The 55,211-nt window shown below is 58.8% G+C and carries 36 protein-coding genes and 1 riboswitch; of the genes, 3 read left to right on the top strand and 33 right to left on the bottom strand.

The features are described 5' to 3' along the window. The 13 genes from VL688_10880 to VL688_10820 form a co-directional block, all read right to left on the bottom strand. Window positions 1–345: hypothetical protein (locus VL688_10880; protein ID HTL48550.1), on the bottom strand; the 345-nt coding region annotated here is incomplete at its 3' end. Further along, on the bottom strand, window positions 342–764 hold the full coding sequence (locus tag VL688_10875; protein ID HTL48549.1) for a hypothetical protein: 423 nt from the start codon (window positions 762–764) through the stop codon (window positions 342–344). The genes VL688_10880 and VL688_10875, both read right to left, overlap by 4 nt. Continuing rightward, a complete protein-coding gene (locus VL688_10870; GenBank protein HTL48548.1) occupies window positions 761–1,993 on the bottom strand; it encodes a transposase in 1,233 nt (410 codons plus the stop codon). The genes VL688_10875 and VL688_10870 overlap by 4 nt, the downstream gene beginning before the upstream one ends. 276 nt (window positions 1,994–2,269) lie before the next feature. Beyond that, a riboswitch (cyclic di-GMP riboswitch) is annotated at window positions 2,270–2,344 on the bottom strand. 91 nt (window positions 2,345–2,435) lie between these two features. Then, on the bottom strand, window positions 2,436–5,714 hold the full coding sequence (locus VL688_10865; protein HTL48547.1) for a hypothetical protein: 3,279 nt from the start codon (window positions 5,712–5,714) through the stop codon (window positions 2,436–2,438). Window positions 5,715–5,797: 83 nt separating this feature from the next. Further along, window positions 5,798–6,280 (bottom strand): hypothetical protein, encoded by a 483-nt coding sequence (locus tag VL688_10860; GenBank protein HTL48546.1) that lies wholly within the window; start codon window positions 6,278–6,280, stop codon window positions 5,798–5,800. Window positions 6,281–6,290: 10 nt separating this feature from the next. Further along, window positions 6,291–7,028, bottom strand: a complete 738-nt coding sequence (locus tag VL688_10855; protein ID HTL48545.1) for a hypothetical protein — start codon at window positions 7,026–7,028, stop codon at window positions 6,291–6,293. Between the two features lie 60 nt (window positions 7,029–7,088). Then, window positions 7,089–8,177, bottom strand: a complete 1,089-nt coding sequence (locus VL688_10850; protein HTL48544.1) for a tetratricopeptide repeat protein — start codon at window positions 8,175–8,177, stop codon at window positions 7,089–7,091. A gap of 15 nt (window positions 8,178–8,192) precedes the next feature. Then, window positions 8,193–9,953, bottom strand: coding sequence for a secretin N-terminal domain-containing protein (locus VL688_10845; GenBank protein HTL48543.1), 1,761 nt, complete (start codon window positions 9,951–9,953; stop codon window positions 8,193–8,195). Next, window positions 9,940–10,593: a hypothetical protein gene (locus tag VL688_10840; protein HTL48542.1), complete on the bottom strand. Its 654-nt coding sequence runs from the start codon at window positions 10,591–10,593 to the stop codon at window positions 9,940–9,942. Before VL688_10840 ends, VL688_10845 begins: the two co-directional genes overlap by 14 nt. After that, the gene (locus VL688_10835) at window positions 10,548–11,417 is read right to left on the bottom strand and encodes an AAA family ATPase (protein HTL48541.1); all 870 of its coding nucleotides are present in this window, start codon (window positions 11,415–11,417) and stop codon (window positions 10,548–10,550) included. The genes VL688_10840 and VL688_10835 overlap by 46 nt, the downstream gene beginning before the upstream one ends. Before the next feature lie 141 nt (window positions 11,418–11,558). Beyond that, window positions 11,559–12,674: a hypothetical protein gene (locus VL688_10830; GenBank protein HTL48540.1), complete on the bottom strand. Its 1,116-nt coding sequence runs from the start codon at window positions 12,672–12,674 to the stop codon at window positions 11,559–11,561. Between the two features lie 80 nt (window positions 12,675–12,754). Next, window positions 12,755–34,489, bottom strand: a complete 21,735-nt coding sequence (locus tag VL688_10825) for a 4-alpha-glucanotransferase (GenBank protein HTL48539.1) — start codon at window positions 34,487–34,489, stop codon at window positions 12,755–12,757. A gap of 314 nt (window positions 34,490–34,803) precedes the next feature. Further along, complete coding sequence (locus VL688_10820; GenBank protein HTL48538.1) at window positions 34,804–35,124, bottom strand: helix-hairpin-helix domain-containing protein; 321 nt, start codon at window positions 35,122–35,124, stop codon at window positions 34,804–34,806. 151 nt (window positions 35,125–35,275) lie between these two features. Between VL688_10820 and VL688_10815 the strand changes: the two genes are divergently transcribed. Next, window positions 35,276–35,833, top strand: a complete 558-nt coding sequence (locus VL688_10815; protein ID HTL48537.1) for an XRE family transcriptional regulator — start codon at window positions 35,276–35,278, stop codon at window positions 35,831–35,833. 45 nt (window positions 35,834–35,878) lie between these two features. Here the strand turns inward: VL688_10815 and cutA are convergent, their stop codons facing one another. The 20 genes from cutA to rpsU form a co-directional block, all read right to left on the bottom strand. Further along, window positions 35,879–36,214, bottom strand: coding sequence for a divalent-cation tolerance protein CutA (gene cutA, locus VL688_10810; GenBank protein ID HTL48536.1), 336 nt, complete (start codon window positions 36,212–36,214; stop codon window positions 35,879–35,881). A gap of 6 nt (window positions 36,215–36,220) precedes the next feature. Then, the gene (locus tag VL688_10805; protein HTL48535.1) at window positions 36,221–36,439 is read right to left on the bottom strand and encodes a winged helix-turn-helix domain-containing protein; all 219 of its coding nucleotides are present in this window, start codon (window positions 36,437–36,439) and stop codon (window positions 36,221–36,223) included. Window positions 36,440–36,561: 122 nt separating this feature from the next. Continuing rightward, window positions 36,562–39,357 (bottom strand): excinuclease ABC subunit UvrA, encoded by a 2,796-nt coding sequence (gene uvrA, locus VL688_10800; GenBank protein ID HTL48534.1) that lies wholly within the window; start codon window positions 39,355–39,357, stop codon window positions 36,562–36,564. Window positions 39,358–39,422: 65 nt separating this feature from the next. Next, on the bottom strand, window positions 39,423–40,238 hold the full coding sequence (locus tag VL688_10795; protein HTL48533.1) for an aspartate dehydrogenase domain-containing protein: 816 nt from the start codon (window positions 40,236–40,238) through the stop codon (window positions 39,423–39,425). A 38-nt stretch (window positions 40,239–40,276) separates the two neighbouring features. After that, entirely contained in the window at window positions 40,277–40,627 is a 351-nt protein-coding gene (panD, locus tag VL688_10790) for an aspartate 1-decarboxylase (protein HTL48532.1), read from the bottom strand. A 41-nt stretch (window positions 40,628–40,668) separates the two neighbouring features. After that, a complete protein-coding gene (panC, locus tag VL688_10785) occupies window positions 40,669–41,517 on the bottom strand; it encodes a pantoate--beta-alanine ligase (protein ID HTL48531.1) in 849 nt (282 codons plus the stop codon). Then, on the bottom strand, window positions 41,495–41,974 hold the full coding sequence (gene folK, locus VL688_10780) for a 2-amino-4-hydroxy-6-hydroxymethyldihydropteridine diphosphokinase (protein ID HTL48530.1): 480 nt from the start codon (window positions 41,972–41,974) through the stop codon (window positions 41,495–41,497). The genes panC and folK overlap by 23 nt, the downstream gene beginning before the upstream one ends. 44 nt (window positions 41,975–42,018) lie before the next feature. Then, complete coding sequence (locus tag VL688_10775; GenBank protein HTL48529.1) at window positions 42,019–43,212, bottom strand: LL-diaminopimelate aminotransferase; 1,194 nt, start codon at window positions 43,210–43,212, stop codon at window positions 42,019–42,021. A 60-nt stretch (window positions 43,213–43,272) separates the two neighbouring features. Beyond that, window positions 43,273–43,464 (bottom strand): hypothetical protein, encoded by a 192-nt coding sequence (locus VL688_10770; protein ID HTL48528.1) that lies wholly within the window; start codon window positions 43,462–43,464, stop codon window positions 43,273–43,275. A 12-nt stretch (window positions 43,465–43,476) separates the two neighbouring features. Continuing rightward, the gene (locus VL688_10765) at window positions 43,477–43,653 is read right to left on the bottom strand and encodes a hypothetical protein (GenBank protein HTL48527.1); all 177 of its coding nucleotides are present in this window, start codon (window positions 43,651–43,653) and stop codon (window positions 43,477–43,479) included. After that, window positions 43,634–44,452 (bottom strand): hypothetical protein, encoded by an 819-nt coding sequence (locus tag VL688_10760; GenBank protein ID HTL48526.1) that lies wholly within the window; start codon window positions 44,450–44,452, stop codon window positions 43,634–43,636. The genes VL688_10765 and VL688_10760 overlap by 20 nt, the downstream gene beginning before the upstream one ends. Window positions 44,453–44,697: 245 nt before the next feature. Next, on the bottom strand, window positions 44,698–45,453 hold the full coding sequence (recO, locus tag VL688_10755) for a DNA repair protein RecO (protein HTL48525.1): 756 nt from the start codon (window positions 45,451–45,453) through the stop codon (window positions 44,698–44,700). 2 nt (window positions 45,454–45,455) lie between these two features. Then, window positions 45,456–45,926, bottom strand: coding sequence for an rRNA maturation RNase YbeY (ybeY, locus tag VL688_10750; GenBank protein HTL48524.1), 471 nt, complete (start codon window positions 45,924–45,926; stop codon window positions 45,456–45,458). Then, the gene (locus VL688_10745; GenBank protein HTL48523.1) at window positions 45,926–48,190 is read right to left on the bottom strand and encodes an HDIG domain-containing protein; all 2,265 of its coding nucleotides are present in this window, start codon (window positions 48,188–48,190) and stop codon (window positions 45,926–45,928) included. Before VL688_10745 ends, ybeY begins: the two co-directional genes overlap by 1 nt. Window positions 48,191–48,198: 8 nt before the next feature. Then, window positions 48,199–49,143: a PhoH family protein gene (locus VL688_10740; GenBank protein ID HTL48522.1), complete on the bottom strand. Its 945-nt coding sequence runs from the start codon at window positions 49,141–49,143 to the stop codon at window positions 48,199–48,201. A 100-nt stretch (window positions 49,144–49,243) separates the two neighbouring features. Continuing rightward, window positions 49,244–51,031 carry an aspartate--tRNA ligase gene (aspS, locus tag VL688_10735; GenBank protein HTL48521.1) on the bottom strand — a complete coding sequence of 596 codons (1,788 nt, stop codon included), beginning with the start codon at window positions 51,029–51,031 and terminating at the stop codon, window positions 49,244–49,246. After that, window positions 51,028–52,332, bottom strand: a complete 1,305-nt coding sequence (gene hisS / locus VL688_10730; GenBank protein ID HTL48520.1) for a histidine--tRNA ligase — start codon at window positions 52,330–52,332, stop codon at window positions 51,028–51,030. Before hisS ends, aspS begins: the two co-directional genes overlap by 4 nt. Window positions 52,333–52,426: 94 nt before the next feature. After that, window positions 52,427–52,987 carry an AmmeMemoRadiSam system protein A gene (gene amrA, locus VL688_10725; GenBank protein HTL48519.1) on the bottom strand — a complete coding sequence of 187 codons (561 nt, stop codon included), beginning with the start codon at window positions 52,985–52,987 and terminating at the stop codon, window positions 52,427–52,429. Then, the gene (amrB, locus tag VL688_10720; protein ID HTL48518.1) at window positions 52,965–53,771 is read right to left on the bottom strand and encodes an AmmeMemoRadiSam system protein B; all 807 of its coding nucleotides are present in this window, start codon (window positions 53,769–53,771) and stop codon (window positions 52,965–52,967) included. The genes amrA and amrB overlap by 23 nt, the downstream gene beginning before the upstream one ends. A 31-nt stretch (window positions 53,772–53,802) precedes the next feature. Continuing rightward, window positions 53,803–53,976 carry a 30S ribosomal protein S21 gene (gene rpsU / locus VL688_10715; protein ID HTL48517.1) on the bottom strand — a complete coding sequence of 58 codons (174 nt, stop codon included), beginning with the start codon at window positions 53,974–53,976 and terminating at the stop codon, window positions 53,803–53,805. Between the two features lie 142 nt (window positions 53,977–54,118). On the opposite strand from rpsU, the gene VL688_10710 reads away from it, so the two are divergent. Both VL688_10710 and VL688_10705 read left to right on the top strand, forming a co-directional pair. Beyond that, window positions 54,119–54,817: a ComF family protein gene (locus tag VL688_10710; protein HTL48516.1), complete on the top strand. Its 699-nt coding sequence runs from the start codon at window positions 54,119–54,121 to the stop codon at window positions 54,815–54,817. Continuing rightward, window positions 54,814–55,211 (top strand): LptF/LptG family permease (locus VL688_10705; GenBank protein HTL48515.1); only part of this gene is annotated, 398 nt, incomplete at its 3' end. The genes VL688_10710 and VL688_10705, both read left to right, overlap by 4 nt.

Raw genomic sequence — 55,211 nt, 5'->3', positions numbered from 1 at the left:
GCGGCTGCCCGCCGTGGACGTCGACATGATGAGAAGCGACTTGGACACGTTGAGCGTCACCCCGCCCAGGAGCGAGGTGAGGCTTTGCTGCGCGTTTTCTGCTCCCGAGGCCAGCGTCGTGCTGCCGCGAAGCACACGGTTGACCTGATAGGCATAACCGGGTTTCGTGCCGAGGATGTCCGTGAGATAGTTCTGAACGGCTTCCGGAACCTGCACGGGAAGCGGAGGCAGCGGAACGCCCACGATGTTCATCGTGAAGGTGAGGACGCACACGACCGCATTCCGGCCCAGCCGTTTCCAGTCCCACTTCCTGCGCTTCTGAGGTTGTCCGCTTTCGTTTCTCATCTCGCCTTTTCCTTTGAAACGAGCTTGCCTGAGCTTGCGCTGCGGACCAGGTTGATGTCGGTCGCCATCGCGCCGGTCACGATTTCTTTGCCTTTGTCGTCGGTCTGATAAGTCTGCTTGTATTGCGCGGAGATCGTATCGCCTCTCCGGATGTCAGAAATCCTTCCGTAACCGCGGATCTGCGTTTTCTCATCCACGGGAAGCACCATCTCGCTGACGATCCCGCCCTTCTTCGCGGTTTCGATGCTGAGGTTATAACGGGTGCTGGCCACGACCGTGCCTTCGACGTGCTTCACATGGAAAGGTTCCTGCTGCGCCGGCTCCTCGCAAACAGCCGGACGCGCGGCCGCGCAAAGCATGCCGGCCAGCGCCGCCAGAAACCATGCCGTGAACTTTTTTTTGCGGCCGATGCGGATCATGAGTTTCCTCCCCGCAGGACTCCTACGAAGTTGAAGTTTTTGGGCTGCTGTCCGTGCGCTTGCTCGTCCATGCTGTAGCTGAGCACGCCCGTCATTTCCCGGCCGCGCCATTCGCCGCGAAGGGACACGACTTCGCCGGCGGCCGATCTTTGTACGGTCTCCCAGGTAATGCCGCCGTCGGTGTTGATCGTCAGGTTGTAATGCGTGGGCGTGAAGCCTTTTTGCGCGAGGAAATGGGATTCGACTTTGTTGCCGCTGAAAATGAGGGCGTCCTGCTCGATGTTGGCGCGTTCTTCCTTGGCCATGGGAATGATCTGGACGTCCCAGGTGCTGCCTTCCAGAGCGAGACGCTGCGCCTTTTGAGACACGGCGGCCGGCTCGGATTTCGCTTCGGCCGCAGCCGCAAGAACATTCGAGGACGCGGCCGGTGCTTTATGCGGCATGCGCAGAAACCCTGAATTCCATACGAGCGCAAAAGCTCCGGCGAATGCCAACAACGCCCCAGCCTTGAGCACGGCAGCAAAGGGAATTCCCGCGGGAAGCGGTGCCGGCGGGACAGCGGTCGGCGCCCCCACGGCCGCCTTGCTTTCATGGATCTCTTTCCCTGCCTGCGCGATGCGCTTCACGAAAGATTCGGGACCCAGGAACGGCTTGGAGACTTCCTGCGCGGCTTCTTCCATTTCCTGAGCTTCCATGACTTCGACAAGCGATGCCATGGGCTTGGCCATTTCGCGCAAGTGCGCTTCGATTTCCGCGATTTCCGTATTCAATGCGTCTTTCAAAGGATGCCCCGCCGGCTGTTCCTCCAGGAAGAGGTTCCGGCTGTCCCCGAAGACGCTGCCGGGCGCGGCCCAGACCGGCTGGCTGTGCACAAACCGCACGAGGCGGGAAAGCTGTTCCTTGTCCGCGATGCAGGTGCGGAAGCGCCCCTTGAACAAAGGCCCGTCACCTCCGTAGACCGCGTTGTAGTACTTCGAATAGCGCGAGGTAATGTCCCGCATGATTTCGGAGATCGTGGTTTCCGAACACGGCTCGACGAGAAGAGAAATGCCGGAAGAGGCGATCGAGTAGGCGAAAAGCTTGAAGCCGTGTTTGGCCTTATATTCGCGGAGAAGTTCGAGATAATGCGCGGTGTCCTGCTCGTTCCGGAAAAGCGGGCGGTCCTGAACGCCCTGCTGGCTCACATAATAAAGAACGCCGGTGGCATGCAGCCGCGGAGGCCTAGGCATGGATGCCTCCGTGAATCGCGAAGTAAGGAAACCGCTTCTGTGCGTCAAAAATTACCGCCATATCCTCAGCGTGCCTGGCACCGGCCGGTTTTTGGGATGCAAAATCGCCCGGGTGCCTGGCACTTTCGGCGGGACACAAAAAAAACGGATCCTTTTGAGTCAACGCTGTGGCTCCGGATCCTTCCTGCAATGCTTTCATAGTGTCCGCCTCTTTAAGGCAAAAAAAAACGCCCACCCGAAGAAGGAGGACGTTTGAAGACACCGTCATAATGCTCGACTGGCGGCCTGGCGACCCTCATAGGGCCCATGGCTTTGCGTCCTACCCTTACGGATAGTTTGCCTTTTTCAGTTCACGAATAGAAAGATCGACTATTTGACACTTAACGATACAACCGTAACCCATCGCTGTGCTTCTGTCAAATCCCTGGGGAAAAAAGCCTTCCTAAGCCTTTTCTTCTTTGACGGTCCTTAGAATGCCGGAAACCGCCTGCATTTCCGGCCGTTTCAGGTCTGCAATCCTGACCTGAAGGGCCTGGTCTCCCGGACTGGGCAGATGCCATTCGTAACTGCCGGCTTCCCTCTGGAGAACGGCAAGGTCGGTCCATCCCTGGCCCTGATCGGCGCTGTATTGCAGCCTTATAAAGGAAACGTCCTGGGCAGCACTCCAGCGGAGCATAACGCTTTCCCCGGGGCGGTAGGCCCGCGCGGTATCCATCGGTAAAAGCTCGATCCACGATTCGACAGGGATCCCCGTTTCCGCCGTGGAGACCGACACCTCCGGCTGCTTCACATCTTCGATTTTCAAAATGACGCGTTTTCCCAGAAGCGAGCCCGGCACGGTCCAGGAATAGTGATACTCCCCTTCGGGCCCGCCGCCGATGTGTTCGTCGGCGGGAATCCATCCCGGGATTCCCTGCAGGGCATAGGACAAACCGTAAACCGGGACAGTGCCCGAGGAACGCCAAGCGATCTCGGCCGGACGGCCGCCATAAAAAATCTGGGTCTCCGCATGGGGCTCGGAAAACGTCAAGCCGGGCCTGATCGCCAGCGGTTTTGAGATGTCGTAAACGCGCTCGTCCGCTTCCTGCTGGATCTTGATCCGGACGCTTTTGGAAGTCTTGTCCGGCAAGGTCCAGTTCCATTTGCCCGTGGTGCATGGCACCTCCTTGGCAATGCGCTCCTCTTGTTCACTGCCGTCCGCCTGGGCAAGGAGATAGTACAGCGAAACATTGCCCACGCTGCCGCCGCAGTCCCACGTGATTTCGGGGGGCGCCTGGCCGCGTATCCAGTTTTCTCCTCCCGCGGGGCTTTTGAGATGAAGGCTCGCCGCGATTTCGAGCGGGGTTTTCAGGACATCGGAAACGGCCGGGGCATTGACGTCTTCGATGCGGATTTGAAGTCCGGAGCCGATCAAGTCAGGGATTTGCCATTCAAAGGCATGACCGCCGGCTTTGACGTAAGCGATGTCTTCCCATGCCGTATTTCCCGGCCGCAAATAAGCCAGCCGGAAAACTTCGGTCTTGCCGCCGCTCGCCCAGGAAAATTTGAGCGTTTCGCCCACGTGCCACAGCCTGCCTGCCGGCGGCTCTTCGGCAAACCGCACCCACGGCAAAACCGCGACAGCCTCTTTGCCCACGTCCGGCGACGTATCAAAAATCGTTGGGTCATCCGCCTTCGCGATCTTGAAGCGGATGTCCTGCCCCGCGGTTTCGTCCGGAACTTTCCAACGAAAGGCCCCTTCGCCCGGGGTTGGCGCGGGAATTTCTTTGGCAAGGGGCACCCAGTCTTCGGTTCCTGCTTTCGCGTAAGAGAGATTCACCTTGTCCAGAATGGCCGTGGTTTTCCACCGGATCATCTGGTCCGTTCCCGCCTGCCAGGTTTCATTACCCCAGACCGGATCGATGATTTCGACGCGCGGAATCACGGAAAAGGAGTTCTTCGAAATGTCGGAAGCACCGCCTTCGCCCTCCTGCCGGATTTGGATGCGCATTTCACGCGCGTTCATCCGCGGGTCCGGCCGCCACAAATAAAAACCAAGGCCGCCGCTGCCCGCGGGAACCACGGCAAGTTTGTTGTCCTCGGGAAAAGCGCCTTCGCCGGCAACCCCGCTCTTGTCGTAATACAAAGCCACGTTTCCGATTTTCCCCTGAAATTTCCACGTGATTTTGTAATCCTGCTCTCCGGCATACCAGGTCTCGCCTCCGTCCGGCGCGGTCAGGTCGAGCAGGCCCTTTGCCGCAAACGTTCCCGAAAACGCGGTATTGCGCACGGATTCGTTTTTGTCCTCGAGGCGGAACTTCAGCTGCAATCCGATGGGATTCTTGCCGCCTATTTCTTCCGGCAGCGTCCATGGATACTGGTCTGCCGAGGCGGGAAGACCGGAGGCAATCTTGTGACGGTATCCGTCCGCTCCGCCGTCCAACGACAAGGACAAATTGACCAGGTGAACGCCGTCTTCACCGCTTCCCCCGCGCAGGAGAGTGCGCGCATGTTTCCACCGGACCGTGTTTTTTTCACCCACGGTCCACACCGCTCCTTCGGCAGGCTCTTCGAAGGAAAGCGGCGCGAAATCCACCACCTGCCAGTTGACGTCGGCGGCGGAAGCATGGAAATTGAGGCCGCGCGTGATCCGAAGCTTTCCGGAATCCTGAATTTCCGCGGCAAAACGGCCTTCGCCCCGCGACAGCGTGTCCGTTTCTCCGGAATCCCCGGGCGCCACCGAGGCGGTGACCATGGCAAGCGCGAGTTCCGGATGAACGTCCGCGAGAGGCACGATTTTTTCGTTTTCAAAATCCTCGAAATGGACGCTGCCCTGCTGGACGTTATCGCCCGGGTTCGGGAGCTCAACCACGTACCAGGAAAAATCCACCTGCTGTCCGCTCTCGCTTCCCACGCTGCCGCGGTAAAAACTCACCTGGTCCGGTTCGGAAATCACGCCGCGGGCCGCGCTCAGTGAATCCGCCGCGGCTCCCTCCCCGGCCGTGTATCCCAAAACCAGAAAGGCCTTGCTGAGATCTTCGATCCGGGAAAGAAGATAGGCATTCGTATCAGCCGCGAAATGCGCCATGCTGGCAATGCCGCTTTGCACACGCGAGCCCTCGATCTCGACAGCCTGCCAGGACACGCGCATGGGAGGCATTGCCTCGTTGAGCAGCCCGGTCTCTCCGGTATCCTCATTCACGACGTCCCTGTTTTTCGCGGGCTGACTGCGCTCGATCGAAAGCGTGTATTCGTCCTGGAAAGCGGCTTTGAAAAAGCCGTAGCCTTTCGAGTCCTGCGAAGGGTCGAGAGGACGCGCCTGAACCAAAGGAAAGGCCTGGTCCCGCCGGATGAACGGCAGCTTGATGTTTTTCTTGTAGGTCTTGGCATCAAAGGTGGCGACGCCGCGGTAGACGGTGGCGCCGCTCTCAAACTCGACCGCAAGCACATGGAGGATTTGTGCGCTGCCCGCCATGGAGCGGACCGCCCTGACGGTTTTGGAATCCGGGAAATAAACCTCTACGGGAAGACAGTTGGCCACATTCGAGAAAGGGTCGATGTCGGTGGTCCATTCCTGGCTGGTCATCAGAAATGTTTTCCGGGGGTCCACTTCCTGGTCGAGCGGGGCCGTTATTTCGAGGTCATCGACGTCCATGCGGAGGACGACGTGATGCACAGCCTTGATCTGATACGCATAGAGCGCCGGGAGGGACTTTGCAAAAAGAGGGAGGAACAATGACACGGCTGTAAAAAAAAACGCTTTTAGAGGTCTCGCGGCATCAGGCTTCATGGACTTTCCGGGCCCGCATCGGGCGCTTTTTCCGTTTAATAGCCTGCTTTGAGCAGCTTCTTTCCTGTGTCCTTGTCCGTGACTTCAAGGCGGATGATGTCCCGCCCGATCACCGACGCCTCTTGAAAAGACCCGCCCTTTTCGTCTTTGCCTTCGTGGATGAGTCTCTTATCGCGGTAGGTCACGATCACGTGGTTTCCCAGCTTGAGATCGTCCCACCTTTCGATTCCGGCGTACTCGATGACAGGTGTCAGCGCGAAAGCTGTTTCACGGCGCACTTCTTTCTCGTCGTCTTCGGTTTCGGAAACGGACACGGAATCTTCGCGGAAGGCCGTCACGACGCCTTTGAGGACGTGGGTTTGTTCTTCCGCGTAATCACGGCCGGAAACAAGAGGGACAACGGAAAAAAGGACGGCCGCAAGGGCTGCGAAAAACGCCGCGCAAAAACGGGCGGACAACCGGGAAGGAGGACGATGTTCCGTCATGAGGGCCGGCACACCCGGAAAACCCGAAGTCATGATCCTCCGGTTATGCCACGGCCGGTTTCTTTTTCTTCTTCGGCGCGGGCGCAGGAGTTTCCGCCTTGGCTTTCATTTTTTCGGACGCGGAAACCAGCGGGGCCGCTTTAGGTTCCTCAGAAGGTGCGGTTACTTTTTTCTCCGCCGGCTTCTCGGGAGCAGCGGTTCCCGGAACGGCAGCGTCCGGTTCCTTGGGCGCGGGCGCTTCCGCGGAAACGGCTACCGACGGCGTGGGTGTCGGGACCGGCGTAGGCGTAGGTGTGGGTGTGGGCGTCGGAGTCGGCTCGATCATTTTGGAGCTCTGTCCTTTAAAGGAATAAGACAGCGTCCCCTTGTCCGGGACCTGCTTGCTGATGACACCCCGGAAAATGCCCTGGGAAAGCTCGCCGCGCCAGAAGACGACTCCGTTTTTATCGTTGCGCTGCATGGTTTCGACCACGACCATCCCGTCGTCCTGCACTGTGACCGACACGTTCGAATCCGCATACCCCTCCTGCGAAAACGCCTTTGAATGCAGCTTTCCGTCCAGGAGGCGCAGCGTGTCATCAACCGGCTTCCGGCTTTCTTTAGGGCCCCACATCGGGAGGACCGTGATTTTCCATTCCGTCCTATAAAGCTCGTCATTGGCCGCCTCAAGCACCTTTGCCTTTTCTTCGGCGCTCATTTCCTGGGCCTTCAAATACACCGGCATGATTCCCATAAGCACAAGAACGGCCGCGGCCATAATCCAACCCATTTTCTTCTTCATACTTTCTCCTTTTCAAACACTACACAAGGTTACACGCGGCTGTTAAAAGCTGCCACAAAATTAGAGCAGTTTGTCATCGCCCTTCCACGCTTTGTGGACGGCGATATTTTGTTTGACCCAATCTGCGTCATCCGCGTCCGGACGCAGTTGAAGGTAATGTTCAAAGTAGGAAACCGCCTTCTGCGAGTCATCCAAATATTCCGAATAAAGTTTGCCCAGATTAAAATAACTCAGCGGCTGGTCGGGCGCCAGCTCCACAGCCCTCTGAAACTCTTTTGCAGCGCGTTCGTATTCCCGCTGACGGACAAGCACAACGCCGACGTTATAGTGGAGCTGCGCGTTCTCGCTCCTGAGCCTTTCGTTTTCGCGGCTTATCTCCTGGACTTTGCCCGGAACGTCCGCAGCGGCCTTCTTCAATTCGTCGGCGGCCTGGACAGCCTCCGTTTTTTCTTTCTTGGCCTGCTCGAGCTGCCGCTTCAACTCCGCGATTTCTTCCTCGAGGGACTTCACCTTTTTTTCCACGGCCGCTCGCTCACGGCGTTCGGCAGCGAGCTCAGCAGCGGATTCCCCCTGTTTTGTTTCCGGTAATTGTTTTTCCACCTTGGGAAGAGGTCCGAAAGAAACGCTTGCGGCCTGAGGTTCCTTTTCTTCCAGAATCGGCGGCTTGCTCAGAAGAGGTTCCCCTTCCTCCGCGGAAGGCTTCGCCGGGCTTCCGCCGCTCCATAACGCGGTCCTCAAACGGCCGGCCATCTCGCTGTTTTTCTGGTACATGCTGTCGACCTGTTCGAAGGCCTGCTGCTTGGCCTGCGTCACTTCGCCCTGGAGCTTGTCCCGCTCGGCGGTCAGCTCCTTGATTTGTTTTTGCGCCTTTTCGAGCTCCTCCCGCGCCTCTTTCTTTTCCTGATAGGCGACTTGCACCTGCGCCAGAATGTTATTGCGGTCTGCCGCAAGCGACGTTATTTTCTGCTCGAGGACCGCGCATTCTTTGGGAACCGCGGGTGCCTCCGGAGCCTGGACGGTTTCCGCCGGCGCTCCCGCATCGCTGGCCTCGTCCTGTTTCGCCGGTTCGGCGCGCGCCGCCTCCGCCATGGCGGCCGCGAGGACGCCCGCGAGAAGCAGCATGGAAAATTGTCTCAGACCTTTTTTCATAGGAACCTGCCGGGCCTAATGCGTCACGGGAAGAACAACGTCCGGCTCGTTCTCAAAATTATACGACTGGAGGCCCTTCCAGTCTCCTCCCATTTCCGTTTCGTCCCCGGTGACCAGATGATCTCCTTTGACGATGTGGGGCGTAATAAAAATCACCAGTTCCTGCATATCCTGGTGGTCATTTTTCTGGGTAAAAAACAACGAACCCAAAACGGGTATGCGGGCAAGGCCAGGGACCTGGTCGTCATCATTCTGTTTCTCGTTTTTCCGCAGGCCGCCGATGATCACCGTAGAGCCGTCCTTGACGAGGACCTTGGTTTCCGCGATCGAGGTATCAACGATGGGAATACTGTTGCCGCTGGGCGTCGCGAGCTGGCGCACGACGCTGCTGACTTCCGGCTTGATCGCCATTTCGATAAACCCGTCGCTGGTGATGCGCGGCGTCACCGTAAACTTGATGCCGACGTCGATAAACTGCACTTCTTCCGCGGTCGTGGAGGTCGACGTGCCGGTTGTCGTCGTGCTTGTCACATAAGCCTCGCGCGTGCCGACATGGATACTCGCCTGCTGATATTCCGTGACAAGCAGCCGCGGCTTGGAAATAATTTTTGTTTCTCCGAGCGTCCTGAGGTAACGGAACAATTCGTAGCCGTCCCGGTTGATCGTGGTAAAAATCAGCTCACCGAATTGATCGCTTCCCAGAGGCCCGTTTTTATCAAGGCCCAATTTGGGCGCGATTTCGATCGGCGTAACGTTCGGGATTTCCGCGCCGGGCGTGGTGGCGTCCGTCGTCCGCCGGAAATCCTTGACCTTGTCGACGCCGTTGAATTCAATGTTGGAAAACACGCTGTTCCAGTCAATGCCGGAGTCGAGATCTTTCGAGAGCGTGACTTTGACGATCTTGGCGTTGATGAGAACCTCGCGCGTCACGCGGTCGAACGCCTGGATCATCTTGGTCACTTCGTTCATCCTGTCCGGGAAGGTCTTGACGATGAGCTGATTGGTGCGCAGGTCCGCCTTGATGTTGCCGAGCTTGTTCACTTCAAATTCGTCCTTCAGTTTGGCTTCGACTTCATCCGCTTTCGCGTAATTGAGGTCAAAAACCTTGACCACGCTTCGCTGTTCCAGGACCTTCAACGCGCTTTCCATTTCCGAAACCTTCTCGGGAGTGTCCATGATCATGATTGTCCCCGAGTTTTCGTCGATGAGCAGGCGTCCGAGCGAACTCTTGATGGCATCCATCATGTTGAATGCCATTTCAGGGACCGCATACTGGAGCCGCAGCGTCTTGACGATGCGCGTATCCGAAAATTTTTCGCCGTAGAGCTCCTTATACTCGGTTTCCGTCAGGATGTGGTACAAGTCGCCCTTCTTAATGTACGCAAGATTGTTGCTGCGCAGGACGATGTCGAAGATGTCGCGGATGGGCACGTTGGTCACGAACAGGTTGACCCGCCCGGTGACCGCGCTGCTGATCGAAAGATTCAAGTTGGCCTTCTGGGCGAGATACTTGAGAACGTCACCGGCATCCGTCCCTCGGAACTCCAGGGAAATAAGCTGTTCCATGCCTTCACCGACGACAGGCGCGGCCGCTTCTCCTGCCGGCCCCAGCGGCGCCTCTGCGCTTTGCGGCGCGGCATTTTCCTGGGCCGCCTTCTCTTCCGGGACTGAGCCCTGATCCTGGGCCAAACCGGTTCTCGCCAGGCAGGCCATCGCCGCATAAGCAAACACTGCGAGCCCGAGGTTCCGTGCCGTGCGCCGCTTAGCTGATTTCAATGTCTTCCCCCTGATAGGTAAGGACGACGCTATTGTGCTTGATTTCCTTGACGGTCATGTCCTTGACCTTGTCTCCGGCCTTAATAAAGTAACTCTTCTTGTTCACGACATCTTCGACGATGGCATCCGGAACCGCGCCGCGGTTGATCCCGACGACCGAAAGCCCTTCGGCCATGCCGTGGAGCACTTCGGCCGGAGTGGGCGGCGCTTCGGCCGGCTCTTCCTCGGTCACGCTGCTTTGATTTGTAAAAGGATTGCGCTGCCCAAGCGGTTCCAAATAATATTCTTCAGGCTTGAGCGCAAGCGCCTGTGCGGGCTGAGGCTCGTCGGAGACGGCCCGGGGCGCAAGCGACGCCTGCTTGTGTTCGAAACGTCCCGGCAGCGGCAGCGGAACCACTCCGGCCAGAAAATAAAGACCGAGCCCCGCGAGAACGAGCCACACCAATCCGGACAAGGATTTGAGGGTAAAGAGGATCCGGTCGTCCGGCGCGCGGACTCCGAACCTCTGAAGGAAAGCCAGGCGATTCAACACCCCTTTCCAACCTGTCATCTTCACGGGCGCGGCAGACACGGCGCCTGCCTCGCCTTTTTCGATCAGACGCAGTAAACGTTCTTCGGGGATGTCGTCGCCGGCCCCCATCCGATTTCCCTTTCTTCGCGTGTCAAGTCTTCGATCGTTTCCAGGTCCACGATCCCGCGGCCCTTCAAGATCATGGTACGCAGGGCTTTGTGGCAGAGCAGCGAAATCTTGCGCGGATAACCGCCGGTATACTCGTGGATGGCCCGGATTGCGCCCTCGTGAAACAAGGGCGAGCGGGAATGATACCCGGCTTCTTTAAGGCGAAAATCGATCATCTGCCTTGTCTCTTCCTCAGACAACGGCTTCAGCACATATTTGAGGCTGATGCGGTCATTGAGATTCGGCATGCTTTGAATGAGCGGCAGAAGTTCCATCTGGCCGAGCAGGATGAGCTGGAGCAGCTTGGTGTCGTTGGTCTCGTAATTGAGGAGCACGCGGAGCGCTTCCAGCGAAGACGGCGTTAGCTTGTGCGCTTCGTCGATGATGATGACGACGGTTTGTTTTTCCTGCACGCCTTTTTGAAAGAGCGCATGCTCGAGCGCTTCCCAATAATCAACGAGGGTCGGGTGCGGCGAGGCCACCTGCAATCCCATGCGCCGGCACAGCGCGTCAAAAAAAAGCTCCTCGGACGCGTAAACGGGATTGAGGATGAGATGAAAAATGAAACCGCTTCTTTCGCGGAGCATCTGCGTCAGTTTCCTGCCGAGGGTTGTCTTGCCGGTCCCGATGTCGCCGAGCACGACGCTAAGGCCGCGTTTCAGTCTCAGGTCGATGAGAAGATTGGCAAGCGCGGCACGATGATGTTTCGAACGGTAAAAAAATGCCGGATCCGGGCTCGTCGAGAAAGGCTCTTTTTCGAGTTTCAGAAGGCGATGGTAAGCCATGGCACTCCGGTGATGAAATCATAGCTGACATTTCCCCTTCGCGCCAAAAGCTTTTGTCCCGCGCGGAGGGTTTTCTGACGGCTTAGATTATCGGCATGCGGCTCGGTCTAACTTAAATCCTTTTGCAAGGTTAGGTTTACTTTAATCCGGAATCTTCCCCAGACCGCGGCCATGGCTAAACTGGTCCCAGTCCAGCTTCGGGAAAGAGGCCCCAAAGGCCTTGTCCACGGGTTCTCCCCTGGAAAGACGCTCGAGAAAGACGACAAATTCACCCTGCGGCGAATTTTCCAGCAGATACCGGACGGCCATGCGTGCCTCAAGATAAGCCTCGGAAGCCTGGTCAGCCGAGACCGGCTTTGAGAACCGCCGGTCGAGATAGGGAATGGGCGTCCAGAGAGTGCCCTCGGCCAGTTTTTGAAGCGCTTCGGTTTCGGCAGGGTTGTAAGGGCGCTCAGGCTCCTTCGACTGGGCATATCCTTCCTGGATCCAGACCGGCAGGCCGCCTCCGAAACGGTGTTGCAGGAATGCGTGCGCAAGTTCATGGCTCAGGATCACTTTTTCATAAGGGCCCTTGACCTGCGATGCCGGCATGCGGATCCGTCCGTCATACAGGCCCAGAATCTCGTCATGGCCGCCGCTCAAGCGCCCAAAGCTTCCGTCGGCATAAATGATGACGGTCAGCCGCGAAGCCTGGGTCCGGAGCTCTTCCGCCAAAACGGCATAGCGCTCTTCGAGATAGGTGCCGATACGGCGCGCCTCGGCCGGATCAAAACCTTCGCCGTACCGCACGACGAAATTCGGCGTCTCAAGGGACTGATAACGCCGCTCGAGAGCCTGGTCGGCCCTTCCCCGAGAAATCCGGTCGACGATTGCGCGGCGAATTTCCGGCGGCGCCAGCGGCATGGCCTTGTTCCAGTAGTACTCGGCTTTGCCGAAATCGCTCAGCTCCAGGTAAGAAAGGTCGCCGAGCATAAACCAGGCGGGCCCGTTTTCGGGATCCGACTCCACGGCTTCGAGGTATTTCGGAAGGGCTTGCTTGCGGTTGCCGCTTTCATAAAGGGAGTTCCCCCATTCCGAGAGAGCGGCGGAAAGCGCGCTGCGCAGCGGCTTTGATCGGGGATCCTTGGCAAGAGAGGCCTTCAGGTCCGCGACGGCCTTGGCATGATCGCGCGTCTGGGGAGATTGCGCCCACGCCGGTGAAGATGCGCCTGCGGATAAAACAAGAAAGAGGAAGAGAAACGCTTTGCGGAATGCCATTTTCTCTATTAACGGTCAACGGCCGCGGGGGCTAAACCCGCAGACCTGCCGGACAGCGGAGCAGCGGGTTCAGGCGCTCGTTATGCCGCGCTGGAGATCTGTTCGCGGGCCGCGAGGTAACGGCTCAGTGAATCGGAAAGAAGCGCGCTTTTGGAAGGCGCCAGAAAACCGCCCGCGCCCTGGGTGTAGTCGATGCCCACTTTGGTGAGGAATTCGCCGACGACTTTGGCCGTCTCGGCGGGCGTGACGTGATCCAGCGAATCCTGCAATTCTTCCGCGGCCAAAAGTTCGAGCTGCGTGAGGTTCGAGAGATAACGCACTTTGTCTGGCTCGCCCAGCGAACGGATGTCGTCCGCGGCCAGGAGAAAACCCGGGATGCTGGCGTCCAGCGCGTCTTCTTCCCCAGGCGCAGCCAGGAACGATACAGCCGCGGCCCTGGATTTCAGACGGTTGGCGACCACGCTCTCCTGCTGCAGCCGCACGTTGAAAATGTTCTGGGCTCGGGCCTGATGCAGGGCTTCGTACGTGTAAAACTTGGCTTTCAGCTCGCGCGCGCCGTCGCCGGCAAAATAAATCGCGGGCGCGGTCGTGCCGGCCGCTTCCGAGCCTCTCAAAATCAGGTTGAAAAACTCCTGAAGGGCCGCGTCCGAAATTTCGAGGAACGCGCGGGCCGGGAGCACGACATGCGCGCCCTGGCGGAAAAGCTTCGCGTAGCCCGCGGCGATCTCATCTTTTTCGGCCCGGTCCATGTTGAGCGGCTGTTTTTCCGCGGCGATGCGTGCCGCGAAAATTTCCTGGAAGAGGCGGCCCGCGTAAAGCACCTGGAAAATTTCATGCGTCATGTTTTTCGCCACGGCAAGAATACCCTGCTTGTGGCTCGCGAAATAAATTTCCGGCGTGGCCGGAGTTTCCCGCGGCGGAATGACAGCGGCAGGTGCCAGCCGGCCGGCATCCCGTAATGCCGGCACTCCGGGCCGATCTTGACGATCGTCCCTGCGAAGCTCCGCGCGAGGTTTCAATTTAATTTGGTCTTCCAGCTTGAGCCAGGCTTCTGCCCCTTCGAGGTCCCACACCACCTTCAGGGGTACTTGGAACTCGCTCTCGTCGTCGTGCTCGGCCACGGAGAACCCGCCCCGGCGGCTGGTCATGCGCCAGTCATTGCCTTCTTTACTAGCCTTGTCGCCCACGGCCGCGATCTTATCCTGGTCCAAGCCGAAATGCTCGGCGAGGAAGCGGACGGCCAGCATTTTGTCGATGCCGCGCCACTGAATGATCAGCGTGCTGCGGCTGGCCTGAACTTCGAAATTGCGGAACAGCGGCTCCGGATGCTGGTCCAAAAAGGCCTGCACGCGCCGCGCCGCGCCGTTGGCGATCACGGCTTTTTCCGTGATGTCGATCCCTGCCGGGAATTGCAGGTGGGCTTCAATACCGTAGCGTTTGAAGTTGACCGCACGATACGGACTCGGGCCTTCAGGGCTCAAGGCCTGCGCCGTTTCCCGCGCCAGCCTGTTTTTTTGTTCTTCCGTGATGACCAGATCTGCGGGCACCACACCATAGCGCTTGGCAAGATCGATCTCCACGCGGTGCGTTGCGCCTGTCGCCGCATCATAATCGTTCCAGGTCACGTAGGACGCGTTTTCGGGGAACAGAATAAGCCGCGACGCTTCCTGCGGCGTGAGCCCCGCGCGGATGCGGGCGGCCGTTCCCTCGATGTCCAGGACGTTGGCAGCGCGGAGCGTTTCGTCCGAAACAACTTCGCTGCGCGCGGTCGCTAGGGCGCGGAGATGACCAAGCCTGAGGCTCCGCTGGTAACGCTCGATGATTTCGTCTGGCACGGCCGACTTCCGGGTGATCGTGCCGTCCATGTCGTCGACCTTGGCTTCGTATTCGACTTCGAGACTCCGGGCCAGCCGCTGCTCCGCTTCGCCGCGCGTGATCGCCCGGAGCTCGGGACGGCCGATATGCCTCAGCGCGTCGAACGATTTCGCGAAATCGAGCTCGCTGATTTCGTGCACCAGCGAAACGTCCATAGTGCTGCCGGTGATCGGAATGATGACATGGCGCCCCGGATGCAGCAGGCGCGGATAAAGGCGGCCGAAGGCCTGGGCATATACCGCGTTGGTCAAAGGCAGATACGAAGCCAGTTCCGCGGGCGCGAATTTCATCTGTCCCCCGGCATCCCTATACTGGATGTAAAGGCCGCGCGCGATACGCGCCATCCGGTTGTTGTCCTGGTAAGGCACGCGCATGACCGCGTCGGCCATGTTCTGCACCATGCGGAAGGTTTCCGGTTCCGCGGTCGCCGCGATGCCGTCCACGTAGCGGAGCGCGGTCCTGTCGAAGACCGCCGTGTGCTTGGGAATGAACGAGCCGCGCGCGAGCGAATTGAAAAGGTGATCCACGCCCGGAACCTGCGTCACGAAAACCTCGATCAGCTCGTTCAGCTGCTTGGCCTGCAGGAACCCGCTGGCCAGGCCGCCCGAGCCGCCCGGAATCCAGAAGCGGACGCTCCCGAAGCTTTTTTCGCTGCGGATGAATTGGGCGAACGGCAGGAAGTCCGCCGAAGAAACGGCGTGTCCGTTCGGCGTGCCCGCCGTCTGCATGCGGTACCATTGATCGAGCGCCTCGGCCATGATCACGGAGTACGCCGCGATGCCCATGGGCGAACCGTGGCGGATGTAATGCGTCGTTTCCGGATGATGCGCCCGGTATTGTTCGACGTAAGAACTGGCGGCGCGGTATTCCGCGAAAATCGGCGCCTGGGTTTCGGCGTCGATGGCCGCTCTTCCCTCATTATTGGTTTCAACGTACCGTAAGAGTTCCTCGTCGGAGAATGCGCGCCGGACCACGACCGCGCCCAGGGCTTCCATGGCCTGCGCCTTGGCCGGGCTCACGTCAAAAGGAACAAAGATGACCGCCTTGAGGTTCTGCGCGTACGGCGCGTAACGCGGATGCTTTTTCAGGTTCTGCACCAGCTCCGCCACGGCCTTGCCTTGATTGCCCGTGGATTCAGCCATGACAATGCGCAGCGTTTTCAGCTTTTCGGGATGATCGTAAAACGCGTCGAGAAGGTCCGCGGCAAGATAAGGCTTGAACGAACCCGCGGAAAGCTCCGGCAGGTAATAAAGGTAATACTGGTTCTGGACGCCGGTCAGATGGAACATGACGTCGTCGAGATTGTTGTCGTGGATCAGCGGGATCCGGAATTTGCCATTCCGCAAGTCGTCCGCTCCGGCTTCTCCCAGCCCGGTCCAGTAATCGTTCAGCACCGTCTGCGCGCGCGCGATCATTTCCAGCGTGACTTCCGGCTGCGGCCGCAGCGGCAGATGACGCACCCAGAGATTGGCGGCGGCATCGAACGGCGCGGCAGATCGCAATTCGCCTCTCAGCCTGCGCCTTTCCTGGACTTTGGCATTGGACGGATCCAGCATCAGGATCCACTCTTCAATTTCCGTCTGACGCGCGGCGTTCGGGGCCTTGTCGTAGAAAGAAAGCCCGAGCTCGGCTTCGCGGACCGCGTCGGCCACCGCCGCCTGTTCGATGTAGACGAACGCGCGGATGATGTGGAATTCCGCGAGATTAGCCCATTCCAGCGGCTGATCCGGGAAAGCGCTCTGGGCCGCGTTGAGAAGATCATGCGCGTGCTGCGCGAGACGCGCCGGATTCCATTCCGGCGGCAGGCCCGCGGGAATTCCGGAATCGTTCAACTGGCGGATCTGTTCGACGTACCACGCGGCATTGCTGATCCCGTCGATGGGATTCAGGGCCGCCGCCGCGACTTCCGCGGCAAAACGTTTCGGAAGTGTCTCAGGTTCTTCGGCAACCGGCGTAACCGCAGTGGCCGCCGCGGCAATCGCGGCTTCCGCCTGTTCCAGCCGCGCCGGTTTTTCAACCGCCTCGCGGACTTTGAACGGCTTCAGCGGCGCGTCATTTTTGGAAATGCCGTAAGCCGGGCGCAGCGCCGCGAAGGCCGCGGCCGTCTGCTTTACGGCTTCCAGATCTGCCGCGTCCGGCGTGTCGGCGCTTTCAATGCTGTGCGCAAGAATGCCCAGCGGCTGCAGGCGGAAATCCTGATAGCCCAGAAGAGCGCGGAGCGAAGGATTCGCATCGATCCAGCGCAGGAAGTTCAGCGCCTTGTCTTTGTCCGGAACGCCGTCTGCCGAGGCAATGGCATTCGCCCATGCAAAAACCTGATCTTGAAGCGGCGAAGCCGCGAGGAACGGAACTTCCAGGAACGCGGGGCCGGCCGTCATCGTGCCGGGCTGGCCTTGCGTCTTGGAAGCCAGCGCCGCGGAGGCACCGCCGGCAAGGCGCGCGTCTTCCAGGTGCCGGCGCAGCGGATAACGCAAAAAGCTTTCGACGCCCGCGCGCACGTCCCAGGGATGGCTCTCGTCTTCGACGGCCAGCATCGCATCGAGGTCGCCCCGGCGCGCTTCGACCAGCGCCTCGGCGCCTTCCACGCCCAGAAGAACGTAGCCCATCCGCATCATATTTTTCACGATGGCTTGAAATCCCCAGGACACAAAATTGCCTTCATAAGTTTCCGGCACGAATTGGCCGGGCTTGGCTTCCAGGAAACGGTAGACCGGGGTCACACCCGGTTCGCGGAAATTCACGCCCACGACATAAAACGCAGGATAGGCCTTCCCCGTTTTGTGGTACGCGGGCGCCATTTCCACCCAGAAGGCCTCGATGTAAGGATTGTCTTTGCGGATCGCGCGCACGGTTTCGGCGAGCGCGCGGTTGAACGCGGTTTCTTCCGGTGACGCGGATTCCGTTTCTTCCCACGCACTCTGCAGCAGGAAGGAAACCGGCCGCGGCGCTTCCGAAATATTCTTGTTCTTGCGGAACGCTTCCCAGAGTTTTCCGGGATTCACGGATTCGGGCTGGCGCGCTTTTACCGTTTTGAGCTCCGCTTCTTTGGCCGCGAGCGCGTCGTACTGCGCTTTCAATTCCTTAAGCGCGGCCATGCGGGGCGTGAAGTGAAGGCCGACGGCGCTTGTGTAAAGCCGGCGGTCGAGCCTTGCCATTTCTTCCGGAATGTCCAGCAGCGGGATCTGAACCGTCGGCAGGTCGAGCCCCTGAATCACGTTGTCGCGGTTCACGGCCCCGTCTTTTTTGCGGAGCTTGTGATAACGCGCCGTGCCGAGAAGCGGGCGGTTGGCGCCGTCCACCTGGATCGTCTCGTAAATCCATTCGCCGGCCGCGGCATCGAAGAAGCGCCGGATCTTGAACGTGGCGTCGCCCGCGCCGAGATACAGAATGACGCGGTCCTGCTCGCGCTCGGCTTTTTCTTTTCCCGCGGCCTTGCGGTCTTTCAAGAAATTCTTCTGCCCCAGGCGATTGGACCGGATGAAAAGGTTGTCGAACGGTTTGATTTTTGTCTCAGAATCCGGTTCGGCATGGAAGGCATGTTCGAAAATCGCTTCGCGCACGGCTTTGTCGTCAAGCGTCGGCGCTTCTTCGGAGATCACGGTTTCCAGCGGCACGGCGATCGGGGTCACGCGCTTGGCGCGCTTGTCCAGCTTGAAGAGGCGAATTTGCAGGGTTTCTTTCTTGTCGAGCACAGGCCTTCCGCTTTCGTCCAGCTGGACAAAGGCGTAGAGATAATCGCCCAGCTTCTCATTCCACGTGCGCGTCATGGCAAAAAGGGAATTGGGTGAAAATTCCAAGTCGAAAAGGACGGGCAGCGTGCTCTTGTAGGTGACGTTGCCGGTCTGGTTCGTGCGGTAAACGACTTCGAAATCCGGAAACCCCTGGGCCTTGGTGTCCGGGGCGTCGAGCTGCGCGGCCAGAAGCGGCGTGACCGCGTCCCAGCGGGAATCCACGAGCGCGAGCGCGCGGTCCGCGTCGTTGAAAAGGCGGATCGGAGCCTTGGAGGTCACGTCGGGCCCGAGATTTCCGTTGCGCCTGAAAATAAACGTCCGCGCCAGGCCTTTTTTGTCGGCCGCGACCGGTACCAGGCGGTAGACGTAATAAAGAAGGTCCGGATCAAACTCCGCCGTGAAATCCACTTCCACGGCCTCGCGGACGCCGAGCTCGAAAATGGCGCTGGCAGCCTGGCCGGCCCGCGTGTATTTGATGGCAATGCGGCCGGCATTGTCCGTCGTGAACCGCTGGCGGATCGTCCCCCATTCGGGGCTGTCCACGGAATCGCTCAAGAACTGTTCGCGCAGGCGCGTCGTCACGTCGCGTTTCAAATTGGCGCCGGGCGTAAAAGCGATTTCCCCTCTTTCGCCTTTAGTTCTCTTCAGCTGCGTCAGCATTTCCTTGAGCTGCGCGTTCGATTTGGCCGGAGCAAGCGTGCCGGGGCTCATGGCCTGATAAAGCGCGTCCATCTTGGCCAGCCGCTTCAGCAGCGCCTGAGCGCGCGCGTACTCATGGTGTGTCTGGTATTGCAAGGCTTCGGCCTGGAGCCGCGCGAATGCTTCCGGCGCCGGCACCGAACCGCGGATCTTTTCCCAGAAAGCGGCGAATTCTTTTCTCGCGCGCCGGGCGTCGATCGACGAAGCTTCGCGCGCCGCGGTCTCTTTGAATCCCAGGCGCAGGAGCGTTTCGAATTGCTCCGGTGTTCCCTGCTGGGCCAAAGAGCGGAGCTCGGCATGACTTGTCGTCTCACCCTCTCCCTGTTCCGTTTCAGGCTCAACACCTTCCGCGGGTCCGGCGGCTTTCTTTTTCTTTTCAACTGTGCCGTAGAGCACTTCGCCGCCGATGTCATAAATGCCGAACGAAACGCTTCCGCCGAGAACGCCCTGGATGCCGTGATGCATCCAGTCCTTGGCCTTGTTTCCGATGTGGTCGCGCTTGACGATGAAAACGTCCGGATGGAAATATTGCTTTCCGGTATAAGGATGCGTGATGAGAAGCGGACGGCCTCTCCTGCCCGGGATGGCGGGACCGATGTCATAAATGAAATGGCTGCCCGCGCCCTCCAGCAGGCCCACCTGGCCTTTCCCGATCGGAACCGTGTCCGCCTCGAGACGGCTGGGCTTCACCAGCTTCCATCTTTCTTTGAGCGCGAGAACGGCCGGCGAATTGTGACTCACGTCGATAAAACGCGCCGCGTCGAGATTTTCGCTGGCGCGGACAATATCTTCAGGGCTCGGACGAGCCGCCCTTAATTCCCCGCGGAAAGCCTCGATGCCTTTCAGAAGAAAAGTTCCGAAGGCCTGGTCAAACGCTTCGGAATTCGGCAAAGGCCCGGACAACGCAAGGAAACGAATCAAAAGCGCGAGGCCTTCTTTATCCCCGGCTTCTTCCGGCTCCGTTTTCAGGAGCGCGTCGAGCACCTGATTTTCTTCTTCCGCCGGATGTTTCAATTTTCTGAGCTCCTCGTAAACCGTCTGCTCGGGCAGCCGGAGAGCTTCCGAAAGCAGGTCCTGCCAGGCCCCGTAACTCGGGAAAGACGAGCGGCCGTCGAGCTCTTTGAGCAGATGAAGAAAAGCCCTGCGCTGGGCCCCGTTGGTAATTTGCCGGTTCATGGCCTGCAGTTTGGCGAAGGCGGGCCTGAAATCCACGGCAAGGGAGCCTTCTTCCGGGGCTTCCAGGAAAGGCATGGCCAGATGATGAAGGTACGACGCGCTGTCCACGATTCCGGCAGGCCATTTCGATTCCCGGTAAAAGTGCGCGCTGCCGTGAGCGTCGACATACGCCAGTCTCAAAGCGATTTTCTGATGAAACCGGAGATCGTTTATAAACAGCGTGTCTCCGGGGCGCAGCTGAACCAGCGCCCGTCCACTTTCCGCGTCGACCTGAACGCCGCGCCAGGCGCTTTTCTGCCTTTGCACGTGAACTTCCGCGAGAGGTTTTCCGCCTTCGACCGGAAGCGCGATCAGCATTTTCGCGGTCTTGGCCGCGGCATCGGACTCGCTCAAGCCGGCATAGACGTAATAAGGCGGCAGCGTTTCTTTCAAGCCGATTCCCATCCGGGCCAGGGAGTCCTGCGGTCCGGCCATCTTGAAGAACTTGGAATCGCGGCCGCGTTCGCCCTTTGCAAAAAGGAGGCGCGTGGGATGCAGGCCGCGTTCGAACACGTTGTGGCCTTCCTGCGCCACGTCCTGCTCGGCGGCCAGGGACAAGGGAGCAGGCGGATGAAGCTCGCGGTCATATTTCTTAAGGGCCGTGAAAAATTCTTCCGGCTGCGCCGGCGTGCTGGAAACAAGCCAGCTCATCACATACTGGTAATAGAATTCCTGGAAACGGCGCATGAGCTCGGGGTCTTTGCGTTCTTCTTCGAAATTCCTGGAGTTCGAGAGGAAGTAGACGCCTTTGGGCAGCGCGTGTTCGCGGGACAAACGCTCGAGCTCCGAAATCAGATTTTCCGGCTTGAGCGACTTCCAAAAATCCAGCGCCGCCGGAATGTCCGCGCGGAGGCTGGGCACCGTCAGCTGCGCGCGCAGGCTTCCTTTGTAATCCAGCTCCCCCTGTTTCCATTCGATGCGGGAGAATTCATAGTCGAGGCGATTGCCTGAAGACGCGGAGGCGGTGGAATGAACGCCCGCCTCGCCCATGTAATGCCTGCCGCCGTGGCGCAGATAATCATAGACATTCTCTTGGTTAAGATTAGGCGTCAGCAGGCCCACCGGGACGGCGTTCTTGTCCGCGGGCTTTTCGCGGGTCAGCATGAGCTTCTTCTTTTCCGCATCGTAAGTGACCCAGGCCTTGGCGCCGAACGCGGGTTTCTGATAAGCCGTGACGGCTGCGCCATTACGCATCTTGCTGGGCAGGTTGGACCTGTCCCTGCGCTGGACCGCGCCGCCGAAAAAGGCGTCCTGCATGCTCGGCATGGTGGCAATGAAATATTCCGCGGAACCCGGACCATCCTGGACGTTCGCGATGGACAGGATGCTGGTTTTGCGCTTGAGGCCTCTCTGGACCTTCGCGCCGTTGACTTCGCGCTCGAGAAGAACGTTCATGGGGATTTCGAATTGGATTTGGCGGATGTCTTCCTGCGGCACGCCGCGCGCCATCAGCGCGTAGGCCAGATTGTTCAGGACATTCATGTCGGGAGTGTGGTGGTCGTAAATTTCGCCGGGGACGAGCACGTAAATCCCGCCGGAGCTCTGGCCTTCGAAATCCAGGAATTGGCCCGAGATCCAGAGGCCGCGTTCAAAAGCCTTGGAATATTCCCCGCCTTCGGATTTCTTCAGGACCTGGCTCACCGTTTCTTTTAATCCGGCCTCGTCGATTCTCAATTCCGGATGCGCGGGTTCGGCCGCCGGCTCCGCGGGTTTGGGCGCGAGCGCGGCCACGACTTCGCCGAGCCCGAAATTTTTCGCGAGCGGATTTGTTTCCGTGTCCTTGTGCGCGAGGACAAGATGGCCGGACTTGGTGCTGGCCGTCACGCCCTGGTCGGTCGTGTATTCGAGATGCACTTCGTAATGTTCCAGGCCGTGTTCGGCAAAGGCAGCCGCATCATCAATGACGGGCTTCCACGGCAGGCTGTACTTCAGGATGCCGGCTTCCGGCCCCTGGCCTTCGACTTTGAGAGGCACGCCGAGCGTCTGCGACGTGCCGGTGCGGACGTCCTTGATCACCAGATTGACCGCGGTCAGTTTTTCTTTGGGCGCGCGGAAATAACCGTCTACCAGGAACGGATGCGTCACATCGGGACTGGCCGGATCGAGCTGGCGGAGCTGGTAAACCGGATTGCCCATTTCGGGGTCGGCGCGAAGGTATTCGACTTCAGGCCGTACGCCCTTGGTCTTGGCTTCTTCCTGCATTTCATAACGGATTTTCTGCAATTCCTTGATCAACTTGATGACTTCAAGCGCCATGGGCACCGGCGCGGGGCCTTCATAAGCGCGGCCGGCTTCCTGCGCTTCGAGATAATCGAGAGCCGCCAGAAGATTTTCCACGCTCACATCTTTCGGAAGGCGGTTCACCCATTGCCCCATGCCCTCGCCCGGACGGTTAAGCTGGAAAAATTCGTCGAGGCCCAGCAGGTCGTTCCACATTCCGACGGCCATGGAAATATTTTCACGGCCTTCCGGCTTGTCCATGAAAAGCCATGGCGCGAACACCATGAGCAGCAGGAAACGCTGAACCTTCGGCGTCAGGCCCGTAAGGTCCGCCTCTTCGACGTCCCAGGAAAAGCCCCAATCCTTCATGATTTTTTCAAGGCGCGCGAGATGCGGACGCGGGCGCGTCAGGATTTCGCCGAGAATGGTTTCTTTTTCTTTGCGCGAGACTTCTTTTTCCCAGCGGTCTTTCAAACTGACCGAGTCGTGCAGGCCGAACGTCAGGTATGCGGCGTTGATGATGGAATTCGGATGGTACAGCGTGAAATCGGCCGACGGGTCCAGGCCCCAGATGATCGGCACGTACGCGTATGCGCCGGCCAGGCGGTTCACGGAAGCCGCGATTTTCGGCGGCACCACGCCCAGCACTTCCCAGATCATCACCGTGCCTTTTTCCTGCGACATGCGCAGAAGGTCGGAGAGCACGGTCTCGGCATTCGGAACGAGTTTGAAATAACCGAAGGTTAGACGGTCGTCTTTCTGCAGGCTGCTGCCGCCGTCTTTGGGGAACAGATAATTTTCGACGAATTTAAGATAGGGGTCCTTGCCTTTCGGCTTGCTGCGGTCCGCGCCCATGTGCAGCGGCGTGTATTTTTCGGAGGTCTTGGGTTCGGCGCGGTATTCGCCTTTCCAGAACCCCCGTTCGGCCAGCTCTTTCGTCGTGCGGCGCACCAGCACATCGCGGAACGCGCCCATGAGCGATGCCACTTTCGAATCCAAGGTGTCATCTTTCGGAGGAATACCGCCGTGAAGACCGCGGCGGATGTCTTCTACCTTATTGCGGAAATCACGCTCGAAGTCCGCCAGCAGGGCCTCGGGCCGAAAGTTTCCGTCTCGCATGATGGCGGCTTCGTGAGCATCGAGAAGGACCCGGAAGTGGGTGGTCATGGAATCATGGAAAAAATGCCCCTGGAGTTCCGGAAAGATATCCCGCTTTTCGTAAAGCTCCCTGAGGAAAAGCCCGGCCAGGGTTTCCGGTTTGAACTTGTTCTTCTTGTCGAAGACGGGATCGAGCTCGTCTTCAGGCTGGCGGCGAAAGATAAGGAGCATATTGTCCTGCGCGATGTTGCCGTCGTCGTCGAAGAGGAGTTCGAGCGCATCGCCCGGGAACGCCTTCAAGGCTTCACGCAGCGCGGGTTCGAGCGAGGGGTCCACACCTTCCGGCATCACGCCCGTGCGTTTGAGCTCGCGCAGCTGGCGCAGGCGGTCCGTGATCCACGACATGGCCCTTTGCGCGGCCGCCGTTTTCGACTCGGCATCGGTATATCCTTCCGCGCGAATCCTTTCGAGTTTGTCGTAAAGCCCGAGCTTTTCGAGCGTCATGGTCATGCCCGTGTCTTCGGTGAAGAAATACTGCCGGTAGAAACCGAGCACGTGGTCGAGCCGGATGTAATCGGCGCGGCCCTGGTTGAACGCATAGAGTTCGCGGATGTATTTATAAGTCGCGGGGTTCGTGAAGTCGTACGGGAAGAACTGCCAGTACTGGCCGTATTCCGAGAACGGGTCCGCGGGCACGCCCTGGCTGACCTGGCGGCGGAAATTGTTTTCCTTCTTCAGCCCGAAAACTTCCGGCTGCAGCCACACGTCCGCGCCGTCCTGCGCGAGCGGGATGTCGAGCATGAGGGAGATGTTGTTCTGGCGCGCGAATTCCTTGAGCTGCTTGAACTGGCGGTCGGCGATGAATTGCACGAAGGCCTGGAACTGGATCTTGTCTTTGCGCTCGTCCTTGAGCCGCTTCATGACCGCGGGATCGCGGCTGCGGATTTCTTCCGGCCACTCGCGCCAGTCCCAGCCCTTGCCCGGCTCCGAGATGGAAAATTCCTTGAGAAGCTCCTGGTACAAGAGATGGTCTTCGAGCCATGCGGCATTGGCGGTCTTGAAGGCCTCGAATTCGGCGAGAAGCCCCTGGTTTTCGGCGCCGCCCTGGCGGACCTGGTCCCAAATCGTCTCGATGGCGTCGAGCTTCAGCTGCGTGATGACGTCGGTCTGTTTCGCGGGATCGAACGTGTCGTCCACCTGCTGGCGCGCATTCAGGCGGTCGATCTCGGCCTGCATGCGCGCGATAAAAGCATCCGCGCCCGGCACCGTAATGCCGAAAGTCTTGAGGATGTCTTCCAAAAATCCCGGCACGCCGATGTTGCGCGGGTCGAGAAGGCGCGAGCTGCGCGGCGAATAAGGAGAATTGAAAGCCTTCGGCTGGTTAAGCGGCAGCACCTGCTTGACGCGCTGGCCGAGGCGGGCGCCGAGCACGATCTCTTCCATCATGCTGATAAAGTCCTGGATGCCCCAGTCTTTTTTGGAGCGCATCTGCTGGAACGGGCTGAACGTGCCGTCGATCATTTTTCCCGCGAGGACAGGCGCGATCAATTCGCGCAGTTCCGGACGCAGCGTGCTTTCCGTGCTTCCGATCAGCCGGAGCATGCGGGTCTCAGCCGCGCGGCCAGGGGCGCCGAAACGACGCAGGATGTTGGCCTCGGCTTCAAGCGAACTGGAACGCGCCCTGAAATAAGCGATCGGCCGCTGTTTGCGGTTGCTCTCTTCGGCAAGCTCGGCGATTCTGTTCGTGAGGCTTTTTTCGTCGAGGGCAAGCTCGGCTTCGTCCAGCTTTGCCTTGAATTCGGCAAGTGTGTCGTCATGCGTTCCCAGGGCCGCGAGCAAGTCCCAGTCCCTGCGGAATCCCGTGATGCTGTCTTTGAGCGCCGCGCCTCTTCCCGTCAACGCGGGAATCGCCTCGCGGACTTTCGGCAGGCCTTCTTCGATGCGCGCGCCGGCCTCGTTGCGCGCGGCCGTACGGCGTACCACGATTTTATTTTCCGGCTCGAGGGCCTCGACCTGGTTTTCCAGCTCGACTTCCCGGAGCGGGTCTCGTTTTTCCAGCTTTTCCATGGCTTCGAGCGCGAGTTCATATTCCCACGCCACCGCATCGTCCGCGGCGCCCTTGTGTTCCCAGGTGTATTTTCTCTCCAGCAGCAGGACTTCCGCGGCAAAAAGATGAAAGTCCACGGCCTGCGGCGGTGTCATGGCTTCGTAGCCGTCGGCATCCACGGCCTCGGTCAAAAGATTGAGCACGTGTTCGATCAGGTCCTTGTCCGCTTTCGGGGCATCTTCATGTTTGCCGGTGTAGGCCTCGAGAGGCTTGAGACGGCCGCGGTAACCGGACAGCAGTTCGAGAGCTTTCGGCGTGTTGCGGTGGGCCAGCGCGCGCTCGATTTCATATCGATAATAAGTTTCTTCCGGCGGCGTCAGCGGTTCGGCGGCATGCGTTTCATTGAAGCGGTCATGGATTTCCGCCGCCTTGGCAAGTCCGGCCTGGATTTCGGCGGTCTCTTTGGCGTCATAAGCGGCGTCGAGATAATGGAACATCAGCGCCTTTTCGGCCGCGCGGTCCAGCGCCACCAGTTTCTGCGCGAGAGGATGCTTTGAATCGAAAACGCCGATGCGGGCGGCAAGGTCCGCTTCCGCGGGGAGGTCGCGAGGGTCGAGCGTCTTCATGATTTCAAGGGCCGCGGCAAATTGGGCCGCGACGGCTTTGGCGTCTCCGCCCGTCGCCAGCAGAATGCCCGCGCGCTGGATGTGCCAGCGGATTTGTTCCTGCGGCGGCAGAAGGTCCGGCGAAGCAAGGTCCGCAACGGCCGCGGCCTGTGACAGATAAGGCGTGACAAGCGCGGCCGCGACGTGCGGGCGTCCGGCCACGTCCGCGATTGCGGCCGAAAATTCAGCCTGGCGGCGAAGGACTTCGTATCGCTCTTCCGCGGCCCGTTTTGCGGTTTGATACGCGGCTTCTTCAGGATTCGTCAGCGGATTCCGGTCATGGCGTTCCTTGAAGGCGCCATGAACCAGCGCCGCGCGGGCGATGAGGCCCGGGATCGCTTCCCGGTCCGCGGTCTTCGCTTCGGCCAAAGCCTGCGTCATGTCGTGAAGATCCGCGGCGCGGGCGCGCTGCTCTTCATCCTTGCGGCGCACGACAACGGAATTTTCCGTGTCCAGCTTTTCAATCCGGTCTTCAAGCGCGTACTCGGCGGGCTTATCGCGCGGCTCCGCTTTTTCCAGAAGCTCGAGCGCGCCGGCGAGCTCGGCGGCAATCTGCGGCTTTCCAGCTCCGGACAACTCGAGCGCTTCGGCGCCCCAGAAATAAAAATCCATTTTTTGCGCGCGCGGCAGCGACGCAAAATCCGGCGCGGCTTTTCCGGCTTGCACAAGCGCCGTGAAATGCGGCAGCGTCCCGGCCTGCGGTTCTTTTTCTTTGATCATCATCGCGTAACCGCCCGTGATCAGTTCACGCGCGCGCGCGGCGGATTTGGAGGCTTCCGCCACCTCGCCTTCCAGCTTCTTTTTGAGTTCGAGCTGCGAGAGATGGTCGCGGGCCTGGGTCAGCGCGGCTTGATAGGCGTCTTTTTCCCCGGGCTGGAGCTTCAGGCGGTCATGTTTGGAATCGAAGGCATTGTAAATTTTGGACGCCTGCGCAATCAGCGGAGGAATGGCCTCGGGATCCGCGGCGGACCTCGCTTGTTCCAGTTTTCGCATGAGGGCGTCGAGGTCTGCCTGTCTCGCGGACTGTTCTTCGGCTTTCAGGCGTGCGACCACGGCATTTTCGGGATCCAGCGCAAGCACGCGCGCCTCGAGCTCGTGCTCCGCGGATTTGCTGCGCGGGTGCAGGTGTTCCATCAGTTCGAGAGCGGACGCAAGCTCCGCCGCAATTTCCACGGCCGGCGCGGACAAGAGTTCGAGGGCTTTGGCCCCGAGCATGAGCAGGTCGATCCGGTGCGAGGGAGAGATCTCGGAAAAGTCCGGGGCCCCTTTGGCCGCCCGCACGATCGCCAGCAAATGCCGCGCGGCACCGGTGTCGGCCGCGATCTCTTCGAGCAGGCGCGGCCTTGCATTGATCATTTCATAAGCGGCACCGGCGCTCTCACGGGCCGCGGCGATTTCATCCTCCAGCTTTTTCTTGGCGGCCAGGGCGTCGCGCTTCGCGCGGGCGGACGGCAGCGCTTCTTCGTAAGCACGGGTTTCGTCGACGGTCAGGGGCTTGTCCGGATGGGCTCCGTTGAAACCGGCATAGAGCGCTTCGGCTTCGCGCAAGGCGGCATCCGACGCTTCGAATTGTTCCGCTTCCGCGGCATCGCGGAGCTTTTTCAGGGTGAGGGCCAAAGCTTCGACGCGGGCTGCGCGCCGGTTCGCTTCGCCTTCCTCGAGTTCCCGGATTTTCCGTTCCGCGGCCGCGCGGGAGCTCTCATAAATGGCCGCGGCATCGCCGTCCGGATTGATCGCCTGCTTGAGCGCTTCGGCCTTTTCGTAGTCAGCGCGCGCCTGCTCGCTTTTCGGCGCGGAGAGAATGCTTCCGAGAAGCCCGATGGCTTCGGTCATGGCCGAGCTTTTTACGTTTTCGCGAAAAGCGAGGAGCATTTGCTGCGGCTCGCCTTCCGGCAATTCCGCCGCAAATTCCCCGCTCTGGCGCAGGGCTTCCGCGAAAGCCTTCCGTTCCGCCAACAGGCGGAGCGCGACGAGCGTTTCATAATAAAAGAGTTCCGGGTCTTCGCCGATCTCTTCGTCGAAAATGCCGAGCATCGCCATGTAGGACGCATCGAAATTATCCGCGGAACTGAAATCAAAAAAGAGCGGCGTCGAGCCGAGGGCCCTGCGTTTTTCGAGCGCGCGCGTCAGAATGTCGCCGCGTTTGACGTTCAGCGGTTCTTTGAATCCCTTTTCGATGATGGCCTGCTGCTCCGCGATTTCGCGGACTTTGCGGTCTCGGTCCCGGCCCGGCGCCATGGCTGCCGGCGTGAAGCCCGTCATGTCCTGTCCGAGGGCGCCCTTGATGGCCGTGAGAAGAGCCGCCTGAAGATCTTCGATCTTCGTCTGGCGGATATTGGCCTTCCTGAAAATTTCGCCCAGCACTGCGTAGCCGAGTTCCGCGGCGAGCCTTGCTTTGATCTCCCTGTTGTCCTCTTCGACGCGCAGTTCCGGTTTGTTCAAAGCGGGCAGAACGACGTCACCGCCGATTTTTTCCAGCCGGGCGATATAGGCGGGCAGATCGTGCGCGCTGATGAGCCATTTCCCCTGCTTCCTGAAAATCATCAGCCGGGCCAGCGCGGCCGTGAGCGGATTTTTCAGCATTTCCCGGAAAACGGGTTTGTCGATGAGCGCCCTCCGCTTCATGGCGCCTTCGGCCATGATCGCGAAAACGTCGCCCCAGCTTCTGTAAAAGTCGACATGTTCCTGGACTTCGCGGGACGTGTGTTCAGGAACCTTGTTCAGGCTGCGGATGGCCAGGCCCGACGACAGTCCGAACATGAAAGAGTGCTCGGTCGCATACTGCTCCGCCTTGCTGCGGCTCATCGCGCGCGAAAGCCGGGCAATCGTGTCCGGATAATAAGGAGCCGTGTAGAGTCCGGCGGCAACCATCCGCTGCTGGCCCGCGAGACGCACGAGCTGCACGGTCTTCCGCTGTTTTTCTCCGGCCTCATCCCCTGCCTGGAAGGCCAGGGCACGGACCTGATCCGCGTCGTATTCGAAGCTGTCCAGCGATTCGCCGTCGCGCGGGTCCATCGGGAAGTATTGTTTGGTGATCGCCACGGCAATCTTGGAAACCATTTCGTCGGTCACGGAATCTTTCACGGGATGTTCGAACTCGATCACGAGTCCCGGCGGATTATTCTCCCTCGGCTCGATAAAAGTTACGCTTTTGACGCCCTGCCTGAGGCCGCGGAAAATCTCGAGGAGGTCGATCGTCGATCCAAAGCCGGCGCGGCGCAGGGCCAGCATGAAAGGAACGTGCAGTCCGTCCGGCGACTGGGAAAGGGCCGTCACGTCCATGTTGCCGCCATAATAGAGGTAGCCATTGTCTTTGTTTTTCTTGATGAAAAAGCCGCGAAGCGTTTCATAGAGATCGTCGACCGAAGCTCCCGGAGCAGAAGCGCGCTCAGGCGCCGGCGCCGCGAGCTGCGCATCCACGGCCCGGCCCGCGAAAACTCTCGCCATCCCGACCGCGAACATCAGGAGTGTTTTGGAAGGCTGCAGAGAAATATGTTCGAGCGAGCCGTGCTCGTCCGTTTTCTTGCCGTAATGCTTGACCTGGTCGAGGAAGTCTTTGCCCTGGAGCTGCTGGACCCGCGTTTTGGTGTCCGGAGCTGTATTGAAGGCCTTGCGCACGGCTTCGAAAACTTCCAGCTCGAAATCCGTGGGCTGGGATTCGCCGTTCTTGAGGAAGTAATTGAAAAATTCGCGGTGCAGCGCAGGCGTTCCCGCGTCTTTGGCCGCGATCTGGCGGATAATCCGCACGATCAGGTTTTTCAGATAAGGCGAAGGTCCTTCGATCGCGAGGAAGGCCTCTTCGGGCGTCTGCGCTTCCGCGGCGCGGGTGCGGATCGACGCCGCGAGAGGCTCACGCAAAGCGGGATAGTCATTCAAAACTGCAAGGTCATCCGCGAACCGGCTGCCGAGTTCCGCCGGCTTGCCCTCGTCCGCGCCGATTTTTTCCGCGACGGCCGCCTGAAAACGTCCGGCCAGTGCATCTTTCGCCGCTTCCAGTTTCTGGCGCCACGGGTCCTGCGCTTCGAGCGGGGTCAAGACGGCCGCCGTCCGGGTCATCAAAGGCGCAACGATCTCGCGCGCGGGAACTTCGATCTGGGAGTACTCTTCCAAAAGAGCGAAGGCCTTTTCAACAGTTTGGAGATAAGACAGGAACGTTTCGACCGGCGCACGAAAGGTCCCGAGCGCTGCCGCCGGCAGGATGCCGGACACGGGATCGAGCTGCGCGCGGAAGCCCGCGATTTTTTCCGCGAAAGCGGCCTTCGCTTCCGTGGGATTCAGGGCCGCCGCGGCATTGAGGTCCGCGCGGAATCCTTTGAGCAGCGATGCGACCTGGTCCGGAAGATGTGCCTGGAGTTCTGAAACGGCCGCATTAACACTTCCCAAAGAAGGATGTCCGGCCATCTGCGGAAGCACGTCCGCGGCCTCGACAAGAAGTTTGGCCGTTTCCGCCGCGGTCTGGGCCTGGGACACGCCGGCAATGATCTTCGCCGCCTGCGCCGCGATGCCGGAATGTTTCGCGCGCTCTTCGATCTTCTGCTTGAGCTGTTCGAGCGCCCGCCTTTCGTGATCGGAAATCAACGGATGCTCCGCGAGTCCGAGGTAGCCGTTGACGATTTCCAGGGCCTGCGCATCGCGCCCGGTTTCATAATGCTCACGTGCCGCGATCAGGTCGTCCTGATAAGACTGGAACATGGCCACGAATTCCATTTTTTGACGGATCAGCTGAGGCAGGCCGAGCCGTTTCATGTTCTCCAGGAATTCACGCACCTTTTTCGTATAGTCGTCTTTTCCTTTTTTACGCAGGCCGATTTCGCCGGCGAGGTTCTGTTCCGTCAGGGTCTTCAGGGGCGCCGGAAGCTCTTCGGGATAAACGTAGCGGCTCTGCATGGTCATGGCCTGGGAAAGGGCCCAGAGATCGAAGACCTGCGGGCCGTCGGCGGTGAGCGCTTCCAGGAATTGCATCTGGCTGTGCGAAAATCCGGACACGTAATCCTCGTACGCGAGACCGCGCGACAAGATCGCAACGCGGCTGCCGGCCAGGAAGGCTTTCCAGTAAGCTTCCGAGCGGTTGTTCAAGGCCGTCCAGATCAGGGGCTTCTGGTTTTTAAAGAAAGTCTCGATGTGAAACGTTTCGTAAAACAGCCGGTACATGATTTCGAACTTCAGGCTGTCTTTCAGGGCCTGGGCCACGGCCTTGTCGAGCGGGTCCTCGCTCTCCGGCTTGATTTCGTCCTGCACCGTTTTCAGGGCTTCGAGAACTTTTTTGTATTTGTCGTTATTGCGCAGCTCTTTCAGGGCCTCCAGGTAGTCTTTGAACTTGTCATCGGGAACGATCAGGCCTTCGGTCGTGTACAGGACGGACAGCGAAATCATCGGGGCGAGAAGGTCCCGCTCGAGGACCGACTGCGCGAGCTCGGGATAAGAAAGGAAAAGGATCGTGCTGCGGCGCACCTGCGTCGCCATGTACTCATCCTGCTTTTCAAACCCCTCTTCCGACGTCTTGCCCACGCCCAGCGTCATGTAAAAGTCCGTCCGTTCACGAGAGAGGACCGTCATATCACGGTAGCGCCGGTAAAACTGCGCAAGGGCTTCGGTTTCTTCGGGGCTGCGTCCGGTAAATTCCGCATAACGCCGCACTTCGGGGTCGGTCGTGCCGACGGTCCAGCGGTCCTGGAACAGCATGCGGTTTCCGGCCGCGAGCTCCCTCAGGCGTCCGATTTTTTCTGTCCTGGCTTCAGGGCTTTCCTCGCCCGTGATCTCGAGCGCGTGAAGTTCGTCCCGGCTGAAAACAAAATTCCCGCGGACGAATTCTTCGGTCAGTTCATTTTCTTCGGGCTGCACCGGAAGCGGCTTCTGCAGGATGGAGGCGCGGATGAACCGGCTCGGAACGCCCATGGCATTCGTGAGAAGGGAAAATTCGATCAAGAGATACGGAGGATAACCTTCCGGGCCTTGTTTCACCGTTACTTTGCGGATGGGATTCGAACGCATCCACCCCATGGGATTTCCGGGTTCGAGGAGCGTGGGCACGAGTTCCGGTTCGAAAAGAGGAAGAAAATTTTCCGTGGTATGTGCCGGCGCGAACCCCGCATGGCGCAGGACGAGCGCAAGTTCCGGCGAAAACGGATTGTCCGGATTTTCAGGACTGTCGGCGGCTTGCAGCCCCACATTGATCTTGCCGGTGATGCCCGCGTAATTGCCGGCCTTTTCTTTCGTACGGAAAAATTCCGCGGTCTGCGCTGCGGAAGAAGCCATCGTCGCATCGGCCCGGACCGGCGCCTGGGGTTTTTGGTCTTCGCGCTGCGAAACGATCACGCGGTGAATGGCCGCGAAATACTGAAGAAGATAGGCCTTCGCAAGTCCGTCGCGGTCGTTATTTTCAATCATGTCCTGTAGCAGGTTGTAAGGATTTCTCTGGAGGTTCTGCTTGACGATCGCGACGGCCGCACGCTCTTCTTCCGTTAATGCGGAGGCCGCGTCCTTGTCGTCTTCGGAGGGAAAATGGACTTCGATGAGGTCGTACATGGCCTTAGCCCAATCTCTCGTGTCCCATCGCGCGGTCTGCGCGTCGTCCAGAATCCTGGCCAAGAGCTTCGCGTGCTGGCCGGCGCGCATTTCGGCGCGGGACGCAGCGCCCGCGGCATAGGCGGGCATCAGATTCCCGTTTCTTGCACGGCCCCACGCGGCCGCATCGCGAAGAAGCGCTTCGCGGCGGTTCAGGGTAAGGCCCCACCCCTTCCATTGCGCGCGGGAATTAAGGAAGTTCGCCAGGCGGGTCGTGGATGCCATGAGCGGCGTCTTGGAGACCGCGTCCGTCATGGAATCCTGATAAACAGGTTCTTCGGCCAGCTCGTTCATGCGCGGGCGCAGGATGGCGTATGAAACGCCGTGCTCCCGCAGCAATGACCGAACGCCGTTCGTATGGAAACCGCCCGTGACCAGGACGGACGTCTTGAATTTCGATTCTTTTTTCTGCCGCAGAAAATTGTCGATCATCCGGCCGTCGCGTTCCCGGGCCTGTTCGTAAAAAGAAACGGCATTGCGATAAATTGCGGCCATGTCTTGCGGGAGGCCGGCGCGGAGCGGGCCGTCTTTCTGCTTTAGCGCGTCGAATTCCTCGGGCGCGAGCGTGAGGGTGAAAAGTTTTTTCAGCAGCAGCTGGTTGCGGAAGCCTTCGATGACGGCCGTTTCCTGGCCGCCGGCAGCAAGTTTAGCCAGGATCTTGTCGCGGAGGGCATCGATTTCCTTGAAGAGGTCGGTGGAATCGATTTCGGATTCCAGGATGCGGAAGCCTTCATAAAGCGCCAGCGCGGGATAATCCTTGAAATCAAATCCCGAAGGCGCGGCCGTCTTGTAGAAATCTTCCCAGAAGGCGCGTTGCGTTTTCCACGGCGCCGGGATTTCCGGATTTTTGCCCGCGGCATCGAGCGTTTCGAGCATCGCGGCGTAACCGTCCGGCAGTTTCTTTTCGCGCGTCCAGCGGAGAAGCGCCTGCCGTTCCTGCGAGGCGCGCGCGCGGTCGACTTTCGGTTCTCGGGACCAGAGCTCGAAAAGCCGGACCAGCATGGGCCATTCGATCTGGGACCGGGGATCTTTCAAATCGACTTCGAGATGACGGAGCGCCTGAACTGCGAGCGTCTGAAGGTAGGAAGGCAGCGACATTTCATTTTTTTCGTACGCGACCCATTCCTTGAAAAGCTTGTATAGGGCGGGCGAAAGGACGAGCGAGGCTTTGCGGTCGATTTCGGCAAGCTGCCGGTCGAGGCAGCGGTGCGTGAGGTCTTGCTGCGCGAGGACTTCGCGGTACGAGAGGACATTGCGGACATACAGCCCGGCTTCTTCGAGCCCGTAGGCCGCGGGCTTTCCTTCTTTGCGCTGCTTCGAGAGAAAAATTTCAGGGCCGCCGATTTCTCCTTTTTTCAGCAGCGCATCAAGAACCCGGCGGTTCAAATCTTCTTCCCGAAAAATTCGCAGGAGACTTGTGTCGAGAGGACCGACGCCGCCTTCGATGAAGACGCTGTCGATTCCGGCTTTATCGCGCAGGTATTGCAGGATGCCGGCAACGTTGTGCTGCGCCTGTTCCTGTCCGTGCGCGTCCTGAACCAGGTAAACCGAAGGCACCGGCGCGGCTTCGCGTGAAAATTGCGGCGAGATCCAGAGCTCTTCGACAGTTCCCATTTCCGACGGCATTTCCTTGCCCGTCAAAAATGAAGCTGCGATTTCTTTCGGAAGCTCGGGCGTGAAAACGTGCGCCATCTGAGCCATCGAACTTTGTTCAGCGACCAAACAAAGTGACGTGAGAAAGGCCACGACTTTTATGAAATACTTTGATTTCATGTTCCGCCGAGTTTTAGGGAATGGACTTCGGGAGAAAATTTGTCCCTAGAAGATACGTAGTTCACCCGGCAAATTCAAGGAGCTAAATAAGGATTTAAAAGCAATAATCAAAGTCAAAATATTTTTTTCTCAGGAAGGCGATTAAACGCGATTAAACTTTCGGATGTTAGCTAATGACAAAAAAAGAATCCCTCTTCCTTACGGAAGAGGGATTCGCCTGTTCTTTCAAATGCCGGGTGAAGTTACAGAGTCACTTCGGATTTGATTTTTTCCAGCTTCACCTGGCCGATGCCCCGCACCGAAAGAAGCTCGTCCACGCTTTTGAAAGCGCCGTGCTCTTCCCGGTACGAAACAATGCGGCTGGCGAGTTCGGGACCAATGCCCTTGATCCTCTCCAGGTCCTTGGCGTCTGCCGTATTCACGTTGACGGGCCCGGCAGCCTGCGCCTGGACCTGGACTTCACCGGCCTTGGGAGCCGCGTGCACAAAAGGATTCCAGGCCGTTCCAAAAAACAAAAAAGCCAGGACAAACAACCCGGCGGATTTCTTTGAAGCAGTTTTCATGGTAATTTCCTCCTTGGAAATGTTGAAAGTGCAAGAAGCTTATGAGGATTATGGATATTTGTCAATAAAAATTTGATTTAAATGAAAATTTGATTAATTTTCTATCATATTGTTATTGCCTGCCCTTTTCTTTTTCATTACCATGGAGGGCATGATTAAAAATCTCGGGCAGAAAATCAGACAGATCCGCAAGACGAAGAGCATCACGCTCGTGGAAATGGCGGAGAAAACCGGCGTGGCGCAGGCGACGCTGTCGCGCATCGAAACCGGCACCATGACCGGCACGCTGGAAAGCCACGAAAAAATTGCGGAAGTGCTCGGCATCGGTCTTGCGGAATTGTATTCCGGCATGGACAAACGGTATGAAGAAGTCGTTCACACGACCTCCGCGGCCGAACGCAAAGTCACCCATCATTCGCATCAGGTCCAGGTCGAACTTCTCACTCATGAATCTTCAAAAAAGAAAATCACACCGCTCATGATCACACTGCAGGGAAAAAGTTCAATGCCCACGGAGCATAATGAGCGGGGTGTGGAAAAATTTCTTTTTGTCTTGCAGGGAGAAGTGAAGGTCACGCTCGAGAACCGGGAATACACTCTGAAAGAGAACGAAACGCTTTACTTCGACGCTTCCATTCCCCACCAGATCAGCAACGAGCAGTCGGGAAAAGCAAGGCTGCTCGCCGCGGTTTCTCCTTCAAAAATTTAGTTCCCGGTATTGGGCCACGCCTAAAGGCATGTCCCCAGTTTTCCTTCAGGAACGCTTGCGGGGCCTGACCGAGGTCTCGAGGGCGAGCCACGACAGATAATCGCGGCTGCCGCGCGTTACCGGCACGGCGATGATCTCAGGCGTCTGGTAGGAATGTTTTTTGCGGATCGCTTTTTCCAGCCGGGAAAAGCGGCTGCGGGTGGTCTTGATGATCAAAAGAAATTCACGATCGCGTCGTTTCTTCCCCTGCCAGCGGTAATGGGATTCCAGAGGGCCCGTGATGTTGACGCATGCGGCCAGGCGATCTTCCAGAAGGAAACCGGCGACCTTTCTTGCTTCAGATAGAGTGGGGGCGGTGGAAAAAACAACGAGGGCGTTCAAGAAAAATCAGGCGCGGCGCGGCTGCGCGAGGCTGGCAAGAAACCCGTTCTCCGGACCGTCAAGCGTGATGTGGCCTTCGCGGGCGAGCCATCCGAGGCTCATGAGGATGAGTTCCTTGTTCTTGCCGATGTTGCGGTTGAGCTGGTCCAAGGTCGCGGATCCGTTGTCGTCAAGATAATGCCAAATGTCGCCCGCCGTAATTCCGATCTCGGTGATGGTAATCATGCTAGCTCCTTCAATAAATTAAACTACGGAATCCGCATTTTTTAGGAATATAACAAAAGAGGACGCGGGTTTCAAACGCTTTTTAGGAAGGGCGGGCCGGGCCGGAACGTCTTTATCCCGCCTTATCTCCCTGGCTTGGCTGAGCTTAGGATGGATTTGAGGAAGGCTCCCGTGTAGGAATCACGGCAGGCGGCGATTTCCTCGGGCGAGCCCGTGGCGATGATCTGCCCCCCGCCCTTGCCCCCCTCGGGGCCGAGATCGAGGATGTAATCCGCCGTCTTGATCATGTCCAGGTTGTGCTCGATGACGACGATCGTATTGCCCTGGTCGCGCAGCCGGAAAAGCGCGGTGAGGAGATTGGCGATGTCCGCGAAATGGAGTCCCGTGGTCGGCTCGTCGAGCAGGTACAGCGTTTTGCCGCTCGAGCGCTTGGCCAATTCGTAAGCCAGCTTGATCCGCTGCGCCTCGCCTCCGGACAACGTGGTACAGGACTGCCCCAGCTTCAAATACCCCAGGCCGATCGTCTCGAGCAGGACGAGTTTGTCTTTGATCACCGCGATCTCCGAAAAAAATTCGATCGCGTCCTGGACGGTGAGGTCGAGCACTTCGGCGATGTTCTTGCCGCGGTAACGGACTTCCAGCGTGGCATCGTTGTAGCGCTTGCCGCGGCAGGTCTCGCATTGCACGTAGATGTCGGGCATGAAGCTCATCTGCAGTTTCTCAAAACCTTCCCCGCGGCAGGTCTCGCAGCGCCCACCTTTTAAATTGAAACTGAAGCGGGACGCCTCGTAACGCCGCGACCGGGATTCGTGCACCTCCGAGAAGAGTTTGCGGATCGGCGTAAAGAGGTCGGTGTACGTGGCCGGATTCGAGCGCGGCGTCCTGCCGATCGGCGACTGGTCGATGGCAATGACCTGTTCGAGGTGCTGCGCGCCCTGCAGCGACTTGAACTTCCCCACGTGATACTGCGTCTTCCAGATTCGGTTGTGGAGTTCCTTGTAAAGCGTATCGTAGATCAGCGTGCTCTTGCCGGAGCCCGACACGCCCGTGACGCAGACGAAAAGCCCGAGCGGGATGTTCACGTCTACTTTTTTCAGATTATGCTCCTCGCAGCCGCGCAGCTCCAGGCTCGGTGCGCCCTTGTAGGGCTTGCGCTGCGAGGGAACCTCGATCTTCATGTCACCCGAAAGGTATTTGGCGGTCAGGGAATTCCCGGAATCACGCAGGTTGTCCGCGGGCCCTTCGGCCACGACCTCGCCGCCGTGCCTTCCCGCGGCCGGGCCCAGGTCGATGAGATGGTCCGCGCGCCGCATGGTCTCTTCGTCATGCTCGACGACGAGCACCGTGTTCTTCAAATCGCGCAGGCGCTCGAGCGCGGTCAGCAGTTTGCTGTTGTCGCGCGGGTGCAGGCCGATGCTGGGCTCGTCCAGCACGTACAGCACTCCCGTGAGCCCCACGCCGATCTGGGCCGCGAGGCGGATGCGCTGCAATTCCCCGCCCGCAAGCGTGGCCACGGTCCGGTCCAGCGTCAAGTAGCCCAGCCCCACGTCGAAAAGGAATTTCAGCCGCTGGCGGATTTCTTTCAGGATGGGCATAGTCACGGGTTCGAGTGTTTTGGGAAATTTCAGCTTTTCGAAATACGGGACCGCTTCTTCGACCGCCTGCGCCGTGACTTCCACGATGTTCTTGCCCTGGATTTTCACGCCCAGGCTTTCCTTGCGCAGGCGCTTGCCGCCGCATTCGGAACAGGCGTCCTCCTTCAAAAAGTTCCGGACCTTGCGGCGGACTTCCTCCGAGTTGGTTTCATGGAACAGCCTCTCGAGCTCTTCGATCAGGCCGGAATGCTCGCCGTCGCCGAGAAAAAAGGCTTCGCGGGCTTCCTCCGGCCATTCCTGGAAAGGCGCGGAAGGCTCGAAATGATAAGCCTTGGTCAGATCGTAAAGAAGGTCTTCCACGAAATATTTATTGAAGGAAAAAAACAGGTCTTCGTTCAGCGCGCCGGACATGAGCGGCCGCGACGGGTCCTTGATGACGCCCTGCGTCATGAGCTGGGAATATTTTCCAAGACCTTTGCAGCGCGGGCACGCGCCGTACGGGCTGTTGAAGGAAAAAAGATTCGGCGTGAGATCGGGATAGCTCGTCTGGCACTGGGCGCAGCTGCGCTTGGTGGAGAAAAACTGCGTGGCCGGCCGTCCCGATTTTTCTACGGCGAGCACCATGGCCGCGCCGCCTGCGAGGTCCACGGCCGCCTGGATCGAGGCCAGCAGCCGGCTCGCGTTCTTGGGCTCGGCGCGCAAATGGTCCGTCAAAATCTCGATGTCGTGCCGGTGGGTCTTGCGCAGTTTGAGGTCCGGCTTCAGCGCCGTCATCTTGCCGTCGATCCTGCCTTGCGAAAAGCCGCGCTTCAGCGTGTCCTGGAAAAGCTTCTGAAATTCGCCTTTGCGGCCGCGAACGACCGGCGCGAATACCTGGATCTCCTTCCCTGCGTATTTTTCGAGAACATCACGGCTGATCTCGTCAGGCCGCTGGCTGGTCAGCGGCACGCCGCAGACGTGGCAGAAAACGTCGCCCGCCTTGGCGTACAAAAGGCGCAGGTAATCGTAGATCTCCGTCACGGTGGCCACCGTCGACCGCGGGTTGTGCGTCATGGAACGCTGTTCGATGGCAATGCTGGGCGAAAGGCCGGAGATGTAATCCACTTCGGGCTTCTTCAGCTTCTCGAGAAATTGACGCGCGTAGGACGAAAGGCTTTCGAGATACCGCCGCTGACCCTCGGCATAAATCGTGTCAAAAGCAAGCGAAGACTTTCCGGAGCCGGACAATCCCGTAAGCACGACGAGCTTGTTGCGCGGGATGTCGAGGTTCACGCCTTTCAGGTTGTGCTCACGCGCGCCGCGGATCCGGATGAAGGCATCCATAGGGCCGGACGAAATCGGCCTCGACGGCGGGAGCGGGCTTGTCTTTTGGGCATTTTCCGTTTTCATCAGGTTCCGATCAGGACGTTGGAAAAAATCCGGCGCAGGGCCGCGGCCGCGGCATGCAGTGCCAGCGCGCTCGTCTTCGGATTTTCCCGCGACGGCAGATTTTCCGCCCGGGTCAAAAGCAGCCCGCCTTTGTGGCGGATGCGCACTTCATGCGAGTTTACGCGGTAGGCGCGGGAGGTCCACAATTCCACGCGCGTGCGCCGGAATCCCAGGCCTGCCAGGCTCAGGACGGCCGCGACGTTGATGTTCTGGGGGAAGGCTGCCACGGCCTGGGCCGCGGTGCCGCGAAACACGCAGGCTTCTTTTTTTCCGCGGAGCTCCGGAAATTTTTTCGTTTTGAAATACGGGGCTTCATTCAATCCCGCCGGCGGCTTGCGCGTGATCAGTGAGACTTCGAGAACGCCCGCTTCCCTGGCCGCAAGAAGCCCGTCGACGCCGGTAATGGCTCCCGAGGGGACGATGAGCCGGCCGCGGAATTTCCGGCTGAATTCGGCCAGCGGCATGCCGAGCTTTAAAAATCCGCCCACGCTCATCATGAGGACCGTGACGGGACGCGAGGCGGCGGCTTCCAGAACTTGCGCGGCGGCCGCGGGCGACGCGGCCTCGATCACGAAATCCGAACCGCGGACCAGTTCGTTCAAGCCCACGACGCGCGGCCCCGATTTGACTTTCTTCTTCAGACGTCGGGCACGGGACTCATTGTGGTCGCACAAATACGCCAGGGAAACCTTATTGGAAAATTCGCGTTCCAGGAATCCGGCGAGATAAGAACCGATCACGCCGCAGCCTACGATTCCTGCCTTGAGTTTGCGCATGGGCTCTCTTTCAAAGGGGGCGGAACCGGCTTGGTTTTCTAGCCGATCCGTTTGTTTTTGGCATCGACCCGGACGACTTTGGGGACATGCGTCCGGATTTCTTCGGGATTCAAAAGCGCGAAGCTCATGATGATGACGATGTCGCCTTTTTTGCCGTGCTTGGCCGCGCCGCCGTTCAGGCAGACTTCGCCGGAACCACGGGGACCCGCGATGCAATAGCTTTCCAGCCTCGCGCCGTTGGTAAGATTGGCGATCAAAACTTTCTCTCCGGGATAAATGTCGGCACCTTCCAGCAGGTCCTGGTCGATGGAACAGCTTCCTTCGTAGTCGATCTGGACGTCGGTCACCGTGGCGCGATGGATTTTACCGTTCACAAATTGTCGCTGCATTCCTTCCTCCTGGGAAAAGCCGCTGGGGTCGCGGGGTGGTTTTATTTGGAAGGTCCCATTATAACATTGTCAATGAGTCTTGTCTTGCCGACATAACAGGCCACGGCCGCGGCCATGGGAAGCCGCGCCTTCCGAAGCGGCTCGAGCGTCTCGGCGTCGACGAATTCCAGGTACTGGACCCGATCGACCTGAGGAGCCAAAATGTCCAAGGCGGCGCGCCGGAGCCGGGACAGATTCCGCTCGCCTTCCGCGAATTTTTTCCTCGCCAGGAAAAGGGCCTGTGAAACAGCGCGCGCCCGCTCGCGGTCACGCGTCCCCAGGTATGCGTTGCGCGAACTCATCGCCAGGCCGTCGGGTTCGCGCACGATCGGCATGACGCGCAGGCGGATATCGAAATCCAGGTCCCGGATGAGCTGCGCCACGACGCGGCACTGCTGCAGGTCCTTAATGCCGAAATAAGCCCGGTGCGGACGCGCGGCCTGAAAAAGCTTGGCCACGACCGTGGCCACGCCTCGGAAATGTCCGGGGCGGTATTTACCGCACAGCCCTTCGGCGATGGGCCCGGGGTCCACGTAAGTCTGAAATCCTTCCGGATACATATCGCGGGCCGACGGCATAAAAAGATAATCGGCCTTTACTTTTTCCAGGAGCCTGCGGTCCCGGGCTACGGGCCGCGGGTATTTGCTGAGGTCTTCTTTGGGGCCGAACTGCGCGGGGTTCACGAAAATGCTGACGGCCACGCGGTCGTTTTCTTTCTTGGCGGCGCGGACGAGCGAGAGATGCCCTTCGTGCAAGGCGCCCATCGTGGGGACAAAACCCAGGCTCCGTCCCTTCCGTCTTTCCTCTTCCATGATTTTGCGGAAAGCGTCAGGCTTGCGGACGAGCTTCAAGGAGGGCCTCCAAAAGCTTTTCCATGGTCTGCCCCAGCTTGGGGTGCATCCATTTGGGGGCAAGGACCGACATCGGCTTCAGCACAAAAAAACGCTCGTGCAGACGCGGGTGCGGAATGAGCAGCGAATCTTCTTCGACGGCCTGCTCGCCGTAGAAAAGAATGTCCAGATCGATCGTGCGCGGCGCGTTCGGATACGGCCTTTCGCGGCCGAGTTTATTTTCGATGCCTTTCAGCACCGAAAGCAGGCTCTTCGGCGGCAGCTCGGTCTCGATTTCCCACGCGGCGTTCACGAATTTCGGCTGCTCGCCGGGAACGTCCACGGGATCCGTTTCGAAATTCGGAGAGATACGGACAAGTTTGATCCCTTCGGAAGCCGCGAGCAGGCGCCGCGCCTTGGCAACATTGTCGAAACGGTCACCCAGATTGGAACCGACTCCGATAAAAACACGGGGCATGGTCTCTATCCTGTCCGCTTTATATTAAGGAAGCTGGGGATGGGTTACTTGTGCTGATGCTTGTGGCTTTTCTCGATCCGGTTGAGGGCTTCCTGGATGCGCTCTTCGGGATTCGTCAGCGAAATCCGGAAATAGCCTTCACCGTAACGGCCGAAGCCATTGCCGGGCGTGACCACAATGCCCATCTCGTCCAGAAACTTTACGGCCAGCTCCGTGGACGTGTAGCCCGGAGGCACCGGAATCCAGCAGTAGAACGTGGCCGTGGGCGCGCGGAATTTCCAGCCCATGCGCTCCAGGCCCTTGGCCAGGAGGTCGCGGCGCTTCTGGTAAATCTTCAGGTTGTTCTCGATGAAGGACGCGCCCTGATCGAGCGCCATTTTGCCCGCGAGCTGGACCGCCTGAAAAATACCGGAATCCAGGTTCGACTTCACCTTGCCGAGACGGCGCAGCACTTCCGCGTTGCCGATGGCAAAGCCCACGCGCCAGCCGGTCATGTTGAATGTCTTCGACAGCGAGTGCAATTCGATCGCGACGTCTTTCGCGCCTTCGACTTCCAGGATGCTCGGCGCCTTGTAGCCGTCAAAGCCTACTTCCGTGTACGCCGCGTCCTGCGCGATGATGATTTCGTGCTCGTACGCGAACTCGACGACTTCCTTGAAAAACGCTTTCGACGCCACGGCGGACGTCGGGTTGTTCGGATAATTGATGAACATGAGCTTGGCCTTTTTCAGCACCAAGGGATCGATCGCCTTCAGGTCCGGAAGGTACTCGTTGGATTCCAGAAGCGGCATCACGTGCGGTACGCCGCCCACGAAAAGCGTCGAAGAGTTGTAAACCGGATACCCCGGGTCGGGAATCAGCACCACGTCGCCGGGATTGACGAGCGCAAGCGGCAGATGCCCGATGCCTTCTTTCGAGCCGATGAGCGGCAGGATTTCCGTCGCCGGGTCGAGCTTGATACCGAAACGGCCCTGGCAAAATTTGGCGATAGATTCGCGGAAGGACGGCATGCCCGCGTCCAGCGCGTAACGGTGGTTCTTCGGATCGCGCGCGCCCGCGATCAGGGCTTCGATGATGAAATCCGGCGTCGGAAGGTCCGGATCCCCCACGCCCAGGTCCACGATGTCCTTGCCCTTGGCGATCTGCTCGCGCTTGCGGCGGTCGATTTCGGCAAAGAGATAAGGGGGAAGCTTTTCGAGGCGTTCCGTGGGAGGAAGGGAAAAGGTCTTCTTGATCATAAAAAGGGTAACTCCGTTACGGGTTCTAGGGGACCGGTAAAGGCGGGATTATAACAGAGATCAGTTTATTTGGAAAGTGAAGGCTGGGTCCAGGAGATGGAGCTCGTAGGCCTTGAGTTTCACTTCGTCGCGGACCCAGGAGATGCTGGTCCGGAGGTACAGCGAATAAACGTCGAGGAATTCATCGGTCTTGCGGCGGATCTCGTCCTGAAGCTCTGTTTCGTCATCGATGCGCAAGATCATGTAAGGCATTTTCATAATCCCTCAAAAGGCGGCTTGGAATTCGCGCCGCAGGCTGAAGCCGGGTTCCACTTCCAGGATTTCGCCCAGAAGCCCCATGCATTTATGTTGAAGGTCTTCGCGGCGCGTTTCCTGCCACAAAGAGTAGAGCTGCAACAGCCGTTTTGCCTTGGCCTTGAACTTACGCGCACTTCTTCTCATCGGAGTTCCCCCCAAATCCACCCAGTTCCTTGTCGTTGAACTTGAACTCAGGATCGAGCGACTTCAAGTCCCGGACCAGATCGCACAGCTCCTTCGTGTGAGCGGGATCTTTGGTTTCGAGCCATCTGCCGTAGAGCTCGAGGAACCGGTCCATCTTCGACTTTCTCTGGAAATCGGTCTCGTACCGGGTCACTTCGCCCATGAACTGGTTGAAGGCCTGGTCGCGGAAGCTGTTCACGAAATGGAAGTATTGACGGCGCACGTGCTGCAGCACGTTCTGGTACGAATCAAAATAGTGGGACAACTTGATCAGCACTTCCCCCACGCCGGTTTTCTTGCGGTAGATCCTTTTATGGTACGCGGCCGCCTGCTCGTAATAGAGCTTGGCCACTTCCTGGTAATGCTTGTCTGTCCGCTGGAAAATTTTCTTCAGGTTCTTGCGGCCGTTCAGGTCTTCGAACACCGCGGTGTGCATGAGGAGATGGTCGGCGTTCACCTTGAAGATGAAATAGCGGATGGTCCTGTCTTCGGTAGCGCGGACCCAGCGGAGAATGTCGCTCGTATCCATGGAAAGATACGGCTCGGCCATTTCGTGATACTCGGGAAGCGAGATCGCGAAAAGAAGATGCGCGAGGTAGACATTGACGTCTTCATCATAAGTGTAATAGTTCGAGGGAAAATCAGTTTCTTCGCGGCTCTTGATGATGGTTTCGAGGAGGTAGCGGATGGCGGAATCCCGCTCCTGTTTGGTAATGTCGAAGTAGAGGCAGTTCTCGCCTTTTTCTTCTTTCTTTTTCATAGGCCCCCGCTTGGTTGGCGGTTAAAACAAGACTTTTAAAACACCTTTATTTATCCTTTTTTCCGGGAAGTTACATCTAGAAAAGTAACACGCACCCCCAGGGGTGTCAAATCTAAATCGCGAATTTATGCTAGTTTATGATCGTTAATTTTATTCAGTGTTATCTTTAACGATTTTTTTACCAAGAAAGGAAGCATCTCGATTTCAAAGCCCGAGAAAAAGGCGCTGCGAGGGGGAAAAAGCGCTTAATTCAGGACAGGTTTGACGGAGTCGAGGAAATGGCGGGTTTTGAGCGGTGCTATGAGGCGGTAATGCAGGAAATCTTCCATGAGTTTCCGGAGTTCTTCCTGCGCGGAAGGCGCGGGGCGCAGCTTGATCCCCTCTTCCAGGTCCCGCCCCACGTACTGGCGCAGGAGCGAAAGCGTTTCCGGTGTGATGGGCCGCGCGTCTTTTTGAGAACGCGCGCAGGAACCGCACAGCAGCGCGCCCTGAGACACGGAAAAAAACCACGGAGACGCGGGCACGACATGGCATTGCAGGCATCCCTGCAAGTACGGCGACCATCCAGTCTCCGTGAGCAGCTTGATCTCGAAAAGCCGCGCGATGCGTTCCGGACTGATGGCGGGAAGATACCGGAACGCGACTTCGAGCAGGGAAAAAACCGGTTCATGCGGGTCCTGGATTTCGGTCAGCGAATCCACCAGCTCCGTAAGGTAGCTGGCGTAGGCGATCGTATCCAGGCGGGAGCGCAAGACGTCGAAGCTCTCGATGATCGAGGCTTCGGAAATGAGATGCAGGTCCGTGCGCGTCTTTTCATAAAAGACCACGTCCACGTGCGTGAACAGCTCGTACACGGCGCCGCGCATTTCGCGCTCCTTGCGCACGCCCTTGGCAATGCCCTTCATCTTGCCGAAGTGGCGGCTGTACAGCGTCACGATGAGTGAGCTGGAACGGAACGGCTGGGTCTTCAGGATCAAGGCTTCGGTTTTTTGAATGGCCATAGTCAACTCAACCCGATCTGTTTCAGGATGCTCGCCTGGATGCGGTGCATGCGGCCGCGCTGTTTCGGGGTCGCGTCGTCAAATCCGATCAAATGCAAAATGCCGTGGCAGATGTAAAAATAAATTTCGTATTTGGTCGAATGTCCGAAGGCGCGCGCCTGGCGCCGCGCCGTGTCCACGGAAACGGCGATATCGCCGAGAAAAGGCTTGTCGTCCCAGAATGCCTGGGGCCCCGGCGCGCCTTCCTGCCCGAAAGTGATGACGTCTGTCGGGGTATCGTCGCCGCAATAATCCCGGTGCAAGGCCTTGATCTCCGGGTCGCCGACAAGGGCCAGGCTGAGCGCGGCCTTGTCCCATCCGAGGAGCCACAGCATCCGCGCGGTCTTGCGCTTTACTTCCGCGGCATTCAAGCCGTGCCGCACACGGGCCGCGATGCGCACGTCAAAGCTGCCCGCGGAAAATTTTGCCGGCATCAGCTGTTGGGATGAGGAAGGCGGTATTTCTGGAACTCGCCCTCTTTGAAGATGTCGGGGCTGTCCTGCGCCTTGGGTTTGTCCGGATAAGCGACGCGGGTATGGAAGATCGCCATGAGGTTGCGGACAAAGCTTTCCTGGATTTTGTGCAGGTCTTTGAGCGTGAGATCGCATTCGTCGAGCTGCCCGTCAATGAATTTGTCGTTGATGATTTTCCGGACAAGCGACCGGATGCTTTCGGCCGACGGCTCCTTCAGCGAGCGGGACGCGGCTTCCGTGGAATCGGCCAGCAGCGTGACTGCGGTCTCGCGGCTCTGCGGCTTGGGCCCCGGATAGCGGAAATCGTCGGGGTTCACTTTTTCTCCAGGCGCGGCCTGTTCCGTGGCCTTGCGGTAGAAATAGTAAACAACGCCCGTGCCCTGGTGCTCCGGAATAAATTTCAGCACGCTTTCCTTTAATTTGTATTTGCGGCCGAGCTCCAGCCCGTCTTTGACGTGATTGATGATGACTAAGGAACTCATGGTCGGCGTCAGCTTCTCGTGCCGGCTGGGAAATTTCGAAGCCTGGTTCTCGGTAAAAAATTCCGAGCGCGCAATCTTGCCGATGTCGTGGAAGTACGCGCCCACGCGGGCCAGCAGCGCGTTCGCGCCGATTTCCTCGCACGCGCCTTCGGCCAGACGGCTGACGACCAGGCTGTGATGATAAGTTCCCGGCGCCTCGATAATCATGCGCTTCAGGATCGGATGGTTCAGGTCCGAGAGCTCGAGCAGCGTGATGTCGGTCGCGAGGTTAAACATGTATTCGAAAATCGCCAGCGACAAAAACAAAAACGGCATGGTGATGAGCAGGCCGTTCACGAAGCCCTGGGCGCTGATCTGGAACGCCTCCATGGCCGTGTATTCCTGGAAAAGGCGGATCGCGAACAGGACCGCGAACACCGCGAGGCCGGTCACGCATCCCACGCGCAGGAACTCGACCCGCTTGCGGACTTTGAGCGCGGAGAATGTGCCCGCCACACCGGAAAGGAAAACACTCATGATCACGTCCGGGCTGAAACTGACGAGCGGCGCGAGCAAGGAAGCCATGATGAGCGAACCCAGCACGCCATAGCGCGGGTTGACCAGCAGGACGAGCGTGAGCGGAGCGAGGGCTCCGGGCAAGAGGTACGGCGAAGCGTCGAAACCGGTTTTCATGATCTTGCACAGGAGCACGCTGACGAAGAAGACCGTCTCGAAAAGCGTCAGCATGCGCAGCGAACGGAACATCTTGCGGTCAAAGCAAAAGAGCGCCACCCACAAAATCAGATGCGCGATGAAAACAATGATCGCGGTGCCGGAAATCTTGTTCACGATTTCCTTCTCCGTGCGCTTTTTCTGGATCTGGTCGACCTTCCTTTTGTCCTCGGCCGTGACGAGCATGCCGCGCTGCACGATCAGCTCGTCTTTTTTGATGCTCTCCTCGACGGGCTTCACGCCCGCAAGCGCCGCGGTCCGGCGCGCCTGCGTCTCGGTTTCGTTGTAGACGAGGTTCGGAACGGCCAGGCGGTTGAAGATGTCGAGCACTGCGGCCTTCTGCTCGCGCTTTTTAGCCAGGGTATCCGGAAGGATTTTCGTCGCGCGGTCGCGCGCTTCGTCGACAGAAAGCAGGTCGGCCGGCGGCTTCGGCGTTCCGCTGGGCGCTCCGGCGCTCTGGACCAGAATCTCTTTTTTCCCGGAAGCCGTCAGCTGCTGTTTGCGCTGCGTCTCGAGGATGCCGGGAGTAAAAAGCTGGCTGATCAGAAGCTCGAGGTTCTTACGCACGTCTTCCAGCTCCGGCTCGTCCACGAGGTATTTGACCGTGGCCGGTGAAAGCCCCAGAGGAAGCCCGGTATCCCCCTCTTTGATTTCCTGGCCCAGTGCTCTTGCCGTCTGGACGCGGTTCAACACCTGGAAGAGCTGGTCCGCCCGCTCGCCCGCCTGTTTTTCCACTGCAGGATCCAGCGTGAACACTTCCGAAACGGACTGGATGCTCTGTTTTTTCAAAGCCTGCGTGGCTTCTTCATTCACGTAAGCGATGGAGAACGGAGAAAAAAGCGTGCGAGGGGCCGGCTCGCCCACGAAAAAGCCGTGGGTGCGGATCGCGGAATCAAATTCGAAGACAAGCACCGCTGTCGTCAGCGCGAAAAAAAGCGTGAAGAGCGCGCCGCGCCAGAACGCATCGGCCCAGGCGGGCCTTTTTTGTCCGGGCTCCGGCTTTCTCTTTAAGAGAAGCATGTTTTTAATCATCGCTCATCCTAGGCGTGCGTTTTTTCGTACTTCTCGTAAGCCGTGATGATTTCCTGCACAAGCTGATGCCTCACCACGTCGATCTGGTTCAGGTAAACGAAACTGATGCCCTTGATTCCGGCAAGCACGTCCTGGATTTCCACCAGGCCCGAGCGCTTGCCGCCGGGCAAATCGATCTGCGTGACATCGCCTGTCACCACGGTCTTGGAAAATTGCCCCAGGCGCGTGAGGAACATTTTCATCTGCGGATGCGTGCAGTTCTGGCCTTCATCGAGAATCACGAAGGCATCGTTCAGCGTGCGGCCGCGCATGTAAGCGAGCGGCGCCACTTCGATGATGCCGCGCTCCAGGCAGCGGGAGGCCTCTTCGTATTCCATCATGTCGTACAGCGCGTCATAGAGCGGGCGAAGGTACGGATTGACCTTGGCGAACAAATCGCCGGGAAGAAACCCGAGACTTTCGCCGGCCTCGACCGCGGGACGCGTCAGCACGATGCGCGCGACCTGCTTTTTCTTCAGCGCGTCCAGCGCCGCGGCCATGGCGAGATACGTTTTGCCCGTGCCGGCCGGGCCGATGCAGATCACGATGTCTTTGGACATCATTTCCTGCAGGTATTTTTCCTGGTTGTGCGAGCGCGCGTGGATGAGTTTCCCGCGGTGGAGAAACGTCGTGGCGCCCGCCCGGGGACCGGAGCTGCCGGAAGCGTCGTGCGGCTTTTCACGCGCCGTTTTCACGGGAGCTTCCCCTTCGCCTTTACGGATGCCGTCGAGCTGCTGGAGAAAAAACTTGTACGCGGCGTCGATGTCTTTCTTCGTGCCGATAATCTTCAGCCGGTGGTTGCGCGCGGAAACGCGGACATGGAATTCTTTTTCCGCGAAGCGCAGGTTTTCGTCCAGCGTGCCGTACAGGGCGATGGCTTCTTCGTTGGATTTGAGCTTTAATATTCGTTCCAAGTTTTTTCCTCTCTTTTGCCGGCAACGGCCCTCGTGCTATTAACGGGCCTCGTGCATTCAACGCTATGAGGACAGGTCTAAAGACCTGTCCCCGTCCATGCTAAACCTTCGTGACTTTTGGTGCGGGAGCATCCAGCTTGATGCCCAACTCCTTAAGTTGCTTGGCCGCGACCTCGTTGGGAGCTTCGGTCATGAGACAGGTGCCTTTCTGCGTTTTCGGAAACGCGATGACTTCGCGGATGGATTCCCGCTTAAGCAGCAGCGTTACGAACCGGTCCAGGCCGATGGCCAGGCCGCCGTGCGGAGGCGCGCCATACGAGAGCGCTTTCAGCAGGAACCCGAACTTATTTTCGGCTTCTTCCGGCCCGATGCTGAGCACGCGGAAGACCTTGTCCTGGATGTCCTTGCGGTGGATACGGATGCTGCCGCCGCCGATTTCCGTGCCGTTCATGACGAGGTCATAGGCGCGCGCGCGGACTTTCGCGGGATCGGTATCGAGCAGCGCCACGTCCTGCAGCTGCGGCGACGTGAACGGATGATGCAGCGCCTGAAAACGTTTTTCTTCCTCGTTCCATTCGAGCAGCGGGAAATTTTTCACCCACAGGAGCTCGAACTTTTCGTTGTCGATCATCTTGTACTGCGCGGCCAGATGGCAGCGCAGCGCGCCGAGCGCGACCGCCGAAACCGTAGGGTCGCTCGCCACCATGAAAATGATGTCGCCCGTCGAAGCCTTGAGCGCGCCGAAGATCTTTTTCAGCCGGTCCGCATCAAAAAATTTCGCGATCGGCGATTCCGCCTGCCCGTCCCCGGTAACTTTCAGCCATGCGAGACCTTTAGCGCCAAAATTCTTGATCCATTCGGTGAGATCGTCGAATGTCTTGCGCGAAAATTCCGAGCCGGCGGGCGGCTTGAAGCAAAGCCCGCGGATCTTGCCCTTGGACTCGATCACGCTGTCGAAGACCTTGAAGCCGCTGCCCTGGAAAAGCGCCGTGAGGTCCTGCAGTTCCATGCCGAAACGCAGGTCCGGCTTGTCCGAGCCGTAACGGTCCATGGCTTCGAAGTAATCCATCGTACGAAACGGTCGCTGCAGCTTGAGGTTCATCGTCTTCTCGAACACGTCCGCGACCATACCTTCGACCAGCTGCATGACGTCGTCTTCTTCCACGAACGACATTTCGATGTCGATCTGCGTGTGCTCAGGCTGACGGTCCGAACGCAGGTCCTCGTCACGGAAGCAGCGCGCGAGCTGGAAATAACGGTCGTAGCCGGCCACCATCATGAGCTGCTTGAAAAGCTGCGGCGACTGAGGCAGCGCGTAGAACGTGCCCTGGTGCAGACGCGACGGCACCAGAAAGTCGCGCGCGCCTTCGGGCGTGCTGCGCGTCAGGTACGGCGTCTCGATTTCAAGAAATTCCTGCTTGTCCAGATAATCGCGCGCGATCTTGCTGACGCGGTAGCGGAACGAAAGCGCCTCGACCATTTCCTTGCGCCGCAGGTCGAGAAAGCGCCATTTGAGACGCAGCTCTTCGTTCACGGTCGGTTCGTCGCGCTCGAACGGCGGCGTGGGACAAGAGTTCAGGATTTCCAGGTGTTCCACGGCCACTTCGATTTCGCCGGTTGGGATCTTCTTGTTTTCCGTGCCGGCCGGGCGCTTGGCGACCTTGCCTTTGACCTGGATGACGTATTCGTTGCGGAGGCCTTCGGCTTTTTTGTGGAGCTCGGCATTTCTTTCCGGATTGAACACGATCTGGGTGATGCCCCAGCGGTCGCGCAGGTCGATGAAGATCAGGTTGCCGTGGTCGCGCCGCGTTTCGACCCAGCCCACGAGAGTCGCTTCCCTGTCCAGGGAACGGAGGTTCAGTTGCCCGCAATTCGAAGTCCGCATCATACGCTTTTGATTCCTTTTTGCTCTAAAAAATGGTTAAGAAGACGTTCCCACTTCACGGGCTTTTGATCGCCCTGACGCATGTCTTTCACGCCCCATTCGCGGTCCTGCAGCTCCTTCGAGCCGAGGATCACGACGTAGCGCGCTCCGATCTGGTTGGCCTTTTTCAAATGGTCCGGAAGTTTTTTCAGCACCGGGCCGCGCTCGGCGCGAAAGCCGTGCCTGCGGCATTCGATCACGGCGCTCACGACCTGCTCATTGATGGCCCACGCGTCGTTCGAAGCCGCGTCCGCGAAAGGCGCGAAATAAATAAAATCCTCGCGGATTTTCTCGCTCAAAGAAGGCGATGACTGTTCCAGGGTCATGATCAGCCGCTCGAAACCGATGCTGAAGCCCGTGCACGGCGTCTTCGCGCCGCCGATTTCTTCGTACAGGCCGTCGTAGCGTCCGCCGCCGGCCACCGCGTTCTGCGAGCCGAGCCCTCCGGCCGTCACTTCGAAAACGATACCGGTATAGTAGTCGAGCCCTCGTACCAGGCGCCGGTCGATCGCGGCCGGAATTTTGTAGCGTTCTTCCAGCTGTTTCTGAAATGCCAAAAACTCCGGCGAAAAAGGCGCGAGCTTGTCCCATGGCGCCGCATTGATGACGGGCTGGCAGGCCGCGTTTTTGCAGTCCAGCACGCGCAGCACGTTCTTTTCGAGCCGGTACAGGCAGTCCTTGCAAAGCTTCCCGGACTGTTCCCGAAAATAATCCGCCAGGCTTTTACGCAGCGCCTCGCCCTGCTCGCCGTTCATGGCCGTCAGGTCGTTCAGCTTCAGGCGCACGTCCGTCGCGCCCACGTAGCGCAGGAATTGAAAAAGGCTGACGATCAATTCGGCGTCGGCTTCGATGTTGCCTTCGTTGACGATCTCCGCGCCGATCTGATGGAACTGCCGCTTGCGGCCCGCTTGAGGGCGCTCGGCCCGGAACATGGGGCCCATGTAATAAAGACGGACGGACTTGGCCGTTTTCAAAAGACCGTGCTGGACTACGGAACGGGCCACGGAAGCCGTCATTTCGGGCCGCATCGTGTTGCTGCGCTCGCCCCGGTCTTGGAACGTATACATTTCTTTATGGACGATGTCCGTGGATTCGCCGATGGAGCGCGTAAAAAGTTCGGTGGGTTCGAGAATGGGAGTGCGGATTTCGCGGTAACCGCGCGCCTCAAAAAAAGTCCGGGCCTTTTCTTCCACCCACTGCCATTTTTCGACTTCCCCCGGCAGAATATCGTCCATGCCCGGAAAAGACTGGTATTTTGCTGCCACTAAGTCTCCTGGTCTTCCTTAATAGGAAGCCGTCATCATAGCACAGCGGCCAAGGTGCCGCAAGCTAAGCCCGGATCGGGTTTTAGACACAGATTCAGGCGCCGGGAGACGCCTTTCCCGAGAATTTCTGGACTTCATAGAGGTAAATCTCCGCCTGCGCGCATTCCATGGGGGTAAGCCCGGCTTTTTCCCGGGCGCAGCACATGACGAACTGTTCCCGCGTCATCTTATGCTCGACCGCGACTTCCGGCAAAAGCGTCCCGTTTTTCGGCCCGAGCGAAATGTAAATGCCGTGCCGGCCCAGCTCGATCTCGTCCATGCTGCCGGCCTTGGTCATTTCGCTGAGAATGGAAATGTCCAGAGAGAGGGAGGCGAGCTCGGTCTTGGCCAGCGGCGGAAAGCGCGGGTCCTGAAAAGCCGCGGCGCGCGCCATGCGCTGCACTTTTTCGTAAAGAGGGCCTTGGCGCTCGAACGTGCCGATGCAGCCGCGAAGTTGTCCGTCTTTGTGCAGCGTGACGAAGCATCCGGTTTGCTGGACGAGCTCGGGGCCGGCGAGCGCGGGAGGTTCAGGCCTTTCGCCCCGAAAATAGCTGCGGAGGGAATCGAAGGCGAGGTCCAGCAATTGCTGCCGGCTACTCGAGGATAAAACCAGCATAGCCAACCACCCGGTCGTAGTCCCCTGTGGCGTCGGCGCTCGTGCAGTAATCGACGAGCGTCGCCTTGGTGATACCAAGAAACGTTTTCATGACGAGCAGCATGTAGACCGGAACAAAGCCGCACATGGTGATGCGGTAGTCTTTGACCGCTTTCGCCAGCGCGTCTTCATCCAGATTGCGGATAGCTTCGAGTGCGAACTTGTCTTTTTGCCGCGTCCTGACGTCGGATTCGTAATGGCTCATGTCCGTCGAAACCACGACCAGCGGCGGCTCCGCGAGGGTGGACAAAAAACGTCCGCACGCCAGCGCCGCCTGTTTGGCGGCAAGAAGATCGAGCGAGCCGACGATAAGCGGCAGAATTTTAAGCGAAGGATTTCGCACCTGGAGAAAAGGGATCTCGACTTCGAGCGAATGCTCGAAAAGATGCGCCTCGGCGTCGGGCTGGAGGTCGTCGCAGGCTTTCAAAAGCCCCTGAGCCATGGGCTCATCGATGGGCACTTCGCCCAAAGGCGTGTGCCAGGCTCCCTGCGAAGCCAGCGCGAAAAGCGCACCTTGCCCGAAATGGTTCGGGCCGATCAAAAAAACACGATTGGGAATAGAGACGTGGCTCAGGACTTTGGCCGCGGTTTTTCCGGAGTAAATATAGCCTGCGTGAGGAAGCACGACGGCCTTGGCGGCAACGGAAGGAAGCGGGGTCTTCAGGTGAGTATCGCAAAACTGGCGCAGCTCGCCAGGATCGGACGGATAAAAGGTGCCGGCGACGTGAGGTTGACGGATCAGCATGAGCGGATCCTGCCTTGAAGTTGGGCGGCTTCTAGAACTTGCGCTTCTTTGAAGTCCGCTGCTTGCGGCGTCTTTTCTCGCTGGGCTTTTCGTAATGCTTGCGGGCCTTTAAGACCTTCAAAATGCCTTCGCGCTCGATTTTTTTCTTTAACTTTTTGAGCGCCTTTTCCAGAGGCTCGTTATCAGTAATTTGAACTCGCAACACGCTTGATCAACGCCTTTCTAGTTGTAAGTTTTTGACTGTCGAGGATTTGGGCTATTATACCGGTTTCTTTTCACAGGTCAAGGAGCGCTTGGTAAAAGTTTCGAGTTGCCCTGCCCGGGCAAATCGCTACAATAGACCGACTATGACGCCTTACCTTGAAGCATTCCTGCGCTTTTTCTATCCTGCCTCCTGCGGCATCTGCTCTATCCTTTTGGAAATCGAGGAACGCGGCCTCTGCGCGGCGTGCCTCGAGCAGGTTCTGGCGACGCGGCTCCCTTACGGCGAGTCCCTGGACGTTTCCGCGGGCGAAAGCGTGGATCAGGCCTGGGCCCTTTTCCCTTATGAGTCCCCGGTGCGTGAGCTGGTCATGGCCGTGAAGTTCAACCGCAAGCCCTGGCTGCTAGATGTTTTTACCGAAGAGCTCCGCGATTTGGCGCTCGTGCTGAAAGCCGAAGGCCATTATGACCTCGTGGTGCCCGTGCCTCTCAGCCGGAAGCGCCTGCTCGAGCGGCATTTTAATCCTTCCGCGCGGCTGGCCCGGATTTTGGGCGCGGCCTTGAACGTACCGGTTTTTGAAGACGTGCTCGTCAAAAAAAGCGGCGTCCCCCCGCAAAGCCTGCTCACCCGCGAGGAAAGGCTTGCGAATCTTTATGGCGCCTTCCGGACGCGGACGAAAGCCCTTCAAGGAAAGTCTGTTCTCCTGGTCGACGACGTCCTGACGACGGGCGCGACGGCCGAAGAAGCGGCACGCGTGCTGAAAGAAAACGGCGCTGCCCGCGTGGAGCTTGCCGTGCTCGCGCGTTCGCCCGAGCCCGCGACGGCGGAAAGGGTGCGCGCGTGAAAGTCCTCGACCGTTATCTGATCCGCGAACTCCTGATGCCCATCATCGCCACGGCGCTGACGCTCGTCTTTCTCGTCCTGATCGCGGACCTTTTCGACAATCTCGACGATTTGCTCACGAACAAAACCCCCATCCTGACCATCGTCAAATATTACTGCACGATGGCGCCTTACGCCTTCAGCCAGACCATTGCCTGGGCCACGTGGATGGGCACGCTCTTCCTGCTGGTTAATTTCGGGCTGAACAACGAAACGATTGCCATGAAGGCCGCGGGCCTGAAAATGTCGACGATCATCCGGCCTGTCCTTTTCGTCGGGTTCTTGATCGGGATCCTCGTGTTCCTCGTGAACGACCGCGTGGTCCCCGTCACCTACGGCATCGCCAACCAGCTGCG

The sequence above is a fragment of the Verrucomicrobiia bacterium genome, from assembly GCA_035495615.1.
Taxonomy (GTDB): Bacteria; Omnitrophota; Omnitrophia; order Omnitrophales; family Aquincolibacteriaceae; genus DATJFP01.
This window is presented reverse-complemented; position numbering and strand designations above follow the sequence as displayed.

Excerpts from the sequence above, each read along its gene's own strand:
- VL688_10875 (HTL48549.1), bottom strand. The coding sequence starts at position 764 with ATGATCCGCATCGGCCGCAAAAAAAAGTTCACGGCATGGTTTCTGGCG.
- VL688_10870 (HTL48548.1), bottom strand. The coding sequence starts at position 1,993 with ATGCCTAGGCCTCCGCGGCTGCATGCCACCGGCGTTCTTTATTATGTG.
- VL688_10860 (HTL48546.1), bottom strand. The coding sequence starts at position 6,280 with ATGACTTCGGGTTTTCCGGGTGTGCCGGCCCTCATGACGGAACATCGT.
- VL688_10855 (HTL48545.1), bottom strand. The coding sequence starts at position 7,028 with ATGAAGAAGAAAATGGGTTGGATTATGGCCGCGGCCGTTCTTGTGCTT.
- VL688_10850 (HTL48544.1), bottom strand. The coding sequence starts at position 8,177 with ATGAAAAAAGGTCTGAGACAATTTTCCATGCTGCTTCTCGCGGGCGTC.
- VL688_10840 (HTL48542.1), bottom strand. The coding sequence starts at position 10,593 with ATGGGGGCCGGCGACGACATCCCCGAAGAACGTTTACTGCGTCTGATC.
- VL688_10835 (HTL48541.1), bottom strand. The coding sequence starts at position 11,417 with ATGGCTTACCATCGCCTTCTGAAACTCGAAAAAGAGCCTTTCTCGACG.
- VL688_10830 (HTL48540.1), bottom strand. The coding sequence starts at position 12,674 with ATGGCATTCCGCAAAGCGTTTCTCTTCCTCTTTCTTGTTTTATCCGCA.
- VL688_10825 (HTL48539.1), bottom strand. The coding sequence starts at position 34,489 with ATGGCTCAGATGGCGCACGTTTTCACGCCCGAGCTTCCGAAAGAAATC.
- VL688_10820 (HTL48538.1), bottom strand. The coding sequence starts at position 35,124 with ATGAAAACTGCTTCAAAGAAATCCGCCGGGTTGTTTGTCCTGGCTTTT.
- VL688_10815 (HTL48537.1), top strand. The coding sequence starts at position 35,276 with ATGATTAAAAATCTCGGGCAGAAAATCAGACAGATCCGCAAGACGAAG.
- VL688_10805 (HTL48535.1), bottom strand. The coding sequence starts at position 36,439 with ATGATTACCATCACCGAGATCGGAATTACGGCGGGCGACATTTGGCAT.
- uvrA (HTL48534.1), bottom strand. The coding sequence starts at position 39,357 with ATGGATGCCTTCATCCGGATCCGCGGCGCGCGTGAGCACAACCTGAAA.
- VL688_10795 (HTL48533.1), bottom strand. The coding sequence starts at position 40,238 with ATGCGCAAACTCAAGGCAGGAATCGTAGGCTGCGGCGTGATCGGTTCT.
- panD (HTL48532.1), bottom strand. The coding sequence starts at position 40,627 with ATGCAGCGACAATTTGTGAACGGTAAAATCCATCGCGCCACGGTGACC.
- folK (HTL48530.1), bottom strand. The coding sequence starts at position 41,974 with ATGCCCCGTGTTTTTATCGGAGTCGGTTCCAATCTGGGTGACCGTTTC.
- VL688_10775 (HTL48529.1), bottom strand. The coding sequence starts at position 43,212 with ATGATCAAGAAGACCTTTTCCCTTCCTCCCACGGAACGCCTCGAAAAG.
- VL688_10770 (HTL48528.1), bottom strand. The coding sequence starts at position 43,464 with ATGCCTTACATGATCTTGCGCATCGATGACGAAACAGAGCTTCAGGAC.
- VL688_10765 (HTL48527.1), bottom strand. The coding sequence starts at position 43,653 with ATGAGAAGAAGTGCGCGTAAGTTCAAGGCCAAGGCAAAACGGCTGTTG.
- VL688_10760 (HTL48526.1), bottom strand. The coding sequence starts at position 44,452 with ATGAAAAAGAAAGAAGAAAAAGGCGAGAACTGCCTCTACTTCGACATT.
- recO (HTL48525.1), bottom strand. The coding sequence starts at position 45,453 with ATGGCCATTCAAAAAACCGAAGCCTTGATCCTGAAGACCCAGCCGTTC.
- ybeY (HTL48524.1), bottom strand. The coding sequence starts at position 45,926 with ATGCCGGCAAAATTTTCCGCGGGCAGCTTTGACGTGCGCATCGCGGCC.
- VL688_10745 (HTL48523.1), bottom strand. The coding sequence starts at position 48,190 with ATGATTAAAAACATGCTTCTCTTAAAGAGAAAGCCGGAGCCCGGACAA.
- aspS (HTL48521.1), bottom strand. The coding sequence starts at position 51,031 with ATGATGCGGACTTCGAATTGCGGGCAACTGAACCTCCGTTCCCTGGAC.
- amrA (HTL48519.1), bottom strand. The coding sequence starts at position 52,987 with ATGCTGGTTTTATCCTCGAGTAGCCGGCAGCAATTGCTGGACCTCGCC.
- amrB (HTL48518.1), bottom strand. The coding sequence starts at position 53,771 with ATGCTGATCCGTCAACCTCACGTCGCCGGCACCTTTTATCCGTCCGAT.
- VL688_10710 (HTL48516.1), top strand. The coding sequence starts at position 54,119 with ATGACGCCTTACCTTGAAGCATTCCTGCGCTTTTTCTATCCTGCCTCC.